Annotated in this window: 44 protein-coding genes; 10 read left to right on the forward strand and 34 right to left on the reverse strand. The window is 39.5% G+C overall.

The genetic code is table 11. The features are described 5' to 3' along the window. The 7 genes from ACR2F3_RS14735 to ACR2F3_RS14765 all read left to right on the forward strand — a co-directional run. Window positions 1-1,001, forward strand: a 1,001-nt coding sequence (locus ACR2F3_RS14735) for an ATP-grasp domain-containing protein (RefSeq protein ID WP_432710744.1), incomplete at its 5' end; no start/stop codon positions are given. Window positions 1,002-1,011: 10 nt separating this feature from the next. Further along, window positions 1,012-2,109, forward strand: coding sequence for a carboxylate-amine ligase (locus ACR2F3_RS14740; RefSeq protein ID WP_432710745.1), 1,098 nt, complete (start codon window positions 1,012-1,014; stop codon window positions 2,107-2,109). An 8-nt stretch (window positions 2,110-2,117) separates the two neighbouring features. Next, a complete protein-coding gene (locus ACR2F3_RS14745; protein ID WP_432710746.1) occupies window positions 2,118-2,948 on the forward strand; it encodes a type 1 glutamine amidotransferase in 831 nt (276 codons plus the stop codon). Window positions 2,949-2,950: 2 nt separating this feature from the next. Next, entirely contained in the window at window positions 2,951-4,144 is a 1,194-nt protein-coding gene (locus ACR2F3_RS14750) for a hypothetical protein (RefSeq protein WP_432710747.1), read from the forward strand. Window positions 4,145-4,335: 191 nt separating this feature from the next. Continuing rightward, entirely contained in the window at window positions 4,336-4,926 is a 591-nt protein-coding gene (locus tag ACR2F3_RS14755; protein WP_432710748.1) for a Crp/Fnr family transcriptional regulator, read from the forward strand. A 77-nt stretch (window positions 4,927-5,003) separates the two neighbouring features. Next, window positions 5,004-5,534 carry a YceI family protein gene (locus tag ACR2F3_RS14760; protein ID WP_432710749.1) on the forward strand — a complete coding sequence of 177 codons (531 nt, stop codon included), beginning with the start codon at window positions 5,004-5,006 and terminating at the stop codon, window positions 5,532-5,534. A 33-nt stretch (window positions 5,535-5,567) separates the two neighbouring features. Continuing rightward, the gene (locus tag ACR2F3_RS14765; protein WP_432710750.1) at window positions 5,568-6,443 is read left to right on the forward strand and encodes a pirin family protein; all 876 of its coding nucleotides are present in this window, start codon (window positions 5,568-5,570) and stop codon (window positions 6,441-6,443) included. Between the two features lie 3 nt (window positions 6,444-6,446). Here the strand turns inward: ACR2F3_RS14765 and ACR2F3_RS14770 are convergent, their stop codons facing one another. The 31 genes from ACR2F3_RS14770 to ACR2F3_RS14920 form a co-directional block, all read right to left on the reverse strand. Next, a complete protein-coding gene (locus ACR2F3_RS14770) occupies window positions 6,447-6,686 on the reverse strand; it encodes a hypothetical protein (RefSeq protein ID WP_432710751.1) in 240 nt (79 codons plus the stop codon). A 64-nt stretch (window positions 6,687-6,750) separates the two neighbouring features. Continuing rightward, on the reverse strand, window positions 6,751-7,230 hold the full coding sequence (gene ispF / locus ACR2F3_RS14775) for a 2-C-methyl-D-erythritol 2,4-cyclodiphosphate synthase (protein WP_432710752.1): 480 nt from the start codon (window positions 7,228-7,230) through the stop codon (window positions 6,751-6,753). A gap of 72 nt (window positions 7,231-7,302) precedes the next feature. Then, window positions 7,303-8,415 carry a type IX secretion system outer membrane channel protein PorV gene (porV, locus tag ACR2F3_RS14780; protein ID WP_432710753.1) on the reverse strand — a complete coding sequence of 371 codons (1,113 nt, stop codon included), beginning with the start codon at window positions 8,413-8,415 and terminating at the stop codon, window positions 7,303-7,305. Window positions 8,416-8,469: 54 nt separating this feature from the next. Next, window positions 8,470-8,967, reverse strand: coding sequence for a biotin/lipoyl-containing protein (locus ACR2F3_RS14785; RefSeq protein ID WP_432710754.1), 498 nt, complete (start codon window positions 8,965-8,967; stop codon window positions 8,470-8,472). A 16-nt stretch (window positions 8,968-8,983) separates the two neighbouring features. Further along, a complete protein-coding gene (locus ACR2F3_RS14790) occupies window positions 8,984-9,688 on the reverse strand; it encodes a 16S rRNA (uracil(1498)-N(3))-methyltransferase (protein ID WP_432710755.1) in 705 nt (234 codons plus the stop codon). Window positions 9,689-9,698: 10 nt separating this feature from the next. After that, complete coding sequence (locus ACR2F3_RS14795; protein WP_432710756.1) at window positions 9,699-11,021, reverse strand: hemolysin family protein; 1,323 nt, start codon at window positions 11,019-11,021, stop codon at window positions 9,699-9,701. Further along, complete coding sequence (locus tag ACR2F3_RS14800; RefSeq protein WP_432710757.1) at window positions 11,021-11,572, reverse strand: inorganic diphosphatase; 552 nt, start codon at window positions 11,570-11,572, stop codon at window positions 11,021-11,023. Before ACR2F3_RS14800 ends, ACR2F3_RS14795 begins: the two co-directional genes overlap by 1 nt. A gap of 7 nt (window positions 11,573-11,579) precedes the next feature. Next, a complete protein-coding gene (locus tag ACR2F3_RS14805) occupies window positions 11,580-12,236 on the reverse strand; it encodes a DedA family protein (protein ID WP_432710758.1) in 657 nt (218 codons plus the stop codon). Between the two features lie 45 nt (window positions 12,237-12,281). Then, window positions 12,282-13,655 carry an NADH-quinone oxidoreductase subunit N gene (locus ACR2F3_RS14810; protein ID WP_432710759.1) on the reverse strand — a complete coding sequence of 458 codons (1,374 nt, stop codon included), beginning with the start codon at window positions 13,653-13,655 and terminating at the stop codon, window positions 12,282-12,284. Between the two features lie 4 nt (window positions 13,656-13,659). Beyond that, window positions 13,660-15,126 carry a complex I subunit 4 family protein gene (locus ACR2F3_RS14815; RefSeq protein ID WP_432710760.1) on the reverse strand — a complete coding sequence of 489 codons (1,467 nt, stop codon included), beginning with the start codon at window positions 15,124-15,126 and terminating at the stop codon, window positions 13,660-13,662. 21 nt (window positions 15,127-15,147) lie between these two features. After that, a complete protein-coding gene (gene nuoL / locus ACR2F3_RS14820; RefSeq protein WP_432710761.1) occupies window positions 15,148-17,040 on the reverse strand; it encodes an NADH-quinone oxidoreductase subunit L in 1,893 nt (630 codons plus the stop codon). 22 nt (window positions 17,041-17,062) lie between these two features. Then, entirely contained in the window at window positions 17,063-17,392 is a 330-nt protein-coding gene (nuoK, locus tag ACR2F3_RS14825; protein WP_196861075.1) for an NADH-quinone oxidoreductase subunit NuoK, read from the reverse strand. Next, on the reverse strand, window positions 17,392-17,889 hold the full coding sequence (locus ACR2F3_RS14830; protein WP_432710762.1) for an NADH-quinone oxidoreductase subunit J family protein: 498 nt from the start codon (window positions 17,887-17,889) through the stop codon (window positions 17,392-17,394). Before ACR2F3_RS14830 ends, nuoK begins: the two co-directional genes overlap by 1 nt. 46 nt (window positions 17,890-17,935) lie before the next feature. Beyond that, on the reverse strand, window positions 17,936-18,436 hold the full coding sequence (locus tag ACR2F3_RS14835; RefSeq protein WP_432710763.1) for a NuoI/complex I 23 kDa subunit family protein: 501 nt from the start codon (window positions 18,434-18,436) through the stop codon (window positions 17,936-17,938). 31 nt (window positions 18,437-18,467) lie between these two features. Then, a complete protein-coding gene (gene nuoH, locus ACR2F3_RS14840; RefSeq protein WP_432710764.1) occupies window positions 18,468-19,505 on the reverse strand; it encodes an NADH-quinone oxidoreductase subunit NuoH in 1,038 nt (345 codons plus the stop codon). Then, window positions 19,505-20,509 (reverse strand): 2Fe-2S iron-sulfur cluster-binding protein, encoded by a 1,005-nt coding sequence (locus ACR2F3_RS14845; RefSeq protein ID WP_432710765.1) that lies wholly within the window; start codon window positions 20,507-20,509, stop codon window positions 19,505-19,507. Before ACR2F3_RS14845 ends, nuoH begins: the two co-directional genes overlap by 1 nt. A 15-nt stretch (window positions 20,510-20,524) precedes the next feature. Continuing rightward, window positions 20,525-21,892, reverse strand: coding sequence for an NADH-quinone oxidoreductase subunit NuoF (nuoF, locus tag ACR2F3_RS14850; protein WP_432710766.1), 1,368 nt, complete (start codon window positions 21,890-21,892; stop codon window positions 20,525-20,527). Next, on the reverse strand, window positions 21,892-22,404 hold the full coding sequence (nuoE, locus tag ACR2F3_RS14855; RefSeq protein ID WP_432710767.1) for an NADH-quinone oxidoreductase subunit NuoE: 513 nt from the start codon (window positions 22,402-22,404) through the stop codon (window positions 21,892-21,894). Before nuoE ends, nuoF begins: the two co-directional genes overlap by 1 nt. Continuing rightward, window positions 22,397-23,608 carry an NADH-quinone oxidoreductase subunit D gene (locus tag ACR2F3_RS14860; RefSeq protein WP_432710768.1) on the reverse strand — a complete coding sequence of 404 codons (1,212 nt, stop codon included), beginning with the start codon at window positions 23,606-23,608 and terminating at the stop codon, window positions 22,397-22,399. Before ACR2F3_RS14860 ends, nuoE begins: the two co-directional genes overlap by 8 nt. Window positions 23,609-23,612: 4 nt before the next feature. Then, window positions 23,613-24,116 (reverse strand): NADH-quinone oxidoreductase subunit C, encoded by a 504-nt coding sequence (locus ACR2F3_RS14865; RefSeq protein ID WP_432710769.1) that lies wholly within the window; start codon window positions 24,114-24,116, stop codon window positions 23,613-23,615. Next, on the reverse strand, window positions 24,116-24,658 hold the full coding sequence (locus ACR2F3_RS14870) for an NADH-quinone oxidoreductase subunit B (protein WP_432710770.1): 543 nt from the start codon (window positions 24,656-24,658) through the stop codon (window positions 24,116-24,118). The genes ACR2F3_RS14865 and ACR2F3_RS14870 overlap by 1 nt, the downstream gene beginning before the upstream one ends. 106 nt (window positions 24,659-24,764) lie before the next feature. Next, the gene (locus tag ACR2F3_RS14875; protein ID WP_432710771.1) at window positions 24,765-25,136 is read right to left on the reverse strand and encodes an NADH-quinone oxidoreductase subunit A; all 372 of its coding nucleotides are present in this window, start codon (window positions 25,134-25,136) and stop codon (window positions 24,765-24,767) included. Between the two features lie 77 nt (window positions 25,137-25,213). Next, the gene (locus ACR2F3_RS14880) at window positions 25,214-26,908 is read right to left on the reverse strand and encodes a tetratricopeptide repeat protein (protein ID WP_432710772.1); all 1,695 of its coding nucleotides are present in this window, start codon (window positions 26,906-26,908) and stop codon (window positions 25,214-25,216) included. A 67-nt stretch (window positions 26,909-26,975) separates the two neighbouring features. After that, on the reverse strand, window positions 26,976-27,875 hold the full coding sequence (locus tag ACR2F3_RS14885; RefSeq protein ID WP_432710773.1) for a PstS family phosphate ABC transporter substrate-binding protein: 900 nt from the start codon (window positions 27,873-27,875) through the stop codon (window positions 26,976-26,978). Between the two features lie 236 nt (window positions 27,876-28,111). Further along, window positions 28,112-28,933 (reverse strand): energy transducer TonB, encoded by an 822-nt coding sequence (locus ACR2F3_RS14890; RefSeq protein ID WP_432710774.1) that lies wholly within the window; start codon window positions 28,931-28,933, stop codon window positions 28,112-28,114. Window positions 28,934-28,963: 30 nt separating this feature from the next. Further along, window positions 28,964-29,515 carry an ExbD/TolR family protein gene (locus ACR2F3_RS14895; RefSeq protein WP_432710775.1) on the reverse strand — a complete coding sequence of 184 codons (552 nt, stop codon included), beginning with the start codon at window positions 29,513-29,515 and terminating at the stop codon, window positions 28,964-28,966. A 10-nt stretch (window positions 29,516-29,525) separates the two neighbouring features. After that, complete coding sequence (locus tag ACR2F3_RS14900; RefSeq protein WP_432710776.1) at window positions 29,526-30,140, reverse strand: ExbD/TolR family protein; 615 nt, start codon at window positions 30,138-30,140, stop codon at window positions 29,526-29,528. 86 nt (window positions 30,141-30,226) lie between these two features. Beyond that, the gene (locus ACR2F3_RS14905; protein ID WP_432710777.1) at window positions 30,227-31,057 is read right to left on the reverse strand and encodes a MotA/TolQ/ExbB proton channel family protein; all 831 of its coding nucleotides are present in this window, start codon (window positions 31,055-31,057) and stop codon (window positions 30,227-30,229) included. A gap of 287 nt (window positions 31,058-31,344) precedes the next feature. Continuing rightward, window positions 31,345-32,949 carry a phosphoenolpyruvate carboxykinase (ATP) gene (gene pckA, locus ACR2F3_RS14910; protein WP_432710778.1) on the reverse strand — a complete coding sequence of 535 codons (1,605 nt, stop codon included), beginning with the start codon at window positions 32,947-32,949 and terminating at the stop codon, window positions 31,345-31,347. Between the two features lie 144 nt (window positions 32,950-33,093). After that, window positions 33,094-33,444 (reverse strand): translation initiation factor, encoded by a 351-nt coding sequence (locus ACR2F3_RS14915; protein ID WP_432710779.1) that lies wholly within the window; start codon window positions 33,442-33,444, stop codon window positions 33,094-33,096. Between the two features lie 16 nt (window positions 33,445-33,460). Next, entirely contained in the window at window positions 33,461-34,348 is an 888-nt protein-coding gene (locus ACR2F3_RS14920) for a diacylglycerol/lipid kinase family protein (protein WP_432710780.1), read from the reverse strand. 230 nt (window positions 34,349-34,578) lie between these two features. On the opposite strand from ACR2F3_RS14920, the gene metK reads away from it, so the two are divergent. Both metK and ACR2F3_RS14930 read left to right on the forward strand, forming a co-directional pair. Then, window positions 34,579-35,829 (forward strand): methionine adenosyltransferase, encoded by a 1,251-nt coding sequence (metK, locus tag ACR2F3_RS14925; protein WP_432710781.1) that lies wholly within the window; start codon window positions 34,579-34,581, stop codon window positions 35,827-35,829. A 121-nt stretch (window positions 35,830-35,950) separates the two neighbouring features. After that, complete coding sequence (locus ACR2F3_RS14930; RefSeq protein WP_432710782.1) at window positions 35,951-36,298, forward strand: hypothetical protein; 348 nt, start codon at window positions 35,951-35,953, stop codon at window positions 36,296-36,298. A 39-nt stretch (window positions 36,299-36,337) separates the two neighbouring features. Here ACR2F3_RS14930 and ACR2F3_RS14935 read toward each other — a convergent pair whose 3' ends face one another. Further along, complete coding sequence (locus tag ACR2F3_RS14935; RefSeq protein WP_432710783.1) at window positions 36,338-39,061, reverse strand: PAS domain S-box protein; 2,724 nt, start codon at window positions 39,059-39,061, stop codon at window positions 36,338-36,340. Window positions 39,062-39,336: 275 nt separating this feature from the next. On the opposite strand from ACR2F3_RS14935, the gene ACR2F3_RS14940 reads away from it, so the two are divergent. Then, a complete protein-coding gene (locus ACR2F3_RS14940; protein ID WP_432710784.1) occupies window positions 39,337-40,638 on the forward strand; it encodes a hemolysin family protein in 1,302 nt (433 codons plus the stop codon). Here ACR2F3_RS14940 and ACR2F3_RS14945 read toward each other — a convergent pair. Together ACR2F3_RS14945 and ACR2F3_RS14950 are read right to left on the reverse strand one after the other, a co-directional pair. After that, window positions 40,618-41,829 (reverse strand): AGE family epimerase/isomerase, encoded by a 1,212-nt coding sequence (locus ACR2F3_RS14945; RefSeq protein WP_432710785.1) that lies wholly within the window; start codon window positions 41,827-41,829, stop codon window positions 40,618-40,620. The genes ACR2F3_RS14940 and ACR2F3_RS14945 overlap by 21 nt on opposite strands. A gap of 3 nt (window positions 41,830-41,832) precedes the next feature. Then, window positions 41,833-42,536: glycoside hydrolase family 130 protein (locus ACR2F3_RS14950; protein ID WP_432710786.1), on the reverse strand; the 704-nt coding region annotated here is incomplete at its 5' end.

Raw genomic sequence — 42,536 nt, forward strand, 5'->3', positions numbered from 1 at the left:
TGGCCCCTGAGGGCATCACCGCAGAATTTGTGACCCTGGATAAAATCGTGCAAGCCGAACCCTTAGGCTATGCAGTGATTGTGGACCGCATATCGCAGGGTGTTCCTTTTTACAGGGCCGCACTTAAAAATGCCGCCATTACAGGAACGGCAGTAATAAACAATCCTTTTTGGCAGAGTGCCGATGAGAAGTTTTTTAATAATGCGCTTGCGGTCAAACTAGGAATTCCTGTTCCTAAAACAGCACTGATTCCGTCCTACGACCGGCCGTCAGATACTTCAGCAGATTCTTTCAGTAACCTGGCCTTTCCGTTGGACTGGGAATCCATTTTTAATTATACCGGCTTCCCTGCTTATATGAAACCTTTCGATGGCGGTGGCTGGAAAGAAGTTTATAAACTGCATGATATAGAAGATTTTTATGATAAACACCGCCAGACCAAACAGACGGTAATGATGCTGCAGGAAGAGATTGTTTTTGATCAATATTTCCGTTGTTATTGCATTGGAGGCAAACACGTGCGCATTATGCCTTATGAACCTAGAAATCCTTTCCATTTAAGATATCAGGTAGAAGAGCAACCTGCTGATGCGCAGCTTTTAAAAACTATTCATGACTATGTGATTAAATTAAACGATTACCTGGGTTATGATTTTAACACTGTAGAATTTGCGGTCAGGGATGGTATACCGTATGCTATTGATTTTTGCAACCCAGCCCCTGATGCTGAAGTAACAAGTGTAGGTAAAGAAAACTTTGACTGGGTAGTAGAGAAGGCTGCAATTTACGCGATTGAGCGTGCGCAGGCACAACAGGAAGGAAAAGATAACCTGACTTGGGGTGAATATGTAAAACGATCGGTTTCCGGTGTACCTTTGCAACAACCTGACCCTTTAGTTAAGGCGCAACGTAAAGTAAAACCTTTGGCAGCTGACAAAGTAAAAGTAGCTGTGAAAACAAAAAAAGAACCTGCCAATAAAAAGTCTAAAGGAACAATTTAGGACATAAAAAATGAATGATTTTACGCTCGGAATCGAAGAAGAATATATGGTTATCGACCCTGTAACAAGGGAGCTAACCTCACATGATCAAAAAATTGTAGAAGCTGCTCAAAAGATCCACAAAGACCAGGTAAAAGCAGAAATGCATCAAGCGGTAGTGGAAGTTGGAACAGGCATCTGCAAAAACACGGATCAGGCCAGACAGGAGATCAGCCAATTGAGGCAAACGGTTGCTCAATTGGCCGGAGAACAGGGATTAAGAATCGGTGCCTCAGGCACCCACCCTTTTTCCCACTGGGAAAAACAGCTGATCACAGAACATCCGCGTTACAGTGAGATTGTGAATGAGTTGCAGGAAGCTGCACGTTCCAACCTTATTTTCGGTCTCCATGTGCATGTAGGCTTCCAGTCGCGGGAACTTGCCATACACATTGCCAACCAGGTACGCTATTTTCTACCTCATGTATTCGCACTTTCAACCAACTCTCCTTTTTGGGAAGGACGCAACACAGGGTATAAATCATTCCGCACAAAGGTGTTTGATAAATTTCCAAGAACCGGTATTCCAGATATCTTTAACAGCATTGAAGATTACGATAATTACGTTAAACTGCTGATTAAGACCAATTGTATTGATAATGCCAAGAAAATATGGTGGGATATCAGGGTGCATCCCTTCTTTCAAACCATAGAATTCAGAATCTGTGACTGCCCTATGTTAGTGGATGAGACAATGGCTTTTACGGCACTTTTCCAAGCATTATGCGCAAAATTATATAAGCTGCGTTTACAAAACCTAAACTTCATCAGTTACTCCCGGGCACTGATCAATGAAAACAAGTGGCGGGCTGCCCGTTACGGAATTGACGGAAATCTGATAGACTTTGGTAAAGAAATGGAAGTAAATTGTCGTAATTTAGTGCTGGAACTCCTTGATTTCATTGACGATGTAGTCGATGAACTAGGTAGCAGGAATGAAATTAACTATGTCCATAAAATTTTGGCGGGCGGTACAGGCGCCGACCGGCAACTCGCTGTTTATGGACAAACCGGCAGTTACGAGTCTGTGGTGGATTATATTACTACCCAAACGTTAACAGGACTATAAAATAACATATGAATGAACAAAGGAAGATGAAGGTAGCTGTTATCGACATGAATAACGGCGCACCAAACCTTGGCTTGAGGGGGATATTGGATGTATTAGACCAATATAGTGTAGAAAATGAAGCGGATCTTTCTGTAGAAGTATTTGATTTAAGGCAAAAAAACGAAATACCAGATACCAGTTATGATATCTATATTTCCAGCGGCGGGCCAGGCAGCCCTTATGATGGGGGAGGTAAGGACTGGGAGTTGGCCTTTTTTAAGCTACTTGAAGATATAGATGTACACAATGAAAATGAAAAGGGCAGAAAAAAATACGTATTTCTGATTTGCCATTCGTTTCAAATGGCTTGCAGGAAATACAAGTTGGGTAAAGTGACCCATCGGAAGTCGCCAGCCTTTGGAATTTTTCCGATTAGCATGACCGTTGCTGGCCAGGAAGACCCTGTATTTAGTGGTTTGCCTAATCCGTTCTATGCAGTAGACAGCCGCGACTGGCAGGTTGTATCTGGAGATGAGGATTGTTTTGCCTATACCAGTGCGGAAATAGCGGCTATAGAAAAGTATCGTCCCGATGTAAACCTGGAGCGCTGCATAATGTCTATCCGCTTTTCAAACTACGTAATGGGCACTCAATTCCACCCTGAAGCTGATGCTAAAGGAATGAAGTCGTATTTTTTACAAAAGGATACAAAGGCAAGGATTATTAAGCTTCATGGGGAAGAGAAGTATGAGGATATGATTAACAGTCTGGACGATCCGGGGCGTATTCTGCTGACTAAAAAAATGATCTTACCAAACTTTCTAACTGAAGCTATATATCAACAGATAACTATATAAACATGATTGCAAGTTATAGAAGGAAATTTAACGGGGAATTTACGCACAAAAAGTATGAGAAGTTATTAGAAAATCTCGCCCATAATTTACCCCCTATTTCTTTCCGGATTGCAGAAACACCTTTATTTATCCCCAGGGAATTGGCAGATAAGCTGGTAAAAGCAGGTGATGAAATTATCCAGTTTATTAAAAGACCCGATTTTAAAGATTTAACCCAGCGTGCCATACCGGATGCCCGGAACGTACCTGGAGAAAATGAACACCCCCATTTCCTGACCTTTGATTTTGCCATCTGTAAGAATGACTCAGGAGCACTCGTTCCTAAACTGATCGAACTGCAGGGGTTTCCGTCATTGTATGGTTTTCAATCGCATTTAGCCGAACATTACGAAAAAGCTTACTCCCTATCTCAATTCGGTGAATTGACCCCATATTTTGACCAATTAGACAAAACAGCTTATTTTAATTTGTTAAAGGCCATTATCATTGGAAACTATGACCCACAGGAAGTAGTGCTGCTGGATTTAGATGCGCCAAACCAAAAAACGGCTATCGACTTTTACTTAACCCAAAAAGAATTGGGCTTTAAAGTTATGAGTCCGACAGATCTGATCCAGGAAGGAAAACAGTTGTATTATCAGGAGCACGGTAAAAAGATTCAAATAAAAAGAATATATAATCGTTTGATATTTGACGAAATCTGCAATCCGGAAGCTTTCTTTAAACAAGGATTTGATCCACGTGTAGACATGGACTTGGAATGGATAACCCATCCGAACTGGTTTTACAGGTTGAGCAAATATACTATGCCTTTCTTAAAGGGCGATTTTGTTCCGGAGACACGCTTTTTAAAGGACGTAGCGGTATTGCCGCAAGATCTTGAAAACTATGTATTAAAACCGCTATTTTCTTTTGCCGGTCAGGGGGTTATTATCGATGTTACGCCAGAAGATGTTCACAACGTAAAGGATCCGGAGAACTGGATTCTACAACGGAAAGTAAAGTATGAACCTGTAGTACAAGCGTTAGATGGTGGCGTAAAAACTGAAATCAGGCTGATGTACTTATGGGCTGATGGTGCAGACCCGGTATTGTGCATTAATCTGGCCAGAATGAGCCGTGGCAAAATGATCGGGGTACGTTACAATAAAGATTTCGACTGGGTAGGCGGTACCATTGGCTTTCTGGAAAAGTAAATTTACATTTTAAAGACGTCTCCAGGCGGTGTGTTATTTATATTTGAACATGGATGTGCAAACTGTATTAGTCATATTTCTTTTTATTACCGCCTTGTTTTATATAGGCCGTTTAGTTTTTCGTTCAGCTGCCAATAAAGGTGGTAGTTGTGGATCATGTAATGGCAGTCAATGTAAAGTAGACTTTAAGGATGTTAAATAAGTTTAGGGCTTATCTGGAAAAAAGCCTTCCCATTACAGACGAACAGTTTAGCCTGATCTCTAAAGATTTACAAGTCAAAACCTTCCAGAAGAATGAAATTATATTAAGCCAGGGAGACATCTGTAACAGGACATACTTTGTGGGTGAGGGATTATTACGCAGTTATTCGGTAGACAGCAAAGGAAAAGCGCATGTTATTCAGTTTGCACCAGAATTATGGTGGATTTCTGAACGGAATGGATTACTGTTTAACGAACCATCTGACTTTTATATTGATGCGATTGAACAGACCAAAGCGCTGATGATTCCCAAAGATTATTTTAACAATGCTATTCCCTTTCTTCCCAAATTGCAGGAACTAAATGCATCCATGCTGAACAACTCGATCCGTTTTATGCAAAAACGGATCAATATGTTATTGAGTGCAACGGCAGAAGAAAGGTATCTTGACTTTATCAGACTTTACCCTAACCTTACCCTTCGCGTACCGCAGTGGATGATCGCTTCTTACCTCGGCATTACTCCAGAATCTTTGAGCCGGGTACGTAAAGACCTTGCGCACAAACATTTCCGTCCATAGGCATTTCTTATCTTACATCAATGCGCCAGTTGCAAGATGGCCGTACCTTTGTTATACATTAAATAAACAACAAAACTATGGCTACAACAACATGGACATTAGATCCAACCCACAGCGAACTGGAATTTAAAGTAAAACATCTAATGATTACTACAGTAACAGGATCATTCAATGATTTTACTGCCGAACTTATCACCGAAACAGAAGATTTCAGTGATGCAAAAGTAAGTTTTGAAGCACAGGTTGCCTCAATTAACACCAACAATAAGGACAGAGATAATCACTTAAGGAGTGCAGAGTTTTTTGACGCAGAAAAGTATCCTACACTTAAATTTGAAGGTGCTTCTTTGTCTAAAAAAGGTGATGACTATATTTTATCGGGCGATTTAACGATCAAAGACACAACTAAACCTGTAACATTGGATGTTGAGTTTGGCGGTATTGCTACAGATCCATGGGGAAATGTAAAAGCCGGATTCAACTTAAAAGGTAAAATTAACAGAAACGAGTTTGGCTTAACATGGAATGCTGCACTGGAAACCGGTGGTGTAATGGTAAGTGAAGACGTACGAATATTGGGTGAGCTGCAATTTGTGAGAAAAGCGTAACAGTAACACCCTTTCTTTATAGAGAGGAATTTAATGGATATAACGATAAAAAAAGTGGCGTCGGTATTAAACCCACCGGCTCCTCATATGGTAGGTGATGGCTTCAGGGTGCATAATTTTTTCCCTGGTGGCAACAAATTAAAAATGAGTCCTTTTTACCTGTTGGATTACAACGCTAAGGTAAATTTTTCTGCCAGGCAACAACCACGGGGGGTGGGCGCCCACCCCCATCGGGGTTTTGAAACCGTGACGATTGCCTATCAGGGCGCTGTAGCACATCATGACAGTGCTGGTAATAGTGGTCTTATATTTCCGGGTGATGTTCAGTGGATGACTGCGGGCAAAGGTATTCTACATAAAGAATATCATGAACAGGAATACAGCCTAAAAGGCGGCGATTTTCAAATGGTTCAGTTATGGGTAAACCTGCCCGCTAAATTTAAAATGACAACACCAAAATACCAGGGCATAAAAGCTTCGGATATAAAACAGTTTCGCTTGCCGGAAGATCAGGGTTCAGTAAAAGTGATTGCAGGCCATTTTAATGGTGTTGATGGTACAGCATTTACCTTTAGTCCGATTGAAATGTATGAGCTAAGGCTTAAAGCTGAGGCCCGTTTATCACTAAGCCTCCCGGCACATTACAACACAGGCATAATGGTAATTGAGGGTGCCATTAAGGTTAATGATCAAGAAAAAGCACTGGCCGACCAATTTGTTTATTTTGAAAATGGAGGGACAGATTTCTCGGTGGAAGCACTAGAAGAAACGGTTGTATTAATACTTAGCGGTGAACCGATTAACGAACCTATTGTTAGTTATGGCCCATTTCTAATGAACAAACCCGAAGAAATACAACAAGCTATTGCTGATTATAACGAAGGTAAATTTGGTTACCTGGAAGAGTAAAATTTAGTGTCGCGGTATACTATCGGTGCCAGTGGTATCTTTAGAGATTGTACCGCGACCTGTATTTACAGCACTGTCCCTTATTCCTGTTCCTTGATATCCACCTTGTTCACCACCACCATGCATATTGGTGTCTATGCGTACAGAATCAGGAACTTTTTCGCTTCCTTTATCTCCAAAAGTGCAGGCGGTGAATAATGCTGCTGTAGTACCGATCGTAATGAATTTAAGCAAGTTTCTCATCGTAAATTGTTTTGATTTATTAACGATGAAAGGCACTTAATTGTTTGCGAAAGGTGGAATGTCTTTAAATCTTCTCTAATAAACATACTGCATAAGCCACCACACCTTCTTCCCTGCCTACGAAACCCATCTGTTCATTAGTGGTTGCTTTGATTGAAATATCCTCTATGGAAAGATCCATAGCTTCGGCAATACGTTTCTGCATTTCTGGAATATGAGGATTAATTTTTGGGGCTTCCAGGCATAGCGAGGCATCAATGTTACCGATAGCAAAACCCTTTTCTTTAATTAATTTCACGGTTTCCTTTAACAGGATCATGCTACTGATGCCTGCCCATCGGGGATCTGTGTTCTTAAAGTGAAATCCAATATCGCGAAGGTTAGCCGCACCCAATAAGGCATCGCAAATGGCATGAAGTAATACGTCGGCATCTGAATGGCCGAAAGCACCACGGTGGTGGGCTAAATTCACGCCGCCTACAATAAATGGATGACCATCCTTCAATTGATGAACGTCAAATCCAAATCCTATCTTTATTTTCATGTTTTTTAACTTATTTATGCAAAGGCACTAAGATACAATTATAATGCCTGCATAGGGCTCTGAGTACATTGTTTAGTTAAAATTTAGCAGCAGCGTAAATCTCAAAGAACTACCCAAGGGGTTCTTTTGCTGGTTTGCAATAATATAGGCGAAATCTATGTTCATGAATTGATAGCGGAAGCCAACACCTGCGGTAAGGTAACTGAAATCGCCCTTTTCTGGGTTCTTATAAAGGTAACCGGCTCTTATTGCGAACTGTTGTTTGTGAAGATATTCAATTCCACCGCCCATGCTCACCTCACTCCATTCTTCTTTAAATCCCCCTGGTGCATCACCAAAAGATTTCACAATTGCAGAAGCCACAGAAACATCAGTTGTTAGCGGGTCATCAGTGCCAGTAGGTAGCAGCTGTTTGTTTAAATCGAAGGCCAGGGTGAACTGACTGTCTTCAAGCCAGCCAAAGCCTGCTGCAAAGCCTAACTTTGCGTTAGCGGGGAGGAAATATGGGGTGTCGCCACTCGGGTAATTCATTTTGGTGCCAACATTGGATAAAGCGAGTCCTGCGGAAAGTTTGGTGGTTTTACCAAAGAGCTGGCGCTGTTGTTGGTAATAAGCGGAGAAATCTACGGCTAATGCACTAAGGGTTTGACCAGACTGGCCATTATTTAATGGCGTTGCGGTTATACCGGATTGAATATAACGTAGAGAACCGCCCAAAGAAAAGGAATCGCCGAAACGTCTGGCCATGGTGATATCGATTGCAATATCGTTCGGCCGATAGCTGCCCAGACTCTGCATATTATCATCAGTAAGCTGAATTTCACCCATGGAAAAATACCTGACGGAAGCACCTATGGTATTCCTGTCGGATAACCTATAGAAAGCACTGAGGTAACTCAGGTACATATCGGGAACGAGACTTTTTAACCAGGGACTGTAAGCCAGGGAAAAGCCATACTTTGACTCAATAAAAGCTAGTTTGGAAGAATTGCTATTAAGAGAATTTGCGTCTGGCGTGGTGGCAGCGCCTGCTTCTCCTATAGCCGCGGTACGTGCATCAGGATTAATCTGCAAAAAAGGAACTGCTGGTCGCTCTACGGGGTGAATAGTTTGTGCAGTACTTGAAGAGAACGCCGAAAGCAGGATATAAAACAAGAAGGCCTGAAAAAGGTTTTTGCCGATCATGGGTTACATTAATTTTCATTAATGTAATTTAGTTCTACAGCAATAAAAAAATTATTACGAAAACTGCAGCAGGATCGCGTTCTTCTCGACTTTGTCTCCCTGCACGATTTGGACAGATTTGACTACGCCATCTGTACTTGACTTAATGATATTTTCCATTTTCATGGCTTCAAGCACGAGTAGGTTATCCCCTTTTTTAACTTCCTGTCCTGGAGCCACCAACACACTCAAGACCAAACCAGGCATCGGTGCTTTAACTTCCTTCACCTTATTGGTTTGCAGGTTTTCCATACCTAACTGCTGTAACAACAGGTCATACTGATCGGCAACGGAAACCATGTATAAGTGCCCGTTTACCTTTACCTCCACCCTTTTCGCCTCTTTGTCTTGATCAACAATTTCTACATTATAAGACTTGTGCTGATAAAGCACATGAGAAAGTCCATGTGACATGGCAATCCGATCAACGGTAACTGCTTCTCCATTCACTTTAACCTCTTTATCTGCTTCGATATCGAAACTATACTGCTCGTTAACTTTTACCTTATACATATGTGTTGGAGTTTGTTTACCTGTTGATGTAATTTACTTCAAAACAAGCAGCAAGCGCTGCCGTTTCTGTTCTAAGACGGGTATTTCCTAGTGTTATTGGTTGAAAGTCCCGAGATAGTGTAGAAGCAATTTCGTTTGGACTGAAATCACCTTCAGGACCAATTAAAATGGTGTACCGGCCGTGTGGTTGTATTAATTCGCTGATAAAACGGCGAGGTTCATCTGCTACACAATGTGCGACCAGGTTGGTACCCTGCTGTTCATTTTTCAGGAAATCTGACAGACTTATTGCTGGATTTAAAATGGGATGATAAGCCTGCAAAGACTGTTTCACCGCTGAAGTGATGACTTTAAAAAGCCGCTCTTCCTTAACAACCTTACGCTCGGAACGTTCACAGATGATGGGTGTAATTTCATCTATCCCTATTTCAGTGGCTTTTTCTAAAAACCACTCCAGGCGATCGATGTTCTTAGTCGGCGCCACCGCGATATGTAAGTGATGGTTACGTTTTTGATATTCGCGCTGAACTTGGGTAACTTTAAGAGTGACCAGCTTTTTACCAGCAACGCTAATTTCAGCTTCATAAAAACCTCCTTTGCCATCCACTAAAAAAACCTGATCTCCGGGATTCAAGCGAAGCACTTTGTTACAGTGCCTGCTTTCCTCTTCGTTTAATGTATATTCATTAGATGTGATATCAGGTGTATAAAATACATGCATAACACATCGTTTAGTGATTATCTATTGTTTCTTCTTTTGGTATAACGAGCTCCAGTTTAATGGTCTCAATATTTTGTTCGGTTTTCTTTAATATCGTAAACAAGTAACCATAACATTCCTCACTATCACCAACTTCAGGAATTTTACCGAAAGCATGAGATACCAATCCACCAACGGTGTCGAAATCCTGATTTTCAGGCAGATCATGAGGCAGCAATTCATTTACATCGTATACCGTAGCATAGGCGTTAATGATAAATTCGTTCTCAGAAATCTTTTCTACGTTAGGTTTTTCCTCGTCGTATTCATCCTGAATTTCTCCAACAATCTCCTCCACAATATCTTCTAAAGTTACCATCCCAGCGGTTCCTCCAAACTCATCAATTACAATACAGATCTGAATACGTTTTTTTTGCAGTTCAGTTAATAGCTCATTGATTTTCTTAGTTTCTGGCACGAAATAAGGCTTTCGGATAATATCACTTAAAGTCCAATCTTTATGACTGGCCAAAAGTGGAAGAACATCTTTAGCATGGATAATACCGATGATCTTGTCGATAATTTCATCGTAAACCGGAAGCCTTGAATAACCTTCTGAAATGATTTTTTCAATAACTTCTTCCTTGGGCGTGTTTAATTCAATGCCAGAAATTTTGGTTCTTGGCACCATGATATTTTTAACCACACGCTCATTAAAATCGAATACATTACGTATTAACTCGTGTTCATTAGTATCCAATGCACCACTTTCTTTTCCCTGGTCTAACAGGTAATAGAGTTCTTCTGTACTATGGTCTTCGTGTCCGCCTACGGTACTTAAGCCAATCATGCGAAGCAGGATATTAGCAAAACCGTTTAAAGCCCAAATAAATGGCTTGAATACTACATAAAATATTTGTAGGGGCAATGCAATAAACAAAGTTGTTGCTACAGGACGTTGTATGGCAATTGATTTTGGAGCAAGCTCACCGAAAACGATGTGCATAACGGTAATAAAAGCAAAAGCGATGATTGGTGAAGCTGTGCTAGAAAAAGAAGCGATAAATTGTGGAGTGGAACCGAATGAAGTTAGAAGATTATGTAATAAATGCTCCATAACAGATTCTCCAACCCAGCCTAGACCCAGGGAGGCCAAAGTAATACCTAGCTGCGTGGCAGCCAAGTATCCATCTAAATGTTGCGTGATAAACTTTGCAATATTAGATACCTTACTGCCTGATTTGGCTTGAATCTCTATTTGTGATGCTCTTACTTTTACAATTGCAAACTCTGCTGCAACAAAAAAACCGTTGAGCACCACTAAGAAAAAGGTTAAAAATATCTGAAATCCCATTAAGATTTATTTCTAAATGTCTTGTCGTAAAGTTCTATACTTTCATATATCACTTTGTGGGCAAATTTAACGCCCAATAGGTGTTCGATTTCAACGTTTTTATTTTCCAAGGCTTTATAATCCTGGAAAAAACGAACGATTTCTTTCATTGTATGTGGAGGCAACTCTGAAATATCATTAATATAGTTTACCGACTGATCGTTTTTAGCTACAGCGATGATTTTATCATCCTGCTCACCATTATCAACCATGTGCATCACACCTATCACCTTCGCTTCAACGATAGATAAAGGATATACATCAACGGAACACAAAACCAGGATATCTAAAGGGTCATTATCATCACAATAAGTTTGCGGAATAAAGCCATAGTTAGCAGGATACATTACGGAGGAAAATAACACGCGATCCAATTTAATTAAATTTGAATCTTTGTCAATTTCGTACTTCGCTTTTGATCCTTTAGGAATTTCAATAATTGCATTTACAAATTCAGGCAAACTGCTGCCTGGTGAAACATTATGCCACGGGTGGTGCTCGTCTTTTGTCATTTTTTTATTAGTCAGTGTTTTTTTTGATGTCTTTATCTTTCACAACTTTCCCTTTCACAAATGCGACGATCAAAGGAATGGTTGTAATGACGATAAATCCGGTAATTATGTAAAATAAGTAATCGTTAATTTCAGTTTCAAATCGTTTGCCTAAAAAATAACCCAGCAAAGTTAAGGATGTGATCCATATAAATCCACCAGTAATATTATAAAATGCAAATTTTCTAAAATCCAACTTTACTACACCAGCAAAAATCGGTGCAAAAGTTCTTACAATCGGAACAAATCTACCCATAATGAGCGCAAATGCCCCTTGTTTATTATAATATTCTTCAGCGGCCTTCAAATACCGCTTTTTGAAGAAGAAAGTGTCTTTTCTTTGATAGAGCATTGGACCAGTTTTACGACCAAACCAATAGCCAGTAAAATTGCCCAGGATCGCCATAACAAATAATCCAACAACCAATACATAAATGTTAACGTCAAGTTTGCCCGTCGCCACGAACATACCTGCAAGAAACAGCAGGTAATCGCCAGGAAGAAAGAACCCAAAAAACAAACCGGTCTCCGCAAAAATGACAAACATTACTACGTAAAAACCGCCTTCTTTTAATAATTTCTCAGGATCAATGAAGTGCTGTAATGAATTCCAGAATTCGTGCATAGGCCAAATATCCCTAAAACTACAAATAATTAATTAGAGAAACGTCTATATCAAATTTAAAATAAGCGAAGGATATACCCCCAATAGCACCGTAATTACAACTGACAATACTAAAACCAACTTGTATTGAGCCGGAGTTTGAATATCAACTTCTGGCCCATCTTTAAAATACATGGCAACAATTACCCTAAAGTAATAATAAAAACCAACAAGGGCATTTAAAATTGCGAAGGCAACCAGGTATACATGGTATTCGCCCATCACATTTAAGAACATAAGGTATTTACCAATAAAACCAGCCGTTAATGGAATACCGGCAAGTGATAACATGGCAATAGTTAATGCAAAAGCCACGAAAGGACTCTTTTTAGCAAGGCCATTGTAGCTATCGAAGTGATCTGAACCAGTATTTTGTTTGACCAAAATAAGGACCGCAAAAGCAATTATACTTGCAAAAGTATAGGCTGTTAAATAAACCAAGGCCCCGCTTGAAGATTGATCGCTCAGGGCTATTATTGAAAACAATAGATAACCTACATGTGATACACTCGAATAAGCAAGCATTCTTTTGAAATGCTTTTGAAATAGCGCAGTTACGTTGCCAATAAACAGGGTAATACAGGCAAGTGCCATCACAGGCGGCATCCAGAAGTCGTGCAATGGCGCAAAGGTATCCACAAATAGTCGCAATAGCGCGGCAAAACCAGCTACCTTAACTGTAGTAGACATGAAGGTGGTAATTAAAGTTGGCGCACCTTCGTATACATCGGGCACCCAGAAATGGAAAGGCGCTGCGCCTACTTTAAAGCCCAGGCCAACCATCAAAAGAATGATGCCTGGGTAAATCAATGGTGACAATGAATTGTAATTTCCAACCAGATATTCACTAATTACGTCAATGTCGAACGACCCGGTTGCACCGTAAATTAATGTGATTCCGAATAATAAAAAGCCGGTAGAGAAGGCTCCCATTAGGAAATACTTCATGGAGGCCTCATTAGAGGATAAATTGCTCTTTCGTATACCTGCAAGGATATATAAACTTACAGACATGATTTCGACACCAACAAATAACATCGACATATTTTTGTAAGACAGCATCATAATGATACCGACCAGCGAAAAGAGAATTAAGGTAATATACTCTGCAATGTTCTCGCTGTTCTTAGCAAAATAGTTTTGAGATAGCAACAAGATAAAAAACGTACCCGTAATGGTTAAACCTGAAAATGCTAAGGCAAAATTATCCATCTGCATCATGCCGTATGATACATGGTCCGTATTCCAGGAGGTGACTACAAAAACTAAAGAAATAAGGAGACCAAAAAGGGAAAGAGGCAATAATGCTTTCTTGGCTTTAAATAAGCCCGCATAAAGTACGACTAAAGCTGTAACTGCAATTGTTATAATGATATTCATTTCCTTAGTTTACCGATGTTAATTTTAAATTTACCTGCTCTAATAATTGCTGTACTGCTGCTTCAGATAAGTGAAGGATTGGTTTTGGATAGACGCCAATTGCAATAACAAGTGCACAAATAATGTATAATACAACCTTTTCTGAACCTTTGATATCAGTAAAGCTCAGGGTAAGGTCGTTCGTTTTGCCAAGCATTATATTTTGGTATAGTCGTAACATATACACTGCACTAAATATGATGGTTAGACCCGCAAAAGCAGCGGCCCAAATGTTGAACTCATAAATACCTAAAAGCAATAAAAATTCGCCGATGAAACCATTGGTTCCCGGCAATGCGATGGTACCAAAAACAATAATTAAAAAGGTGATGGCTAGTTGAGGCGCCACCTTGGCAAGCCCGCCAAGCTCAGCAATCTTGTTCGTTTTTAACCTGCTAAAAATAATATCAAGCACAAAAAACAAACCCACTACATTAATACCATGACTAAGCATTTGAATCATGGCGCCTTGCATACCTTGCGTATTCAAAGCAAATATACCTGCAGATATTAAACCAACGTGTGCTATTGAAGAATAAGCAATTAGACGTTTAGCGTTTTTCTGAGTAAAGGCAATAATCGATGCATAAACTACACCGATGATCGATAGAACCATGGCGGTAGCACCCCACTCTTGTACGCCAAATGGAACAATAGGCAATAACCACCTGATTACACCATAAATACCCATTTTTAACATGATACCTGCTAATAACATAGTTCCGGTAGCGGGAGCCTCTGTATAGGTGTCTGGTTGCCAGGTGTGGAAAGGAAATACCGGCATCTTGATTGCAAAAGCAATAAAGAAAGCCCAGAATATCCAGCCTTGGTCAACATTATCAAGCTTCAAATTATAAAATGCCTGTATGTCGAAATTCTGTAATGGATTTTGTAAATAGAGGTAAATAATACCCAGCAGCATAAATAGGGAACCGCCTATGGTATATACAAAAAACTTCATATTCACTTTAATCCGGTCTTTACCCCCCCATATGGCGCAGATAAAATATATTGGAATTAACGCGGCTTCCCACCCGATATAAAAAAGGAAAGCATCCAGCGCTGTAAATACCACAAGCAAACCTGCTTGCATAAACAGTATTAAGGCATAAAATGCATGCGCTTTTTTATAATCATGTTTATAGCTGGCTAATATAATGATAGGGATAAGCACGTTAGTAAGGAGAACAGTGATTAAACTGATTCCGTCAATGCCAGCATGAAAATTGATTCCAAGATCTTGTACCCATGGGTAGTTCACTGTAAACTGTGTGCTGGCGTCGGGTGTAAAATTACCGATGATAACGGAGGTTAAGGCCAAAGAAACTAGCGCAGCTATCAAAGCTACATATTTAGCTGATTTGCCAGAAAACGCGGTAATTAATGCGCCTACCAGCGGTAAAACGATAAGAAGTATTAAAAGTTGTTCCATTATGTTTCTTTGATCGATCGCTTATAGAGATAAGTAAGTATACAATAACAAGGAGATGATTCCGACAACCATCATTAATATATAAAAGCCCACATTACCGGTTTGCAATAACCTTAAGCTTTTACTGGCTTCAGTAGTACCCCATCCAAATCCGTTAACCAGACCATCAATTACTTTGGTGTCGATAATTCTGTAAAAGAATACAGATAAGGCATCTAATGGCTTCCTAATGAGCGTATCGTAGATTTCATCAATGTAAAATTTGTTGTAAGACAAACTTTCTAAAACAGGCCTTTGTGCTTCATCAGCCATTGGAACTTCTGCTTTTTTGTTGTATTTCAGATAAGCCAGACCAATTGCGATCAATGCCCCAATAACAGATACAGCCATCAACATGTATTCTGTGGCATGACTAGGTAATGATCCATGGTGTTTAATGACCGGAGTTAACCAGCTTGACAACCAGTGGTTGCCACCAAGAACTTCTGGAATGCCAATTACACCACCAACAGCCGATAAAACAGCTAATATTATAAGTGGGATGGTCATACTTTGTGGTGATTCATGTATTTTTTCCTTTTCATGATGTGTACCTCTGAACTCACCATAAAAAGTAAGGTATAACATCCTGAACATATAAAAGGCTGTTAAGAAAGCAGTAAAGACTGCTATTGCCCAAACAATTTTGTTGTATTCAAAGGCATGTACAAGTATCTCATCTTTTGAAAAGAATCCGGAAAATGGAGGTATACCTGAAATAGCAATCGTACCAATTAACATAGTAATGAACGTAACGGGTAGTTTTTTACGTAATCCGCCCATCTTGCGCATATCTTGCTCATGATGCAAGGCGTGAATTACCGAACCGGCACAAAGAAATAATAAAGCCTTAAAGAATGCATGGGTAATAACATGGAAGAAAGCACCATCGTAAGCACCTACTCCTAAACCGATAAACATATACCCCAGTTGTGATACCGTTGAGTAAGCAAGTACCTTTTTAATGTCAGTCTGCGTTAAAGCAATTAATGCACCTAAAACTGCAGTAGCCAATCCCACAATAGTAATCAAATGTTGAATTACTGGTGCAAGATCAAATAATACATTTGACCGGGCAATCATATAAACACCTGCAGTAACCATGGTTGCCGCATGAATGAGAGCAGACACTGGTGTAGGACCAGCCATGGCATCTGGAAGCCAAGTAAACAGTGGCAACTGCGCCGATTTACCACACGCTCCTATAAACAGAAATAGGGTGATTAGAATTATAGGGGTATGACCTGGTAATAAATTTTCGGCCATAGGAAAGACTTTCGAGAATTCTATGCTTCCAAATGTAGTATAGATCAGGAATACCGCTAATAAAAACCCTAAATCACCAATACGGTTAATGACAAACGCTTTTTTAGCTGCTGTTGCATAACTGCTGTTTGTAAACCAAAAGCCAATGAGCAGGTATGAACAAAGTCCGACACCTTCCCATCCGATGAACATGACGATATAATTAGACCCTAAAACAAGTAACAACATGAAAAAGATAAACAGGTTTAGGTAACTGAAGTACTTACCAAAACCTGCGTCCTGTTGCATATACCCGATAGAATATACATGAATCAAGAAACCTACCCCTGTAATGATAAGCAGCATAATACTGCTTAATGGATCAACCAAAAAGGACAAAGGAATTTGCAAATTCCCTGCACTGATCCAATCAAAAAGGAATATTTCATGCGACTTATTTGCATCTGCTCCTAATTCAAGGAAAATGCCAATACTTAGGGCAAAAGAGAGCAATATTACGCCGCTGCCTATAAACCCTATCAGGTTTTTAGATAATGTATTTCTACCCAGACCATTTATAACAAAGCCTAAAAGTGGAATCAAAGGAACCAGCCAAACTAAATCTATCATCTTATAATTCTATACTTAATAATTACCACTTAAGGCGATTCAACACATTAATATCTGTAGACTGGGTGTTTCGGTAAACCATAACGATGATACTTAACCCAATAGCCACCTCTGCGGCGGCCAGTGCCATAATAAAAAATACAAATACTTGTCCCGATGCATCATTATGATGCACAGAAAAAGCGGCAAGTAATAAGTTAACTGCATTAAGCATTAACTCTACCGACATAAAAATTACTATAGCGTTCCTTCTGGTTAATACTCCTATAACGCCGATGGTGAAAATGATTGCACTCAGCCAGATGTAATGGTTAAGCGGTACTCCCTGCAATTCTTGCGTAATGTTCTCCACTATACTTTTTCTTTTTTAGTTAATAATACTGCTCCAACCATGGCTGTTAATAATAATACCGACGCCAGTTCAAATGGAAGCATAAACGGACCAAATAATTCTTTACCAAGGTTCTCTACCAAACCTAAATTTGGGTTTCTCAATACCAATGGATCGGCCAGCGCAGTTGCCTTTAGCGAGCCTATTAATGTAATTGCTAAACAGCCTCCGGCTATAACACCTATTACTTTAACGAGATTAGATTTTGTCGGTTCGTTCTCCTGGTTGAGGTTCAGTAACATCAGAACAAACAGGAATAGTACCATTATGGCCCCCATGTAGACAATGAAATTGACCACAGCTAAAAACTGTGCATTCAATAAAATGTAATGAATGGTAAAGGTAAAAAACGTGACAATTAGGTAAAGTACACTATGCACTGGGTTCTTAGAAAAGATAACCATCAATGAAAAGAAAATACTTAATGTTGCTACGACATAGAATACAGATGTACCCATTTATAATTTGTTAAACTGTTTAAATAAAAGCCTAAAGGCACCAATATTATTTTTTATCTAGCGGTGCTTCCACCAGCTTGTCTTTTCCGTAAATAAAATCCTTACGAAGGTAATCTGAAGGTACAATAGGGCCATCTAAATAAATAGCTTCTTTTGGGCATGCCTCTTCACATAAACCACAAAAGATACACCGTAGCATATTAATTTCATATACCGCTGCGTACTTTTCCTCACGGTAAAGGTCTTTTTCTTCAGGCTTACGTTCAGCGGCAATCATTGTAATCGCTTCCGCCGGACAAGATAATGCACAAAGTCCACAAGCAGTACAACGTTCACGTCCTTCTTCGTCCCTCTTCAAGGAATGCATTCCCCGGAAATTGGTTGAAAAATCCCTTTGAACTTCTGGATACCTGATGGTAGCCTCCTTTTTGAAAAAGTGGCTGATAGTAATCGCCAATCCCTTCCCAATTGCTGGCAAATACATGCGCTCTGCAAAATTTAAGGGCTTTTGTTCTAATACTTTCTTTTTATTGGTTAATGGTTCCATTAAACCTCCTGTTATATCCGCAAGCGGAACGTTAAAATTTTTCTACTAATGCAATCACCACACCGGTGACAATAATATTTGCAATGGCTAATGGAATCAACACTTTCCATCCCAGGTGCATCAACTGATCGTAACGGAAACGTGGTATTGTCCAGCGTACCCACATAAAGAAAAAGATAAATGCAAATATTTTTATGAATAACACCAAGGTGCCAATGATTGGCCCAATTACAGGTCCTACGTTCAATAACACCCAATCCATACCAGGATAGTTATATCCTCCAAAATAAAGCGTTGCAATTACTGCTGAAGAAACAAACATATTAATGTATTCTGCAAACAGGTAAAAACCCAGTTTCATGGAAGAGTATTCGGTATGATAACCGCCTATTAATTCTGTCTCACATTCTGGTAAATCAAATGGTGCCCTGTTGGTTTCCGCAAATGCGCAAATCAAGAATATAACAAAACCAAGTGGCTGATAAAGCACATTCCAATGCCACCCATGTTGCTGCTCTGAAATTTCCCGTAGGCTCATCGTTCCCGTTACCAGCAATAAAGCGATAATGGAAAGCCCCATGGCAATTTCGTAACTAATGTTTTGTGAGGCTGCACGAATGGCACTCAATAAGGAGTATTTGTTATTTGAAGCCCAGCCACCAATCATTACACCGTAAACACCTAAAGAGACCACACCGAATATGTAGAGTATACCAACGTTAATATCAGCTACCTGTAGAGGTATATTGCGATCGCCAATAGTGATATCGGAACCCCATGGTATAACCGCTGTGCCAATACAGGCCGTAAGCATGGATAACCCCGGACCAACCATAAATAACCATCGGCTGGAATTAGTTGGAACGATTTCTTCCTTCATAAACATCTTCAAGCCATCGGCAAGGGGTTGAAACATTCCGAAAGGTCCAGCGCGATCCGGACCTAAACGATCCTGTAAAAACGCTGCAACTTTACGTTCCGCATAGGTAGAATACATCGCAATCAACAGCGTAACTCCAAATATGACGGAGACAAGTATAAATTTTTCTATAATTAACGAGTTCTCCATTAGAATTTACTGGTTTTTTCTAGTTCAATCTTATTAGCCAATTGTAATTTGGGGTTATCCTGAATAACAGGTAATGGAACCATCGTCTCGTAATGATTTGAAGCGATTACCGAGGCATCACTGATATGCGTTGGGTGTTCAAGTACCCAATCATTTGTTTTTTTCTTATCAAAACGACAAGTATTGCAAATAAACTCTTCTACTTCGCCATAAATATCTTTTCGAGCCGTTACCCTAAGTACATCTTCGCCTTTATACCACAAGGTTACCTTACCACTGCAGGTAGGGCAATCGCGATGTGCATCAATTGGTTTTGTAAACCAAACACGATTCTTAAATCGAAATGTTCTGTCCGTTAAAGCACCAACCGGACATACATCAATAACATTTCCTGAGAAATCGTTATCAACAGCTGTTTTGATATAAGTAGAAATTTCAGAGTGATCACCACGGTTTAGAATTCCGTGTACACGTTTATTAGTGATTTGATCGGCAGTAAATACACAGCGGTAGCATAAAATGCAACGATTCATGTGCAACTGAATCTTGTCACCAATGTCTATGCGTTCAAATGTTCGACGTTCAAATTCATATCTGGTTTTTTGTAAACCGTGTTCGTAACCCAGGTTCTGCAAATCACATTCACCTGCCTGGTCACATACCGGGCAATCCAACGGGTGATTGATAAGTAAAAACTCTACAACACCTGCACGGGCTTCTATAACCTCAGGTGAGGTGATATTTTGCACCTCCATACCGTCCATAACTGTAGTACGACAGGACGCCACTAACTTTGGCATAGGTCTTGGATCTTTTTCAGATCCTTTACTTACCTTAACAATACAGGTACGACATTTTCCGCCACTGCCTTCCAATTTGGAATAATAGCACATTGCAGGCGGCACGATATCACCACCTATTTGCCTTGCAGCATTTAAGATCGATGTACCTGGCTCTACTTCAACAGTTATACCGTCTATGGTAACCTTAACTTTATCACTCATTGTTAAAGATATTCTTTAATTTTCTGTAGTAACTTCTGCTTTCGCTATAGGTTCAGCATAACTTGCCAAACCATAATTTGTATCCAGGCATTTAACTGGCTCTTTTACATGCCACTCAAATTCATCCCTGAAATGCCTGATTGCACTAGCCACTGGCCAGGCTGCAGCATCGCCTAACGGGCAAATCGTATTTCCTTCAATATTTTTAGCCACGTTAATCAGTAAATCAATGTCGCTCATTTTTCCGTGACCATATTCCAAACGATGTAACACTTTCTCCATCCATCCGGTACCCTCACGACAAGGTGAACATTGACCACAGCTTTCATGTGAATAAAACCGCGCAAAGTTCCAGGTATTTCTAACCATACACTGGTCTTCATCGAAGGCTATAAACCCGCCAGAACCCATCATCGTTCCCGTGGCGAAACCACCTTCGGATAAAGATTCATAGCTCATTAACCTTGGTTCTCCATTTGCGAGTTTTAACGTCAGGTTTGCTGGTAATACTGGTACAGATGAACCTCCGGCAACTGTTGCCTTAAGTCTTTTACCATTAGCAATTCCTCCGCAATATTCATCAGAGTAAATAAATTCTTCAACTGGCAAGCCGAGTTCAATTTCATATACCCCAGGTTTCGCCAGGTTACCTGATGCCGAAATTAATTTGGTACCGGTACTGCGACCGATTCCTATCTTCGCATATTCTTCCCCGCCATCATTTATAATTGGAACAACTGCAGCGATTGATTCCACGTTATTCACTACAGTAGGTCTGCCGTATAAGCCTGCAATTGCAGGGAATGGTGGTTTAATTCTCGGATTACCTCTCTTACCTTCTAAAGACTCCAATAACGCTGTTTCTTCGCCACAAATGTAAGCACCGCCGCCAGGCTGAACATAAAGCTCCAGGCTATACCCTGTACCCAGGATGTTTTGCCCCAGATAACCCGCGTTTTTTGCTTCAGCAATTGCTCTTTCCAATATTCTGATTTGTGGCATCATTTCACCACGCACATAGATGTAAGAGGTATTTGCACCAAGTGCATAACTCGACACAATCATTCCTTCGATTAATGCATGAGGAATATGTGTCATCAAATACCGGTCTTTAAAAGTACCAGGTTCCGACTCATCCGCATTACACACCAGGTAACGTGGTACACCTTCCGGCTTAGCCAAAAAGCTCCATTTCATTCCTGTAGGAAATCCCGCGCCACCACGACCCCGCAATCCAGATTTCTTTACTTCCTCAACTACTTCTTCAGAAGTTAAGGTTTTCAAAGCTTTCTCTACTGCGCGATAACCGCCTTTTTGACGATATACATCAAAAGTATTGATGCCTGGTACGTTTATATTTTCTAATAATAGTTTACGGGCCATTATTTATTGCGTAAGTTCTCTATTAATTCATCCACCTTTTGCTCGTCCAGGTTCTCATAGAAAGTATAATCAGGGCCAATTTGTAAAACTGGACCAAAACCGCATGCGGCCAAACATTCTACGCCTCTCCAGCTAAACAAGCCATCTGGTGTTACTGTATTCTCTTTAACACCCAATTTTTGTTCAATATGAGACATTACCTTTTCCGCGCCAACTAAACAGCAAGGTCCTGTACGACAGACCTCCAATACATATTTACCTGAAGGTTTTAAGAAATACATCGAATAAAACGATGCAACTTCATAAACCTCTATAGGTTCAATATTTAAATAAGCAGCAACGCGGTCCATTGCCGAAGCACTTAACCAGCCTTGTTCAGCTTGAACTTCATGTAAAAAAGGTAACAATGCAGATTTTTGTTTTCCTTCTGGGTATCTACCTACTATTTCTTCAAACTTTGAAAGTAAAGCTGACGAAAAATCTACAGGTTGTTGTTCTTCTACTTTAAGCATCTAGTTCTCCAGCTATAATATTCATGCTACTCATGTTAATGATGGCATCCGATAATAACATACCCTCACTCATTTTAGCAAACATTTGATAATTTATAAAACTTGGGCGTCTGAAGTGCAAACGATATGGTGTTCTCCCGCCATCATTAATCAGGTAGAATCCAAGCTCTCCGTTTCCTCCTTCAACAGCATGGTAAACCTCCGCTTTTGGCGCATCAATCTCCCCCATTACTATCTTAAAATGATAGATCAAAGCTTCCATGTTATTGTAAACTTCTTCTTTTGCTGGCAAATAAAACTCCGGCACGTCAGCATGAAAAATACCTGCCGGCTCACTTTTTATTTTCTCCATTGCCTGCTCAATTAGACGAAGACTCTGCCACATTTCTTCATTACGCACCAAATAACGATCGTAAATATCACCACTTGTTCCTACTGGTACTTCAAAGTCAAAATCACCATACGAAGAGTAAGGTTCACTTATCCGCACATCGTAATCTACACCAGTAGCACGTAAAAGTGGGCCCGTCCAGCTATAACTTAAAGCAGTTTCAGCAGTTACTTTAGCTACTCCCGCAGTTCGATCAATAAAGATCCGGTTTCTGTTAAGTAAACTTTCAAACTCCTTCAAGGCAACAGGAAACTCCTTTAAAAATTTGTTGATTTTTGTAAAGGCAATCTCATTAAAATCACGTTCAAATCCACCGATTCGCCCAATATTTGTCGTTAACCTTGCACCACAAATCTCCTCATATATTTCATATATATGCTCCCTGAATTGGAACAAATATAAGAAAGTGGTTGTCGCACCCGTATCCTGTGCAATAATTGTATTGCAGATAATATGATCGGATATTCTTGCCAATTCCATTATAATCACCCGAAGGTAATCCACCCGCTTGGGCATCTGGATATTCAGCAATTTTTCTACCGTCATGTGCCAACCCATGTTATTTATAGGAGAGGAACAATAGTTTAACCGGTCTGTTAATGGTGTAATTTGATAAAAGGGCCTGTGTTCAGCAATTTTCTCAAAAGCACGGTGGATATAGCCAATAGTAGACACACCACTAACAATACGTTCACCGTCTAATTGAAGAACATTTTGAAAAACCCCGTGTGTGGCGGGATGGGTCGGACCTAGATTTAAGGTTACCAATTCACTCTGAGGATCATTATCCGTATGTACTGGCTGATTACTCATATTATTATCTCCCAAAGTATTCGTCTTTTTTGTCAACTCTATTTGGGTCTTCCAATGGATATTGTTTTAACATCGGAAACACCCCCAAGTCATCCATGTTTAAAATTCTTCTTAAGTCAGGATGACCCTCGAATTTAACCCCAAAAAAATCATAAGTTTCGCGCTCCATCCAATTGGCACCATTCCACAAAGAAGTAGCAGTTGGAATTACCGGATCATGCTGGTCTATAAAAACCTTAATCCTAACCCTGATTCGTTTAACCATATTATGCAAATGGTAAACTACTGCAATTCCTTGTTTTTTCTCCGGGTAATGTACCGCTGTGATATCTGTAAGGAAATTAAAATTGGTCTTTTCATTTTCCTTTAGAAAACTCAAGACTGATATAATTACATCTTTAGTTGTTTCAAATGTCAACAATCCATAAGGTTCTTCAACATTTAAAATTTTACCATTGAAATTTTCACTTAATAACTGGATTAACTCATTATTCTTCGTTTCTTCCATTATAATATCCCATAAGAAGCCAACATTTCTTTGTATTGATCTGAATCTCTCCGTCTCGAGGATTCACTCTTTACAAGCTCCTGAATTTTACCAAAACCATCTAATATAGCTTCTGGTCGCGGTGGGCAGCCAGGAACATACACATCCACAGGAATGATTTCGTCAATGCCCTGCAATACGGAATAAGTATCAAAGATTCCTCCACTAGAAGCACATGCACCAACAGCCATTACCCATCGAGGTTCTGCCATTTGTAAATACACCTGTTTCAAAACAGGTGACATTTTTTTAGCAATGGTTCCCATTACCATCAGTAAATCTGCCTGACGCGGTGAAAAGCTCAAACGTTCTGAACCAAAACGCCCGAAATCATAATGAGACCCCATAGTTGCCATAAATTCAATTCCACAGCAGGAGGTTGCAAATGGCAACGGCCATAATGAATGGGAACGGGCAAGCCCGACAACTTTGTCCAGGGATGTGGCAAAAAAACCAGATCCTTCAATTCCTGGAGGTGCATTTACTATATTGATGTTACTCATGATATAAAACAAAAAATGGTTCTTTCCTATACGGAACGAACCACTAAATTACAATATTTTAGAAAGATAACGACTCTGGCACTTCATTTATAATGGATCTAAATAACTAACTCCAGTCCAGGGCTTTCTTCTTTATTACGTAGATAAAACCAAGCAATAGGGTCCCCATAAAAACAAACATCTCTATCATACCCTCCATGCCTAATTCCCGAAAATTAACAGCCCAGGGGTACATAAAAATCACCTCCACGTCAAATAGAACGAATAAAATAGCAACTAAAAAGTACTTAATTGAAAATGGCTGACGTGCATTGCCTATCACTTTGATACCAGCCTCAAAAGTTGATAGCTTGTCAATAGTTTTCCTTTTAGGACCTAAATAGTGGGTAGCAACAAGGGTTACAACCACAAAACCGAGGGCCACAATAACTTGAAAAATAATAGGTAAAAAATCTGAAGGTATACTTTGTGTTTCCATGAAATGTCTTTATACAAAAATAACAGAAAAAGGCAGGATAACAACCCTGCCTTTCAAATAGATTAAAAAAAGATATTTTATTTTTTAGTCCCCGCTAACTCTTTCAACTTAGCTGGAGCAAAAGTTCCTGCCGGATTAGCAGCAACACTTTTCGTAAAATAATCTTTTGCTTTCGCCTTATCAGTATTAGCATAGAATGCACCTAGTTGATCATAAGCTTCTGCTAATTTTCTAGCATTTGCTTCAGCCAATTCAGGTTTTTCTACGGTTACTTTTTGAATAAATGTTTCAAAATGGGGAACCATCATTCCTTTCGGATTTTCCTCATCATCGATTAAGCTGTTAATTCTTCCTCTCCATAAATAAGCATCTGTAGTTTCTGGAGCTAATGCAGCCACTTTAGCAATCGCTGAATCTGCTTTTACTAAAATATCTTTTGAAGGGGTTTGTTTAGCATTTAATTCTCCTGCATACTGGAAATAACGTGCTAAACCATTGTAATAGTAGCTATATAAAACACCTTTTGCATTAGGGGCAGCAGCAATTGCTTTATCATAGATATCTGCAGCCTGACCATACTTCTTAGCATCATAAAACGCTTTAGCAATTTCAGTCAACGATTCTACATTAGTAGAATCCATTTCTACTGCTTTAGTGATGTTTATGAGCGCCAAGCTATCATTGCCACTTTGCAATAATGCTTTTCCTAAATAAAGGTAATCTGACCCTACAAGACGTGAAGTATCTTTAGTTTTTGCAAAGAAATCATTCATGTACTGCAAACTCTGTGGATAGTTTTTGTTTTCATAAGCTGAATAACCACGTAACCTTAAAACTACAGGTGCCTTAGGGTCATTTTCACTTACTGAAGCCATTGCACTTGTCTCTTGCTCTAAAGTTTTGAAATCTTTCGCATAAAACAAGAACTGAGCATATCTCAATCTAGATTCAAATGATTTATCAGTTAAATCAAGGTATTTTTTGTAATTCTCTAAAGCAGATGCAGCTTTAGCATCAAAATTCTGAGGTTCAAAATTTGCCCATTGCATGTATAATTCAGCTATCTCGCGGTAAGCTGGACCATAGTTAGGGTCAGCAGCAATCACTTCTTTCAAAGCTGACTCAGCTTCAGGAAATGCTCTTGACTCCTTATACATTCTACCAATCTGTACTTTAGCACGGTGCAAATTTGGATCTATATTTAAAGCTCTTAAATAATTTTGTAAAGCTTCTGAGTTTTGTTTTTGCTTAGCATAAAAATCTCCAAGTGCTAAAAATGTCTCCGCATCTTTATCATCTTTATCTAATTCGTCTGCTTTCTGTAAGAAAGGTAATGCGGCAGCATAATCTGGCTTTTCAGTAGCAACATACGCTTTACCAATAAACATCGATGGTACGTGATCTTTCTTAGAAGCTACATCCAGCGCTTTATCAAAATTTGTTTTTGCAGATGCAGCATTATTTGAGGCAAGATCTGCTTCGCCTAAACCTATATAATTCAAGGCAAATTTCGGATCTGCAGCAACCCCCTGAGTAAATACCGCACGTGCTGAATCAACATAATCAGTACGAAGATATACTTCACCTAAGTAATAATAATTTTCACCTTTTTTTGCCTGAGAGTTTACAAGTGTCTTTAACATAGCAGTTGCTTTCTGATACTGCTCGGCGTCTAGCGCTTTTTTTGCATCATTTAAGCTTTGAGCAAAAGAGGCAGAACCTACTACTGCTAGACCTAAACTTAAGGCTATTGCTTTTTTTGTCATTTTCATGGTTCGTTATCGTTAAATCATTAGGAAGCCTGTATGAACTTCACTTATTTCAAATATATAATTATTTTTAGTTTTTAAGATTAAATTCTCGGGATGTGAGCTCATGTGGTCCTAAACCTGATTTTAATACAATCAGCTGTCCACGTTGGCTCACTAACCAGTTTGCAAAACCTGTGCCCAAACCTTGCTTACCTTCACCATTGATGATGTAAATGTTTCTTAAAAATGGATATTTCCCACTTATTAAATTCTCTTGTGTAGGTTTATAAAAACGGTCATCCCCTTTTTTACCCTTAAGATTCCGGACAGCCAATAATTTGACCTTTTGCATGTAGTCCTTATTTGTGGCGTCACCCTGTAACAACCAGTTCACACCAACAATACCAATGTAATCTTTATGCAATCCGATGTATTTAATAACGTCATCATTGCTGTTTAAAGTATACACTCCTTTTTCTGGAAGCGATTTAATCCCAGCTAGCTCTTTAAAATAACGAACTGTACTGGAGTAGGCATTATCAAAAACCAAACCTCGCCCATGGGTTTGTTTACCTTTTAATATGGATATCACCTCCTCTACTGTAATGGTAGAATCTACGTTATCCTTACTGGTAATCAAAGCGATACCATCTATGGCGAAACGCGACGCCCTTACGGGTATACCTCTGTTAGCATAAATCTTCTCTTCGGCGGGTGTTAACACTTTTGATAAGATAATCACACGAACACTATCATTCAAAAAAGTTGGAAGAATTTTACCTTCTTCACCTCGAATAACGTCAAAATTTGCCTTAGGATAGTCCGATTTAAAAACGGCTATCTGATCGTCTACTACATTACCAAAAGATTCATCCACCAAAATCGATACATCACCAGAAGTGCTTGACACGGGTGGTCCTTTCTTCTCTTTGTCCTTACAGGAAGAAAAGATCATCAATGTTAATAAGATGAAACCGCAGTACTTCATTTAATTCTCCTTTTTGTTGATCAATCTGTAAAAACGCAATATTGCGTATGCAATCAATAACAAACCAAATAGTATTCGGTAAGTCGGTGTAATGTCAAATGGAATGTCTTTCCAAAAGATGAGCAGAGCGCCCAAAGCCAGATAAAACGAGAGCATAACAAGCCCTAAAATAAACAGAAATCGCTGTTGTGGCGATTTCTGTTTAAAAAAATTGAAGTCAATCATGTTGATTTTCGTTACTGACTTAATGTAAAGCTAATTGGAATGTTATATTTAACACGCACTGGTTTACCATTTTGAATACCTGGAGTCCAACGCGGACTAGCCTTTAATACCCTAACAGCTTCCTCATCCGTACCACCGCCTAATTTACGATCTACTTTGATGTCGGTTAACTCACCATTTTTCTCTACAACGAACGACAAGAACACTTTTCCTTGGATGTTATTCTCTGCAGCCATTGGAGGATATTTTACTGCCTTTTTTAAGTAAGCATAAAACTTATCCATTCCACCTGGGAAACTTGGCTGTGTTTCAATACTTACGAAATCGTAAACTTTAGTATCTTCCACTACAGCAGCTTGTTTTGGTCCCTCTCCTACTGGAGCGGCAATAACAATATCCGCATCAGGATCACCAGCAATGGTTTTCTGACCTGGATCTGCTTTTTTCAAGTCCTCAATCTGAGGTGGCTCTTCGTCACGCACCAAGTTATCCGGCTTCACAATTGGAGGAGGAAACTTAACCTGATCCTGTTTTGGTGGCGGAGGCTCAACCGGTGGCGGCGGAGGGGTATCCGGGTTCACCGGCGGTGGTGGCGCAACGGTAACTTCTACTTGTTTAACTATCTCCTCTTCAGGAAGGGCACCCTTAATCATCGAAATAATTTTAGGCGATATGAACAACAGTACGAATACTGTTCCTGCATAAAGTAAGGATTTAGTTGTATTTGAGCCGTTTTGTCTGCGGAGCTCGTAAGCACCGTAGCTTTTATTCTTCTGATCAAAAACAACATCAAGCCACTCTTTTCTGAATAAATCTATTTTAGAACCGAACATTGCTTTAATGTTTTAATGTTTAATTTATTATTATAAAATTCCATTTTGCTTCATGAAACTTATTTCTGATTCCAGGATGTTCTCATCATCGATCGCTGGTGCAGAGGTAATCTTAGTGATGTTCAGTTCATCCATAATATCAACAAAGTTTTTGTAAGTCGCACCAGACGTAGGTTTGATTACAATCACTAGGGTCTTCTTAGGATCATTGTTATTCAAATCAGCTACTTTCTTTTTGTTCTCAAGTATTGACTTTCTAATTTCAGCAAATCCTTCAATATTAGGTTGGCTTTTACCTGCTTCACCCATGTACCATGCAACTTTATCGTTTTTACCTAACAAGATTGTCATTGTCTGAGAAGCCCTCAATTCAAGCCTGTTCTCATCTTTAGCATCTTTGTCTGGTTTAGCAATATCCATCGCGATTGGCTTCGAAAGCGAGGTGGTTAGCATGAAGAAAGTAATCAACAAAAAGGCTAAATCAACCATCGCAGTTAAATCTACTTTGGTACTAGCTTTTTTGGACCTTACTTTACCACCGCCCTTTTTACCACCCCCGCTGGAGGTATCTAATTCTGCCATTGTCTGTTATTTATTCGCCGCCTTCAGCAGACGTAATTAAACTAAATTTGTTAATTTTTTGTTTCTGTAGAATATCAACAATAGTTTTAATATTTGAATACTCTTCCGCTGCATCCCCTTTGATACTGATTCTCATCTGCGTCGAATGCAATTCTGCAACCGCTTTACGGGAATTCAAAATCCAGTCTGCCAATTGGTTGTTTACAGAATCAATCGGAATTCCAGTTTGTAATGGAGATGCTGTTCTTGCTGCTTCATCTCTTAAAGCAATATATTGCTTTAAGTTCTGGATCGGAACGCCAAACGACTGGATAACACCAAAACGCTCACGTTCTTCCGGGGTAAAGCTTATCTTGTATTGCTCCCCCATTTTATCCAATGTAGCCATTTTTACATCTTTCCCAACCACTTCATAGAATACCTTTCCATGACCTATAGACAACTTCGCAATATCAACATCCGGAACCGGAATCTTGTATGTCGAAGTAGGGATACTAATATCCAAAGGATCAGGCTGACGTGCAGTTGCTGTTAAAATAAAGAATGTCAATAATAAGAACGATACATCGCACATGGCGGTCATATCAATCGAAGTACTGCTTCTTTTTACCTTTGCTCTTGGCATAATCTTTTAATTACTTATGTTTTTTATACTAATGATGTTTAATCTTCCGGTTTTCCATAAAGCCGGTAAAAAAAAATTCATTATTCTTATTTATGCGTAGAAGCATAAGTTTGGATGATGCTGAAACCTGCTTCATCAATCGCATAAGTTAATTTGTCAATTTTCGAAGTAAGGATGTTGTACATGATAATCGCAACAGTAGATGTAGAGATACCAGTAGCTGTACAAATTAAGGCCTCAGAAATACCATTCGCTAATGCAGCCTGATCTGGTGCTCCAGATGTTGCTAGACCAGAGAAGGCCTTGATCATACCTGTTACTGTTCCTAATAATCCTGTTAATGTACCTACTGATACTAGTGTTGCAAGTACTGTTAAGTTTTGTTCTAACATTGGCATCTCCAATGTTGTTGCTTCTTCAATGTCTTTTTGAATGGCTAAACATTTTTGATCAGTATCCATATTTGGCTCAACTTCCATCTCACGGTATTTTTTCATACCAGATTTGATCACGTTTGCTACTGATCCTTTTTGTTTGTCACACTCAGTCATTGCACCTTCAATGTTACTTGAAGCTAAATAACCTTGAATTTTTTTGATGAAAGCATCTAAACTTCCTGAACCGGTAGCTTTACTAATCACGATAAAACGTTCTACTGAGAAAACAAATACCATTAAAAGCATACCTATCAATATCGCAACAATAGGACCTCCTTTGTAAGCCATACCTGCAAAGTTACCTGGTACCGGGTGATTATCAGGATTGTTATCGATGAAATTTGCTGGATCTCCTAATACGAACATGAATAGTGCTGCTCCGATTGCAATACAAAGTGGGATAACTAACACTGCGAATAAATTAGAAGCTGATGATGAGCTTTCTTTTGTAACTGTTGTTGGTTTTGGTGCGTTTGCCATTTTTTTTTAGTTTTTTTTGTTTTTAAAACCTTGTTTTGTTTGAAAGATTTGATAAATTTTATTTTTAATACAAACAACGACTAATTTACACAATTGTTGTAGTAACAAATTTAGAACTTTGATTGACATTATAACATAAAATATCAATCTAAATTAAAATGTTACTTCTGCGTATTTCCCCTTAGACGAAGCCTATATTAAAAAAAGACTGCCTCTTGCGGAGGCAATCTTTCACAATTAAAACTAAAAAAAAATATAAATGCAAATTTTTAGATAAAAAAAAAGCTTTAAGTAGTTATTTGAGTGATTTTAGGTAGAGAACTCCTCATTTCCTCATTAGCCGATGACTCAAACTGTTTAAAGTTCTCAATAAATGCCGCGGCCAGTTCGTTCGCTTTTGCATCGTAAATCAAAGGATCATTCCAAGTATTTCTCGGACTCAATATTTCAGAGGGCACGCCCGGGCAGCTTTCCGGCATATTTAATCCAAAAATAGTATGCACCTGGTAGCGCACATTTTCTAACGCCCCACGCATTGCCGCTGTAATCATCGATCTGGTATAGGCCAGTTTCATTCTTTTACCAGTACCATAGGCCCCACCGCTCCAGCCCGTATTTACCAACCATACATTTACCTGGTGTCGCTCCAGTTTCTCGCCTAATAGTTCAGCATACCTTGTTGGATGCAAAGGGAGAAATGCTTGGCCAAAACAGGCAGAAAAAGTCACCTGAGGCTCACTCACCCCTGTCTCCGTGCCGGCAACTTTAGCCGTATAACCCGAAATAAAATGAAACATCGCTTGTCCGGTCGTCAACTTTGATATTGGAGGCAGCACCCCAAAGGCATCCGCCGTTAAAAAGAATATATTTTTAGGTGGACCGGCTATTGAAGGAACAACAGCATTTTCTATAAAATCTATTTGATAAGCTACCCTAGTATTTTCGGTCTTTTCGACATTTGAAAAATCTACTATTCTGGTACCAGGAAAGTAATTAACATTCTCAAGTAATGAACCAAACTTAATTGCATTATATATTTGCGGTTCATTCTCCTTGGTAAGGTCTACACATTTCGCGTAACATCCACCCTCAAAATTAAACACACTTTTATCATCCCAGCCATGTTCATCGTCGCCAATCAGACCCCGCTGTGGATCAGCAGACAAAGTAGTTTTTCCTGTTCCTGAAAGCCCAAAGAAGATAGCTGTATCTCCCGCCTTGCCCACATTTGCAGAACAGTGCATAGACAATGTGTTCCGCTGTACTGGCAATATGAAATTTAAAACGGAAAACATTCCTTTCTTAATCTCGCCTGTATAAGCACTGCCACCAATTAAAATGATCTTTTTTGTGAAATTTAGCACCGTAAAGTTGCCTTGGCGTGTACCATCTGTTTTTGGATCAGCTAAAAAATCGGAGGCCGCAATAATTGTCCATTCGGGTTGATCAATGAGAACATCTGCTTCAAACCTCAAAAACATGTTATGTGCAAATAAACTCTGGAAAGCCTTTTCCGTAACCACACGTATGGTTGTTTTGTACTCCGGATTGGCACAGGCGTATGCGTCTCTGACGTATACTTTTTTACCCTGAAGGTGTGTGGTAAGTTTATCAAATAAACGGTCAAATGACGCTTCACTAATCTTGTTATTAACCTCACCCCACCATACAGTATCACGGGTTGTCTCATCTTCAACGATGAATCTGTCTTTAGGAGATCGTCCAGTAAATATTCCGGTGTCGATAGCTAACGCACCAGTATTTGTCAAAGTTCCTTCTTGATTAAATAGGGCTTCTTCAACGATTTGCGGAACTTCCAGCTGGTAATGTACATCTACTGAATGTAGATTTAAATAGCCCAAGTCTGGTTTTTGCAAAAAAACTCTGCTCATATGTATAATAGTTAGTTGTACAAATGTAACCAGTTAAAAAGGTAAAGCACACCGGTTTTCAGAAATATATTTACTTATTGTCTGCCATACACTAACAATTAACTATTTGATAACCTGCGGCATACAAACGACTTCACCACAAAATCACCCGCCAGATTTTTTCACTTTATAGCCTTCTTTCTTAAGCAATTCCACTACTTTATCCCTAAAATCCCCTTGAATCAAAATCTCACCATCCTTGGCCGTTCCGCCAACTCCACATTTCGTCTTCAGCATCTTCCCTAATTGCTCCAAAGCCTCTGGTTCACCTACGAAACCTGCAATGAGGGTGACAGCCTTTCCTCCACGATTTTTCCTATCCAGCATTACCTTCAGGTTTTGTTGGTTGTTGGGTACATCTACCGGGCTGGTTTCTTCCTCTTCATAGCTGAAACCAGGATCAGTCGAATACATGATGCCACCAAAATCATTAATCACTTTTTTCTTGCTTTTCATAGCTTGCTTTTTCTATTTAGATATGACCAGATACAATTACGGCTAAAGACAGGGGTCGAATAGACACATTTATTTCTTTACCCATTAAAAACGGCTCACCATCAATATGGATAGCCCCTTCCCGCTCACGGAAAATCTGAATTTGCTTACCTTTTATAATTTCTACCATTTCTGTCTGGTGAGTTTTAGCACGTAGCATAAAATAAGCCAGGGCGGGTATCTTATATAATGGGAAGTTTTTTACAATACAAATATCCAACAACCCATCACTTACCGATGCCAAAGGTGAAATATGAGCATTGTTACCATACTGTGAGGAATTCGCAATACTGACCACAAAAGCTTTACGGGTATAACTATTGCCGTCAACAACAATGCGGTAGGATTCAGGCTTATAGTTTATCATCTCTTTTAACCCTGTTTTGAGGTATCCTGAAAACCCTCTTTTTTTGTTATTAGCAAAAATTGAACTGATATGAGCATCAAAGCCCATTCCCGCCATGTTAAAATACGGCTTACCATTAAATGTTGCGGTATCAATCTTACTTACCTGGTAAAGGTTAATTACCTCGATAGCTTTACGAGGGCTCATAGGAATTTTTAAAAACCTCGCCAATCCGTTCCCAGAACCATAGGGAATAATTCCAAGCACTTTTTGCTGCGCCATTACCTTAGCACCAACCTCATTAATCGTTCCATCACCACCAACCGCTACTATTACCTCAAAATTCATACTCGCTGTTTCGTCAACAATTTCGGCTGCATGCCCCGCATAAGAAGTAAAGCGATAACTAGCGTTAAACTTAGAATGGTCTAGTCGAGCATTTATTAAGTCTGGAATATTTGATTTATCCTTTCCACCGGAGATCGGATTTATAATAAATAATATATTAGATTTTGCCAAGGCTAAATGGTTAATTAAACTACAAAATAATCAATATTTTTTGACTATCTGAATATATAGTGTAATTTTGCAGCATTAAAGTGGACTGATTTGCGATGTTATTCTTAGAATAGCGGGATTGCAACCACGTAAAAAAAAGTGCTAACATTTTATACACTTCCTTTTACCGCCTGGCTACAGGGTCATCTTCCATTTTATATAATTGTTATCTTATTACCTAATTATTTAAAATGTCCTATTTATTTACATCAGAATCTGTTTCCGAGGGTCACCCGGATAAGATAGCAGATCAAATATCCGACGCTCTTATTGATAATTTTTTGGCTTTTGATGCAGATTCGAAAGTTGCTTGTGAAACCTTGGTTACCACAGGGCAGGTCATTTTAGCTGGAGAAGTTAAGTCGAAGACTTACCTGGATGTACAGCAAATTGCTCGTGATGTAATTAAGAAAATTGGTTATACCAAAAGCGAATATATGTTTGAGGCAAACTCCTGCGGTATTTTATCTGCCATACATGAGCAGTCACAAGACATCAACCAGGGAGTAGACAAAACAAACAAAGAAGAACAAGGTGCAGGCGACCAAGGTATGATGTTTGGCTATGCAACCAATGAAACGGAAGACTATATGCCCCTGGCGTTAGACTTATCCCATAAATTACTTCAGGAACTTGCTGTAATGAGAAGGGAAAATACTGATATCAGCTATTTACGTCCCGATGCGAAATCCCAGGTAACACTAGAATATGGCAATGATAATAAACCCGTTCGTATAGCTGCTATTGTTATTTCTACACAGCATGACGATTTCGATGAGGAAAATTTGATGCTCGCGAAGATCAAGAAAGACATGATCGACATCTTAATTCCAAGAATCATTACCAAATACCCTCAATACGCCCACCTTTTTAACGATACAATTGAATACCACATCAATCCTACCGGTAAATTCGTCATCGGTGGTCCTCACGGAGACACAGGCTTAACAGGCCGTAAAATCATTGTAGATACCTATGGTGGAAAAGGAGCTCATGGTGGTGGTGCTTTTTCTGGTAAAGATCCAAGCAAAGTAGACCGAAGTGCTGCATATGCTACTCGCCATATCGCTAAAAATCTTGTTGCAGCAGGTGTTGCAAACGAGGTTCTTGTGCAGGTAAGTTATGCAATCGGTGTAGCCAAACCAATGGGAATTTACATCAACACCTATGGCACTAGTAAAGTAAATAAAACTGATGGCGAGATTGCAAAAATCGTTGAGGGACTTTTCGATATGCGCCCATACTTTATAGAACAACGTTTAAAGCTAAGAAACCCTATTTATAGCGAAACTGCAGCTTATGGACATATGGGTAGAAAACCAGAAACTGTAACTAAAATTTTCAGAACGCCTAACGGTGATGAGAAAGAAGTTACAGTAGAACTATTTACCTGGGAAAAGCTGGATTACATCGAGCAGGTAAAAGCTGCTTTTAATTTGTAAAAAATCCTTAAAAAACTGATAAAAAGAGACCGTTCAAAAGACGGTCTCTTTTTTATTTATTTTCTGCCCGTCAAACCATTTTAGTTAGCCATTGTTTTGTTACATATTAAACAAAATCTTTATGGAACGTCCAGTAGAAATGAATACCCTAAGCCAAATCATGGAAAAACTAAGGCAGAAGGGCTTAGATAATGAAATTAAAATGACCGATCACGGCAAAATGCAAGGATCCATGAGTACTCAAATTTATACCCCAGAAGATTTGACCATCATTAAAACATACCGTTTTGAAGGTGATTCTGACCCTGGAGATAACGCTGTGCTTTACTTGCTGGAAGATAAAAACGGGCAAATCGGTTATATAATGGATGCCTATGGCATGTATAGTTCACAGGAAGGAAAAGGATTTGATGATTTTCTAAAAAAAATCCCTACTGCAGATCGAGATCTTCAGGAATTATTCAGTTAATATCTGCATCATGCCATTTAAACAATGGCATGATGATTTTTAAACTTTCGGCGTTTTAACCGATATGTCCTTTACAATTTCATCCAGTTCTATTGCAGAGCTTAACAAATATTCGAAGAGCAGATTATTTTCCGAATTCCTGCTTTCCTCCATTTTTAACAAATCTATCAGGCTCATCATACGCGTCAAAGGTGCCCGCACCACATGCGACTGCATCCACGCAATTTCCTTCAATTTCTCATTCTGTCTTTCTATACCTTCAAAGTAGTTTATCCTGGCTGTGATGTCACTTGCCAGCACCAAGTAAATATCTTTGTCATTAAAACGCATTTGATTACTTCGTATATCCATGTGCAATACCTCCCCATTCTTGTGCTGATGGCGAAATACACCTTGAAACACCCTATTTTTCTCCTGATTCGCCGACTCTGTCACCTCTAAATACCGATGCATATCTTCTGCAAGTTTAATCATCACAGTATCGGCAGACAAAAACTCTTCTCTGCTGTATCCATAGCATTTAATAGCCGCTTCATTTACATCAATGAACCTCAACGTATCTACTTCGTAAACCCACATGGGCTGCGGACTATGCAAGAAAAGGTCGCGGTAACGTTCATGCATCGCTTTAGACTTGGCATCTATAGCTTTTCGTCCGGCAACATCCCCAATCACGTCAGATTTCTTCTGTTTCCACTCTGTAATATCAATTCCAATAGCCTGTAATTCATAGGGCCCACCTCGCTTATCTGTCAGGCAAACCATGTCCCAAAGCGTATGAATAACCCTTCCCTCTAATGTAATACTATCAATTTCTACCTGATACACATTACCAGGCTGCATTAAACATTTCTCGGCAACATCAAAAACCATTTTAAAATGACGGGGAAATACCGATTTAACATACTTACTGCCAAAAACATCTGCGCCTTCAGTACAAGAGCCAAATACCTCTTCGTATTTTTTGTTACAATAAGTAAAATTACCTTTTAAATCGACCCTCACCACGAAGTTTGTTTGTGAATCAACTAAATCACGCAACTTGGCTTCATTTGCTGATACATCCTGTTCTGCCTTTCTACTATCAGTAATGTCTAAACATGCGCCCAACATGCTGATAACCTCGCCATGTTCGCCCATCTTTAGCTTACACCAAGACTTTAGCAGTCTTACTTCTCCGTCAGGACGAACAATCCGCGTTTCATATTCGATGTCCTTTTTTGTGCTTAACACGCCGCCTATACTTATCGAAACCCTTTCCTTATCTTCATGGTGCAACAAATTCAAATACTCTTCAAAGGTTATTTTGTCCTTGTTCTTATCCAGTCCATATATTTCAAACATATAATCAGACCACCTCACTACATCTGTATGGGTATCCCATGTCCAATTTCCAAATTTTGCTAAGTGTTGCCCTTCTTCCAATAACTTTACATTGCCTTCCAGCTGATCTGAATAGATCCGGCTCTCCAGAATCACTTTTAAAAAGGCAATAGCGCGTTTTATAATTATTTCTTCATTTTCGCTTGGCGATCTTGGTTCGCTACTATAGAAACCCAATGTCGCCATAACCTCACCTTCTGTGTTGATGACCGGGTAAGACCAACAAGCCCTAAGTCCGGTCGCAAGGGCCATAACGCTTGTTTTCTGCCATCTTAAATCATATTTAATATCATGCACGATTACCGACTGCCTCAAGTAAGCAGCGGCTCCACACGATCCGATACTTTTACTCAGTAATAGGCCATCGATGGCATTTATATATGATCTTGGTAAAGATGGGGAAGCCCAGTTATAGATGCGGCCATGCATCACCCGATGAATAGTACATCTAAAATCTGGAAGTATCTCTTCTAAACCGAGGATATAGGCTGTTAAAATGTTTTCTACCTTAGATCCTCTTTTAGCATTCAGTTTTAATATTTTTTTCTCAAAATACTCTACATTATTTAAACGCTTGTTTTCAGAAATATCAATCATTAACCCGCGTAAAATAACCGGTTGTTCGTTATCAGCTATTACAGTCACAAAATTCTTCAACCATACGTATCTTCCATCAGCATTAGCCATTCTACATTCGAAATTAAATGTCCCAGATTTATAATGCTGTGCATCAAAATACCCAGATACCAGCTCCCGATCTGAAGGATGAAGGTGTCGTTTCCAAAATTCCTTGGATGATTGCCATTCTGCCTTTGAATATCCCAAAATGGGTCTGTGATATTCATTGGTTAAAGTTAGCGCCTGGGTTTCTATGTTTAATTCCCACAACACACCATCGATATTTTCTAATATCGTTTGATACTGTTGATGTGCACGCAACAATTCCGGCTCACTCTCCCAATGCGTTTGAGGCTGGGAAATAGCGTCCATACCATTATAATCGGGAATCTCTACAAAGGAACAGACAATATGGCTTACCTCGTTATTAGGATTTAAGATTGGTACATTTGCGATCTCAACATGCCTGGTTACTACATCCTGATCATTCTTTGAGTGGGTTACATACCGTACTGTTGATATCTTGTCGGCAGTCTTGCTATTTAGCACCTTTATTACCGACTTTTTCCAATCCAAATATTGACTGTGAGAGAATGCAGCTGTAAAATCCTTTCCAAGTAACTCTTTCTCGGAAAGCTCAGTTAATGCTAAATAAGCATCATTTACCGCAGTTACAGTAAACTTTGGGCAATTGGGCGCAATGATCAAACTCGCAGTTGGCAATACCTTAAATATCTCCTTGAAGTCCCTAGTGCTTATCATAAGCTAGTGTTCTTTGGTTATAAACTAAAGATAATTTTAATTAACTGGAATACACTATTTTAATAAAGAATTTAATTACAGTTGCTTTAACTAATACAATAAAAACAATGCCATCTTCGCGTACTTTTACGCTAATATATGCGCTATAGGCTATTGACAGAATAAAATATGGCTTCACACAATATCGATTAAAAGACTTTTCATGCCCCCCTCCACCTGCTCAAAAGATATCATTTTAAAAAACTTTATCTTTGTAACATAAACTGCTAAAAACCTTGGAAATCCTTATCATCTTCATATTAACATTATTGAACGGCTTTTTTGCCTTGTCTGAAATTGCGCTGGTATCAGTCAAAAAAGGCCGTATAGAACATCTCGCTTCTCAAGGAAGCAGCCGTGCAAAAACCATCCTTACCTTACTTGATAATCCAGAAAACTTCCTTTCTTCTGTTCAGGTTGGCATTACACTGATTGGCATCGTGTCAGGTGCTTATGGGGGGGCAGCCCTAACAGACGATATGGTAGCTGTTCTCTCAGGGATCTCTTTTCTGGGAGCTTATGTTCACCCCATTTCACTCATCCTGGTTATTGGTGGCATCACCTATTTTACCATTGTTGTTGGCGAACTGGTTCCTAAAACCATTGCCATGAATAACGCAGAGAACATTGCGCTGTTTACCGTTCCGATTATTCGCGTTTTTACCCTGGCCACCTACCCATTCGTCAAATTACTTTCTGGATCCACTAAGTTGATTCTTAGAATTTTCGGTGTTAAAGAAAACGAAGAAGAAAAAGTGAGTGAAGAAGAGTTGCGTTTTATCCTTAAAACAGCCGGCAAACAAGGCGTGTTGGAAAATGAGGAAAGTCAAGCCATGCAAAATCTATTTTCCTTTACCGATCAAACAGCGAAATCGCTGATGACTCATCGTTCGGAGATAGAATGGATTGACTATAACTGGACCAAGGAAGTGCTTTTTGATAAAATCAAAGAAACCGCACATTCAAAGTTTATCGTTGCAGATCACACGATCGACAAACCTAAAGGTGTGGTCACAATCAAAGATGTTCTGGAAAACATTAACCAGCCTAGCTTTCACCTGGATCAGATTTTGATGCGGCCAATTTATGTGATTCAAAGTATGCCAGCATTCAAAATCCTCAATTTATTCAAAGATAAAAAACAATACATGGGTGTTGTTGTAGATGAATTTGGAAGTGTACGGGGCATAATCACATTACACGATTTAATAGAGGCCATCGTTGGAAACCTCCCCGACGAGGATGAAACTGAGGAACCACACATTACAAAAAGAGAAGACGGGACTTTCCTGATCAATGGCCGTACCCCGGTTTTTGAATTAAACCAATATTTTTCCATGCCGGTGATACAGGAGGACATTAATAATTATTCTACAGTTGCGGGATTTATGATGGATCATTTAAAAACGATCCCTAAGGCAGGTGATTTTATAGAAGTAGATGGGTACCGCTTTGAAATTGTGGATATGGATGGGGTTAGGATTGACAAACTTTTAATGTCAATTTCCGAAAATCCTTCAATGATTGACATTTTTTAGACCAATCCGTCTGATGATTTCTAAACACGCCCTGCAGTTATGATAGGGACATTTCCATAACCCAACTTTATCTTCTCCTTTCATCAGCTCCCCATATTCATTAAAGCCCCAGAACCACTCCCCATGCTGCCTATCCAAAAGATTTGTTTTTACATAGTCCCAGGCATTTAAAGAGGCGATTAAAAAACATCCTGTTTGGGTCAGTTCCCAGGCATTGAAAAAGCCAACCATAGCCTCTGCCTGTACCCACCAATGCTTCTCCTTATTCAGGCGCTGGTTATCAAGCCCTTGCTCATACCATAATGCCCCATCGGCACCAAGGCCTTCCAATGCGGCTTCTGCCATTTGAACCGCAATGTCTTTCGTGGAGACGATCAAGTTGTCATCCCGAGTTGCTTCAGCCGCTTCCTGCAACAACCAGGAGGCTTCGATATCGTGTCCATAGGAAATCACCGAAGATTTTTTTACCCAGAACTCATCAAAAAATAAACCCAGGTGTTTTGTCTCCGGATCAAGGATACATCCATTAAAATCATAAATCAACTCTTGCAGTAGCACCTTCAATTCCTCATCTGGCCACACCGCATAAAGATTTGTATAAGCCTCCAGCACATGCAAGTGTGTATTCATTGTTTTTTTCTCATTTGCATCTTTTTCGCTAAGTCTCAAATCATCAAGTGTGTCCCATTCCCGGGTAAACGCCTCATAATAACCGCCATTTTCCTCATCATAACTGTACTTCACCAGGTCTTTATACAATGCTATGGCATGTTCTTTCGCCAACTCCAGTCCCGATGCCATAAAATACTCCGTAAGGGCATAAATGGTGAACGCCACCGCATAAATCTGCTTTTTAGTATCCTTTGGATCACCACGGTAATCTACTGTCCAAAAAACGCCACCATAATCTATATCTATAAAATGATCGGCAATATAATGGTACGCCCGGTCGGCAAGGCTCAAATCTGCTATCTCCTTTGCATTAAAAGCAGCAGAAAAGGCCCACAAAATTCTTGCATTTAACACCACCCCTTTATCTGCGTATTGGTCAACCTGGTTCTCCCCGGTAATTCGGCCTACAAAACCACCGTGCTTTTCATCCACCGTATGCTGCGTCCAGTAATCAAGAATATTCGCCAACTCAAGCCGCAGCTCGGATGCATAAGTGGTTAACAGGGCGTTTACCTCCATAGGTTACAGTTCTTTATTTTTCTGTAGGTTGTTGATGATATGCTGAACAGAACTGCCCGACTTAAAGCCATCAGCGGGTGTGTGCATCACATAATCAAGCAATTGCTTCAGGGTACTGGTTGCCACATGCATCCTGGTATCTGAAGAAGCATAATAAATATAAACTTTTCCATCGTCATCTTGTATCCATCCGTTACAAAAAACCACATTTGATACATCACCAATTCTTTCCTCCCCCACAGGTGCCAAAAAATAACCTGCGGGTTTATAAGTAATTTTTGTGAGGTCATATAAGTCAGTCATAAAAAGGTACAGTACATAACGTAACCCAGCAGCAGTATACCTTACTCCATGTGCAAGGTGCAACCAGCCATGCGGTGTTTTCATTGGCTCAGGACCTAAGCCATTTTTCGCCTCATAGACGGTATGGTATATTTTATTGTCCACAATTCTTTCCTCAGTAATTATCGCCTGTTCAATACAGCTACACAAACCGAAACCAATACCTCCGCCAGTTCCCGATTCAATAAAACCATCCTGGGGCCGGGTATAAAATGCGTATTGCCCATCTACAAATTCCGGATGTAACACTACGTTTCTTTGTTGTGGCGAATTTGTTTTCAAATCGGCCAGTCGTTCCCATGTTTTCAGGTCCTTTGTCCGTACGATACCACATTGCGCAATCGCCATCGTCTGGTCATGTGCTG

Source organism: Pedobacter sp. (assembly GCF_045627485.1).
Lineage (GTDB): Bacteria > Bacteroidota > Bacteroidia > Sphingobacteriales > Sphingobacteriaceae > Pedobacter.

Bases quoted from the DNA above. Each gene is read 5' to 3' on its own strand.
- ACR2F3_RS14740 (WP_432710745.1), top strand. From the start codon at position 1,012: ATGAATGATTTTACGCTCGGAATCGAAGAAGAATATATGGTTATCGAC.
- ACR2F3_RS14745 (WP_432710746.1), top strand. From the start codon at position 2,118: ATGAATGAACAAAGGAAGATGAAGGTAGCTGTTATCGACATGAATAAC.
- ACR2F3_RS14750 (WP_432710747.1), top strand. From the start codon at position 2,951: ATGATTGCAAGTTATAGAAGGAAATTTAACGGGGAATTTACGCACAAA.
- ACR2F3_RS14755 (WP_432710748.1), top strand. From the start codon at position 4,336: ATGTTAAATAAGTTTAGGGCTTATCTGGAAAAAAGCCTTCCCATTACA.
- ACR2F3_RS14760 (WP_432710749.1), top strand. From the start codon at position 5,004: ATGGCTACAACAACATGGACATTAGATCCAACCCACAGCGAACTGGAA.
- ACR2F3_RS14765 (WP_432710750.1), top strand. From the start codon at position 5,568: ATGGATATAACGATAAAAAAAGTGGCGTCGGTATTAAACCCACCGGCT.
- ACR2F3_RS14770 (WP_432710751.1), bottom strand. From the start codon at position 6,686: ATGAGAAACTTGCTTAAATTCATTACGATCGGTACTACAGCAGCATTA.
- ispF (WP_432710752.1), bottom strand. From the start codon at position 7,230: ATGAAAATAAAGATAGGATTTGGATTTGACGTTCATCAATTGAAGGAT.
- porV (WP_432710753.1), bottom strand. From the start codon at position 8,415: ATGATCGGCAAAAACCTTTTTCAGGCCTTCTTGTTTTATATCCTGCTT.
- ACR2F3_RS14785 (WP_432710754.1), bottom strand. From the start codon at position 8,967: ATGTATAAGGTAAAAGTTAACGAGCAGTATAGTTTCGATATCGAAGCA.
- ACR2F3_RS14790 (WP_432710755.1), bottom strand. From the start codon at position 9,688: ATGCATGTATTTTATACACCTGATATCACATCTAATGAATATACATTA.
- ACR2F3_RS14795 (WP_432710756.1), bottom strand. From the start codon at position 11,021: ATGGGATTTCAGATATTTTTAACCTTTTTCTTAGTGGTGCTCAACGGT.
- ACR2F3_RS14800 (WP_432710757.1), bottom strand. From the start codon at position 11,572: ATGACAAAAGACGAGCACCACCCGTGGCATAATGTTTCACCAGGCAGC.
- ACR2F3_RS14805 (WP_432710758.1), bottom strand. From the start codon at position 12,236: ATGCACGAATTCTGGAATTCATTACAGCACTTCATTGATCCTGAGAAA.
- ACR2F3_RS14810 (WP_432710759.1), bottom strand. From the start codon at position 13,655: ATGAATATCATTATAACAATTGCAGTTACAGCTTTAGTCGTACTTTAT.
- ACR2F3_RS14815 (WP_432710760.1), bottom strand. From the start codon at position 15,126: ATGGAACAACTTTTAATACTTCTTATCGTTTTACCGCTGGTAGGCGCA.
- nuoL (WP_432710761.1), bottom strand. From the start codon at position 17,040: ATGATAGATTTAGTTTGGCTGGTTCCTTTGATTCCACTTTTAGGCTTT.
- ACR2F3_RS14830 (WP_432710762.1), bottom strand. From the start codon at position 17,889: ATGGGTACATCTGTATTCTATGTCGTAGCAACATTAAGTATTTTCTTT.
- ACR2F3_RS14835 (WP_432710763.1), bottom strand. From the start codon at position 18,436: ATGGAACCATTAACCAATAAAAAGAAAGTATTAGAACAAAAGCCCTTA.
- nuoH (WP_432710764.1), bottom strand. From the start codon at position 19,505: ATGGAGAACTCGTTAATTATAGAAAAATTTATACTTGTCTCCGTCATA.
- ACR2F3_RS14845 (WP_432710765.1), bottom strand. From the start codon at position 20,509: ATGAGTGATAAAGTTAAGGTTACCATAGACGGTATAACTGTTGAAGTA.
- nuoF (WP_432710766.1), bottom strand. From the start codon at position 21,892: ATGGCCCGTAAACTATTATTAGAAAATATAAACGTACCAGGCATCAAT.
- nuoE (WP_432710767.1), bottom strand. From the start codon at position 22,404: ATGCTTAAAGTAGAAGAACAACAACCTGTAGATTTTTCGTCAGCTTTA.
- ACR2F3_RS14860 (WP_432710768.1), bottom strand. From the start codon at position 23,608: ATGAGTAATCAGCCAGTACATACGGATAATGATCCTCAGAGTGAATTG.
- ACR2F3_RS14865 (WP_432710769.1), bottom strand. From the start codon at position 24,116: ATGGAAGAAACGAAGAATAATGAGTTAATCCAGTTATTAAGTGAAAAT.
- ACR2F3_RS14870 (WP_432710770.1), bottom strand. From the start codon at position 24,658: ATGAGTAACATCAATATAGTAAATGCACCTCCAGGAATTGAAGGATCT.
- ACR2F3_RS14875 (WP_432710771.1), bottom strand. From the start codon at position 25,136: ATGGAAACACAAAGTATACCTTCAGATTTTTTACCTATTATTTTTCAA.
- ACR2F3_RS14880 (WP_432710772.1), bottom strand. From the start codon at position 26,908: ATGAAAATGACAAAAAAAGCAATAGCCTTAAGTTTAGGTCTAGCAGTA.
- ACR2F3_RS14885 (WP_432710773.1), bottom strand. From the start codon at position 27,875: ATGAAGTACTGCGGTTTCATCTTATTAACATTGATGATCTTTTCTTCC.
- ACR2F3_RS14890 (WP_432710774.1), bottom strand. From the start codon at position 28,933: ATGTTCGGTTCTAAAATAGATTTATTCAGAAAAGAGTGGCTTGATGTT.
- ACR2F3_RS14895 (WP_432710775.1), bottom strand. From the start codon at position 29,515: ATGGCAGAATTAGATACCTCCAGCGGGGGTGGTAAAAAGGGCGGTGGT.
- ACR2F3_RS14900 (WP_432710776.1), bottom strand. From the start codon at position 30,140: ATGCCAAGAGCAAAGGTAAAAAGAAGCAGTACTTCGATTGATATGACC.
- ACR2F3_RS14905 (WP_432710777.1), bottom strand. From the start codon at position 31,057: ATGGCAAACGCACCAAAACCAACAACAGTTACAAAAGAAAGCTCATCA.
- pckA (WP_432710778.1), bottom strand. From the start codon at position 32,949: ATGAGCAGAGTTTTTTTGCAAAAACCAGACTTGGGCTATTTAAATCTA.
- ACR2F3_RS14915 (WP_432710779.1), bottom strand. From the start codon at position 33,444: ATGAAAAGCAAGAAAAAAGTGATTAATGATTTTGGTGGCATCATGTAT.
- metK (WP_432710781.1), top strand. From the start codon at position 34,579: ATGTCCTATTTATTTACATCAGAATCTGTTTCCGAGGGTCACCCGGAT.
- ACR2F3_RS14930 (WP_432710782.1), top strand. From the start codon at position 35,951: ATGGAACGTCCAGTAGAAATGAATACCCTAAGCCAAATCATGGAAAAA.
- ACR2F3_RS14935 (WP_432710783.1), bottom strand. From the start codon at position 39,061: ATGATAAGCACTAGGGACTTCAAGGAGATATTTAAGGTATTGCCAACT.
- ACR2F3_RS14945 (WP_432710785.1), bottom strand. From the start codon at position 41,829: ATGGAGGTAAACGCCCTGTTAACCACTTATGCATCCGAGCTGCGGCTT.